Raw genomic sequence first — 55,394 nt, forward strand, 5'->3', positions numbered from 1 at the left:
CCCCGCACCCGCCGCGGACACGACGATCAGCAGCGGTACCAGCGTGAGGAAGCCGAGTGCCGCGAATCCCAGCGAACGCTGCCACAGGTCGAAATCGCTCACCGGCCCCCACCGGTGCCCCGCTCGCAGCCGGCGGACCATGCTGCGTATCCGCCCGTAGAGAGACCGTGGCCCCGCGGGAGGGGACGACATCATCGTGCCCTTGCACGGGAGGCCGAAGGCCCTGGTGCACGGGCGGCGCTCAGGTCGACAAGCACGGCGCGCTCCAGACGGCTGCTGCTATCTCCACGGTAGGACCACCCCGCCACGGGGACCACCACGAGCGCCTGCCCGCCCGGCGAGCCGGACGGGCAGGGCCGTCTCACGACACGCGCGGAGCCCGGCTCCAGAGCGCACCGGCGCCGGCCAGGCGACGCGAGGCGCCGATCACCTGTGGTGCCGCCCGGTCCGCGGCCGCGGCCCTCCGACGCGGCGCTCGTGCCCCCACAGGATTCGAGGTGCCGTCAAGTCCCCTTTCAGGGACGGCGTTTGGAGGACAGGAGCCGAGTCACGCATACGTTCGGAAGTCACGGGCACGCGAACTCCAGCCCCAGACGGCGGTTGGAGCAAAGGCTCCAGACGGTCTTCCAGGCCTCACAGGCGGGATCATGAACGCGACTGACGACGAACAGAACAAGACATCCGGACAGCGCATCGACATCTCCACGGCCATGGGCCGCGCCTCCGCACAGCTCTCGGAGCTGTTGCGCTGCGAACCCGGCTCCGTCTCGGCGGTGAAGGCCACCGACGACGGCTGGTCGGCCGACGTGGAGATCGTCGAGCTGGAGAAGATTCCGGACACGATGAGCGTGATGGCCTCGTACCACGTCGCTCTCGACCCCGAGGGCCGGCTCGTGGCGTACGAGCGCACGCGGCGCTACGCCCGGGGCCAGATCGACCGTCGTTGACGGCGGTGCCGACGCCGGCCTCCAGGAAGCGGAGAGCCGAGCGGGCACGCGTCGACAGACGCAGACCCGAAAGGAGTTCAGCATGACACTCGTGCAACAGAGCAGTGCGACGAGCGGTGGAAGCGGCTCGGGAAATCTCTACGACGTACTGGAACTCATCCTCGACCGAGGGCTCGTGATCGACGCGTTCGTCCGCGTCTCCCTCGTCGGAATCGAGATACTCAAGATCGACGTCCGTGTGGTCGTCGCCAGCGTGGACACCTATCTGCGCTTCGCGGAGGCGTGCAACCGGCTGGATCTGGAGTCCGGCCGCAAGGCGCCGACCCAGCTCACCGACATCGTCGGCGACATGACCGAGAGCGGCGCCAAGGGCAAGTCCAAGGGCGCGCTGACCGGCGCCGTCGAGGCGTTCACCGACTCGCTGCAGAGCAAGCGCGAGGAGTCCGAGGAAGAGCCGCGGAAGCGACCGGCGCGCAAGTCCACGTCCAGCAGGACGTCCGCCTCCCAGCGACGTGAGGAGTAGCAGGTGCCGACCTACGTGTACGCCATCACCGGCGCGGAGCATCCCCTGCGCCTGAACACCCTCCAGGGCGTGGGCGACCCGCCGTCACCCCTGCGGACGGTCACGACCGGCGACGTCGCCGCCGTCGTCAGCGACGCACCGGACGGACTACGGGCCAAGCGTCGTGACGTCCTGGCGCACGAAGGCGTCCTCGAGGCGCTCATGGCGGACGGCGCGACGCTTCCGATGCGCTTCGGTCTGCTGGGGGCCGACGACGACAAGGTGGCCGAGGCGCTGGAGCGCGACGGCGACGCCTATCGCGCCCGTCTGGCCGAGCTCGACGGACACGTCGAGTACAACCTCAAGGCCGCCCGCGACGAGCAGGACCTGCTGCTCGAGATCCTGTCGGGGTCCGAGCAGATCCGGCAGCTCAACGAACGTACGCGGTCGGGAACGGCGGCACACGACGAACGTATCGCCCTCGGGGAGCTGGTCGCCGCGCAGGTGGCCGAACACCACGGCCGGCAGGCGGAGGAGACCATGCAGCGCCTGCTGCCCACGGCCGCCCACGTCGCCCGGGCCGAACCCGGCGCGAGTCACTTCCTCAACGTGTCGTTCCTCGTCCCCGCCCGGTCCACGGAGGCTTTCGTGCGCGCGGTGAAGGACGAGGCGGACCGCCTGGGAAGCGCCTGCACCTTCACCCTGACCGGGCCCCTGCCGCCGTACAGCTTCGTGTGACGGAGGGAAGGGAGGCGGAACCATGGGACTCCTCACAGGGATAGTGACCCTGCCGCTGGCGCCGCTCCACGGCACCGCGTGGGTGATCGACCAGGTGCTGCTCGCCGCGGAACGGGAGTACTACGACCCCGGGCCCGTACGCGCACAGCTGGCCGCGCTCGTGGACGACCTGGCGAACGGCCGGGTGGACGCGGACGAGTTCGACCGGCGCGAGGACGCGCTTCTGGACCGCCTCGACGAGATCGAGGAGTACCGGAGCGGAACGGGGAACGCCTCATGACCCTACTCAGTGACCGATCGAGGCAGAACGAGGTGCACCGGTGATACCGAAGAACGCCACGACGGCCGTCGCGCTGGTCGGGGGCTATGTCCTGGGCAGGACGAGGAAGGCCAAGATGGCCATCGGCGTGGGGATGTTCCTCGCCGGCCGCAGACTGGACCTCGACCCGCGACGGATCGGGAAGCTGCTGGCGGCCTCGCCGTTGACGGGCGCGCTGAGCGACCAGGTGCGCCGAGAGCTGGTGGAGGCCACCAAGTCGGCGGCGACCCGGGCGCTCACGCAGCGCGCGACGGTCCTCGCCGACACATTGCAGCGCCGGACGCAGGCACTCGGCCGAACCGATGACGCCGATGCCGACGCCGATGCCGATGCCGGAGTCGCCGCCGATGACGACAAGGCCGCCGCTTCGGAAGGCGACGGCAAGCCGAAGGCCCGGGCGCGGCCCGCGTCGGCGACGAAGACCGCGAAGAAGACCGCCGCGAAGACCGCCGCCAGGAAGAAGCCGGCCTCCGAAGGAAGCCGCTCCACTGCACGAGGGCGACCGTCGGGCGGGGGCACGGATCGTACGCGCAGGACGTCGACGACCGCGCGCAAGCGCGCGAGCGCCCCCAGGAAGTCGTCGGAGTCCGCCACGCGGAAGGCCAGGAGTGACGACGATGCCTGACTCGAACTCGACGCTCGGCAGGATCAGGAGCGAGGTGGCGGCGAATCCCGCCACCGACCGGCTGAAGGAAGAACTGCGCCTCTATCTGACGGCGCGCGCCGAGGACGCGGTCACCCGGCTCGGAGAGCGCCTCGGCGACAGCGTGGCCCGGCTGGCGGAACCGGGACGGGCGAAGGGCGGCGTCGCGAAGAGCCTCGCCAAGGGAGGCCAGGCGCTCAGCGAGGGCAAGTCGCCCGCACGAGCCGCGCTCACGGCCGGCGCGTCCGCCTTCAAGGAGACCCTGAAGGAGAAGGCCAAGGGCCTCTTCGGCTCGGGCCGCCGGTCCAGTGGCGGCGCGTCGAAGAGTGTCACGATCGTCGAGGACATCGATGTCGGTGTTCCCGTACGGGATGCGTACGACCAGTGGACGCAGTTCCAGGAGTTCAGCACCTTCGCCAAGGGCGTCGTCAGTGTCGAGACCGCGGACGACACGACCACCAACTGGAAGGTGAAGGTCGCCAAGTCCACCCGCAGTTGGCAGGCGAACGTCACCGAGCAGATCCCTGACGAGCGCATCACCTGGACCACGGAGGGCGCCAAGGGCACGGTCAAGGGGGTGGTGACCTTCCACCGCCTCACCGACGACCTCACGCGGGTGCTGCTCGTCCTGGAGTACTTCCCCAAGGGGCTCTTCGAGAAGACGGGCAACATCTGGCGTGCCCAGGGGCGGCGAGCCCGACTGGATCTCAAGCTCTACCGCAAGTTCCTGATGATGCGCGGAGAAGCGACCGACGGCTGGCGCGGCGAGATCAAGGACGGCGAGGTCGTCGTCGGCCACGAGGAGGCCCTCGAACAGGAGGAGAGCCGCGCCGAGGGGCGGACGGACGACGTCGCCGAGCCGGACGCCGACGAGGACCTCGCCGAGCCCCACGAGGAGTACGGCGAGGAGGGCTCCGAAGGCCACGTCGACGACGAGGGCGACGACGAGTTCTACGAGGAGCCCGAGGGCGAACAGGACGACGAGGACGAGTCCGAGGACGAACAGGGCTACGACGACGAGGCCGACGACGACGCCTACGAGGTGGAAGCCGAGCCGGGCGACGACGAGGTCGAGGCGGTGGACGAGGCCGAGCAGGGCGACGACGTCGAGGAGGGCTCGCGCAGGCCCGCACGCCGCTCCCGGCGCCGTAGCGCCACCGTCGGCAGCTGACCGAGAGCCCGAGCACGCACACAGAACAGGGGCGCCCACGTGTCCGATTCCTTTGCAGGCCGACTGCCGGCCTCACCGCACGCCACGCCGCCGATCAGCCGGCAGGGCTCGTCGGCGAACCTCGCGGACATCCTGGAGCGGGTGCTCGACAAGGGCATCGTGATCGCCGGCGACATCCAGATCAATCTCCTCGACATCGAACTGCTGACCATCAAGCTCCGTCTGCTGGTCGCCTCGGTCGACAAGGCGAAGGAGATGGGCATCGACTGGTGGGAGCACGATCCGTCGCTCTCCTCCCGGGCACGCCCGCCCCGGCCGGTAGCCGGCGGCGGCGCCGGTCCCGGCGGCCGGGAGGACGTCCTGGCCGAGGAGAACGAGCGTCTCCGCGCCGAACTCGACCGTCTGCGCTCCGCGGCCGTACCGGTCGGGAAGGGGCAGGAGCCGCACGGCGTCGCCGCCCACGGCGAGCGAGAGGAGGGTGAGCGGTGAGCACGGGAGACCTGACATGCGAGGCGGCGGGCACCGTCGTCACCGGACCGGAGGCCACGCAACGCCCGCCGGGGTCGCCCGCCGGCCCTCCGATGTCGTACGTGTACGGCATCGGCCGGGACGACGGGAGCCTCCACCGGCTCGTCCCCACGATCAGCGGGGTGGACGGTCATGGTGTCCGGCTCGTCGCGGGCGGCGGACTCGTCGCCCTGACGTCGCCCGTACCTGCCGACGTCTTCGGCGAGGCCGCCCTGCGCGCCCAGCTGGAGGATCTCACCCGGCTCGAGGCGATCGCCCGCGCCCACCACGCCGTGGTCGACGCCGCCTTCACCGAGGCCGTCGTCCTGCCCCTCCGACTCGCGACGGTGTACCGGGACGACAGGCGGGTGGCGGGCATGCTGGCCCACCACCGCAGCCGGTTCACCGAGTTGCTGGGTTGGCTCGACGGCCATGTCGAGCTGGGGGTGAAGGTCCACGCGGACCCGGAGGCGACGGCCCCCTCGGGCCCCGCCGTCCCGCCCGCCACCACGGCCCGCGCGTCGAGCCCGGGGCGGGCGTACCTGGAGCAGCGCAGGCAGCGGCGCCGCAGCACCGAGGCTCTCTACCGGGCGGCCGGGGCCGTCGCGGTCGACGTGACGGAAGTGGCGCAGGCCCATGCGCGGGCCACGGTCGTGCACCGGCCCCAGCAGGGCGAGCTGTCCGGGCGCCGCGGGGTGAACCTCACGAACCACGCCTACCTGGTCCCCGCGGGCGACACGGAGCGCTTCCGCGCCGAGGTCGAAGCCGCGACCCGGTCCGTCCCGGGCGTGCGGGTGGAGGTGACCGGTCCGTGGGCGCCCTACTCGTTCGCGGCGCCCGACACGGCCGAGGCGGAGCGTACGAGCGAGGGCACGGGCGGGGACGAGGACGGGGCGGTACGGCGATGAGCACGCCCTTCCCGGACGAGGGTCCGTACGAGCGCGGCGACCGCCTTCCCGGACCGCCGGTCGCCCTCATCGACCTGCTGGACCGCCTTCTGACCGGCGGGGCGGTGCTCACCGGGGACCTGGTCCTGTCCGTCGCCGACGTCGACCTGGTCCACATCAATCTGCGTGCGGTCATCCGGTCGATCACCGGGGACGAACCGGGTCCCTGGGCGACACCGGCGGACCGTGACCCGATCCTGAGGAGCCCCACCCCGTGAAGGACTCGACCACGACCGCCACCACGGCGGGCAGCTCCGTGACCCGGAGGCTGGCCACGGATCCCGACACGGTGGAACGCGACCTGATCAAACTCGTCCTGACCATCGTCGAGTTGCTTCGCCAGCTGATGGAGCGCACGGCAGTCCACCGGGTCGACCAGGGCGACCTGGGCGAGGACGAGGAGGAGCGCATCGGTATGACGCTGATGATCCTGCACGAGCGGATGGAGGAGCTGTGCGAGCGGTACGGCCTGTCGATGGACGATCTGAACCTGGATCTGGGGCCCTTGGGCTCGCTGCTTCCCCGTGACTCCGTCGGTCTGTGACGTCGTCGGTGACGTGTTCCGGCGACGCACCCTGTTTCACTCGCGAAAGAGAGGCAAGGAGAAATCTCATGACTGCAGAAAGCGGAAATACCAGGAACTCCGGTACCACCAACGCACGGAAGTCGACGGCCAAGCGCGCCGCCACCACGGCCAAGCGCGCCGAGGACAAGGCCACGGCGGCGGCCGGCGAGGCGCAGTCCGCGGCACATGACACGGAGAAGGCCGCCTCGCAGAGCGTCCGGTCCGCGGGCGAGGCCACCAAGCGCGCCGGTCGCGTGGCGGCGAACGGCTTGCAGAGCGGACAGCAGGCAGTGACGGCGAACGCCGCGAAGGCGGTGACCGCGGCCACCACCGCCTGGGCGGTCGTCAAGAACCGGAAGGCGATCGCGGCCGGGGCGGCCGCGGGTGTCGCGGGCGTCGCGGGCGTCGCCTTCGCGGTGGGCCGCTCGACGGCGAAGCCGGCCGTCGGCCCGCTGACCCGGCTCGCGGGCGGGCGGATCTGACCGGATCCACGGACCCCACCGCGCTCGGCGAACGCCTCCCGATCCGCCCCGGCCCCCGGGGCGGATCGGCGTCGTTCGGGCGCGGTGCGATCCGACCCGATCCGGCGCCTGGCCGCTCGACCCGGCGCGATCCCACCCGACCCGACCGATCCGGCGTGACTCGCCCCGCCGCCCCTCACCCCAGCGCGGTCCGGCCGCCCCGGCGCGATCCGGCCCCGGAGCCGACCTCCGCGACCGGACCGGGCCCGACCCCCGACCCGACCTAACCGCGTGACCCGGAACCGCCGATCCGGGGTCATACCCGGGACTGTCGGACCACGTCGGCCGACGGTCCTTCCATCACCCGCCCTCCCCCGCCCTGAGACCCGGGCCCTCACGCCGGATCCGGGCGAGGACGATCACGGCGTCGTCGGTGGGCGAGTCGGGCAGCAGCCGTGCCAGGATGCCGTCCGCCGCCTCCTCCAACGTGCCGCTCCCGCCTTCGAGTTGTGACCGGAGCGCGGCCACTCCCTCGCCGATGTCCACGCCGCGCGCCTCGACGAGGCCGTCGGTGTACAGCGCGAGCGTGTCGCCGTCGTGGAGTTCAATCTCCGTGGTCCGGAAAGGCACCTCGCCGACGCCCAGCGGCACCCCGAGGACCTCGTCGATCGACTCGACCGCGCCGTTCGCCCGGCGACAGAGTGGCGGCAGGTGACCCGCGTTCGCGATGCGGGCCAGGCCCGTCGTCGGGTCGTAGCGGATGTAGAGGCAGGTCGCGTACGCGATGCCGGCGTCCTGGGCGCAGGCGTCGAGCTCCTCGAGAAGCCTTTCGGGTTCCAGGTTCTGGCGGGCCAGCGCCTTGGTGGTGATGCGCAGACGCCCCATGGCCGCCGCCGCGGGCACGCCATGCCCCATCACGTCGCCGACCACCAACGCCACCCGGCCGCCCGGCAGGTCGATCACGTCGTACCAGTCGCCGCCGACCTCCGTGGCGTGGCTGCCCGGCAGGTACCGGTGGGCGACGTCCACGGACGGGCTGCTGGCGAGGGCGGTGGGCAGCAGCGCGCGCTGGAGGGTGAGTGCGATGTCCTGGACCCGGCTGTAGAGCCGCGCGTTGTCCAGGCACAGCGCTGCACGCGAGGCGAGCTCGCCCGCCAGGCTGAGATCCTGCTCGGTGAAGTCCGGCCGGGCGCCGGAACGGCCGAACATGGTGATCCCCTGCACCGTGCCCCGCGCGACGAGCGGAGCGATGAGCAGAGAGGTCAGACCGCTGTCGATCAGCAGCTGGGCGCGGGCCTGGTGGATGACGGTCCGGGTCATGAAGTCGGCGTTCACGGGTACGCAGACGGGGCGCCCTGTTCTGAGGGTCTCGTGAATGCTCGAACCGGGCGGGTAGGTGACGCTCTCCAGGCCGCCGACCAGCTCGGGCGCGGGTGGCGGGAGGGAGGTGCCGGCCGCGATCCTGCGGGTGACCAGCACCGAGTCGGGGTCGAACACCTCGCGTTCGTCCTTCCACTCCACGACCTCGACCACGGAGGCGTCGCAGAACTCGGGAACGACCGCCTCGACCAGTTCGCGAGCGGTGACGTCCACGTCCAGGGTGGTGCCGATGCCGGCAGCGGCGCGGTCGAGCAGCGCCAGCCGCCGCCGCCCGGCGGCGGCCTCCACGATGGCCTGCTCACGGTCGGTGACGTCCACGAGGAGTCCGCCCAGTCCCGGGCGGGTGCCGACGGCCTGGCTGAGGGGGAAGAAGCTCACGGAGCGTACCTGGTCGCGGTCGGGACGGCCCGGCGTACGCAGGGCGACCAGCGCGCTCACGACGGTCCGGCCCTCGTCGGCGACAGCCCGCAGCATGCGCTGGTACTCGCCCCCGTCGGTCGTGATCATGAACTCTTCCATGGTCCGCCCGATGTGGTCCGCGATCGGGGTCCCGTCCATGTCGGCCAAGGCCTGGTTGAGATGGACGTAGCGCAGGTTCTCGTCGAGCATCACCAGGCCGATCGGGCAGGTCTCGAACAGCGCGTCGAGAAAGGCCAGGTTGGTCTTGACCCGGTCGAGCCCCTCGCTCTCGCTCGCCAGGCCGACGATGACGGAACGGCCCTCGTCGATGGTCACCGGGAAGACGCGGAAGCCGCAGTCGAAGACCCTGCCGTCCTGATGCAGGGTCGGTACGCGCGCCCGCCAGTAGCCCAGGGTGCGTCCGCGCTCCGCGAGGCGCTCCGCCGCACCCGCCCCGTCGAGGGGAGCGGCGGGGAAGAGCACGGAGGCCGGTTGGGACAGCACGTCGGCGGCCTCGTGGCCGAAGAGCCGCTGTGCCCCGGGACCCCAGAAGCAGATCCGGCCCGCCTCGTCGATACCGAGGACGGCCACGGCCACGTGTTCCAGCAGCGTCCCGGGTTCCGACCAGATGGGCCCGGGAGCCTGCTCGTCCCACGATCGACCCCCCGGCCGAGGCGAGGACACCAGGCCCCCTTTCCGGGTACGGGCGAAGGGCGAGTGCCTTACTCGCCGGCGGAGCTGGACCCTCCGTCCATTCTGCCCGCGCTACGCATTTCGGACATCAGGGGGCCGGGCGGGGCCTCGGGGCCCCCGGCCGGGCACCCCAGGACACGCTGCGGTCGTGGGCCGGCGACGGTCCGGTCGGGGCGGGGTTTCCGGTGCGGCCATCCGGAGCACCCGCCCCATGACGGAACTCGGAAGGGAAGGCGGGCGGCATGCAGCAGACCAAGCAGGACCAGGACGTGGTCGGGGTCATCCTCGACGACCATCGCGCCATCGAGGAGCTCTTCCGGCGGATGCGCAGTGTCGAGGCCGACCGGAGCGCGGCGCTGAAGGAGTTCTCGGGGTTGCTCATCGCCCATGGCGAGGCGGAGGAGGCCGAGGTCTACCCGGCTCTGAAGCGCTTCCGCGACATCGACGACGACGAGGTCGAGCACGGGAGCGAGGAGCACGACGAGGGGAACAAGGCCCTCCTGGCGCTGCTCGAGGTCGAGGACGTCGGCTCGGAGGAGTGGGACGAACGGCTGGAGGACCTTGTCGAGGCGGTGTCCCACCATGTCGACGAGGAGGAGCGGACGATTCTCAACGGCGCGCGGGAGAACGTGCCGGACGAACGCAGGGCCGAGCTGGGTGCCGCCTTCCAGAAGGAACGCGCGAGGCTGCTCGCGACGGACTGCGGCAGTCTCGAGAACGTGCGTCGCATCGTGCACGGCTGACCGGGCACGGGGCCGTGCGTCGGCGGTCGGGCTCCCCCGGGACCGACCGGTGAGGGCGCGCGCAGACGGCGGACGGGGAGGTGCATGGGGCGTCGGCTGTGCCGACGCCCCCCGTCCCGCAGCACCTGGCTCGACACCGCAGCCTGTCCGGTCTGCACAGAAAAGCGCCGCCTTCGATGCGTTTGGGATGCCGTGGACGAGGTGAGGCGCTCTTCTGTACCTCTCGTTCCACAGAGCAGGAAAGGAGCAATCGTGTCCCTCGACGGCAAGAACGTTCTCGTCCTCACGACGAACTACGGCACGGAGCAGGACGAACTGCAGAAGCCGGTGGCGGCGCTGCGGGAGGCCGGCGCCCGAGTGGTCGTCGCCGCGCAGCAGAGCGAGCCCGTGCAGACGCTGGTGTCCGACAAGGACCCCGGCGAGAAGGTCACCCCCGACCAGCTCATCGCCGACTCCGAAGAGGCGGCGTTCGACGCCGTGGTCGTGCCGGGCGGCACGCTGAACGCCGACACCCTGCGTACGGACGACGGTGCCCGGCGGCTCGTGTCCGCGTTCGCCGCGTCCGGGAAGCCGGTGGCCGCGATCTGCCACGGTCCGTGGCTGCTGGTCGACGCCGACCTGGCGCGCGAGCGCGAGCTGACCTCGTATCCGTCCCTGCGGCCGGACCTGGAGAACGCGGGAGGCAGCTGGGTGGACCGGGAGGTCGTGATCGACACGTCGGGCGGCTATCCGTTGATCACCTCCCGGAACCCTCGTGATCTGCCCGCCTTCTCCAAGGCGATCGTCACGGCGCTGAGCAGGGCCTGAGACGTGGACGGCCGGGGTTCCGGCCGTCCCTCGCCTCCTCGGTCACGGCCCGCGCCCGCCCTGGTGCCGGCGCCCGCGAGGATGAGGGCGAGGGTGAGGTGAGGGTGAGCGGAGCACGGCTCACGGATCGGCCCGCCCCACGACACACGTCTTCCGTACCCTGGCGGCATGCGCATGCGCCCCACTCTGAGCTGGCACCCCGAGGAGGACCTGCCCGCGGCCACCACGGAACTGGGACCGGTCGCCGCCGCGCTGGCCGCCGGCGGCGTCCTGGTGCTCAGTGGCGCGGGCATCTCCACGGAGTCGGGCATCCCGGACTACCGGGGTGAGGGCGGCAGCCTCAGCCGGCACACCCCGATGACCTACCAGGCCTTCACCGGCAGCGCGCAGGCGCGACGGCGGTACTGGGCGCGCAGCCACCTCGGCTGGCGCACCTTCCGCCGTGCCGGGCCGAACGCGGGGCACCGGGCGGTGGCGGCGTTCGCGCGGCAGGGGCTGCTCTCGGGCGTGATCACACAGAACGTCGACGGCCTGCACCAGGCCGCCGGCAGCGAGGGCGTCGTGGAGCTGCACGGGAGCCTGGACCGGGTGGTCTGTCTGTCCTGCGGCACGTTCAGTGCGCGGTACGACCTCGCGCGGCGGCTGGAGGAGGCGAACCCCGGCTTCGCGCCCGTGGCGGCCGGTATCAACCCGGACGGCGACGCCGACCTCACCGACCATCAGGTGGGCGACTTCCGCGTGGTGCCGTGCACGGCCTGCGGCGGCGTCCTCAAGCCGGACGTGGTGTTCTTCGGCGAGGCCGTTCCGCCGCAGCGGGTCGAGCACTGCCGCTCGCTCGTCCGGGCGGCCGCTTCGGTCCTCGTCCTCGGCTCCTCGCTGACCGTGATGTCAGGACTCCGGTTCGTCCGCCAGGCCGCCCAGGCCGGCACCCCGGTCCTGATCGTCAACCGGGACCCGACCCGCGGTGACAGGTTGGCCGTCACTCGTGTCGCGCTCCCGCTCGGTGCGGCGCTCACCACGGTCGCCGACCGGCTGTCCGTGCGCGTGGAGGACCCCCCGGTCACGGAACCGACGGAACCAGCCGCCCCGAGCGCCTCACGCGGCACCCGCGGCACGGGGGCTGCGGGAAGCACAGACGTCAGCAGCGCCCGTACGGACCGTCCCGGGACGTGAGGCGGCGTGCGTACGGACCGGGACCCGGTGGCCTCGCGAACTCGGCCGGATCGAAGTCGAAGCGATCGCTCCGGAGGCCCGCGTCTCCGGGGCCTTCCGCCTCGAGCACGGCGCGCCCCGCCCGTGCGACTCAGATGTCGAGTATGCCGGGGAACGCCCCGTGGCCCACGCCTGGCTCGGTGAGGGCCAGCCAGCCGTGGCCGCGCATTTCGGTCTCCGGTCCGACCTCTCCGGGGTCGACCGAGAGGTGGCGACAGGCGGATCGGGCACCCATCGTGCCCGCATGGTCGTACTCGGGGTCGAAGTCCGCGTCCTCGACCGCGGCGGTCTCCCACGGCAGCGGGTCGCCCTCCCATTCGGGGTCGCCCTCCGCCACGTACTGACGGATCACCCGGCCGTCCTGGGCCACGATCCACACGTCGGAGCCGCCGGCGTCGTCCAGGAAGAAGAACTGGGCCTGGCCGCAGTGGAGGCTGAGCCGCTCCACCGTCTCGACCATGCCGTCCCAGGGGTCGCCGACGAGCAGGTCGAACGGGCCGAAGACCAGGCGCCAGCCGTTCAGTTCCGGGGTGACGAAGGTCCGGCCCACGGTGCGGCCGGCGCCGTCCGGCCCGGGTACCCGGATCTCCCTGGTCTCCGACGCCTGGACACCGGCGCTGACCGTGACAGGTTGCCGGTCGTGCAGGCCCAGGGCCTCGAAGACCCCTTCGTAGGTCGCCCCGGGTACGGCCATCCACCAGCCACTGAGGGTCGACTCCGGGAGCCTCGGGGTCTCGTGCGGGATCTTCACCCGTATCAGCCGCTGTATCGCCGCGCGGTCGCGGTCGTCGAGCGCGTCGGCGCCGCCGCCCGCGACCAGCGCCGCCATCGCGCCCCGCCGGATCGTCGGAGCCGCGGACGGGTCGCGGCGCAGGGCGCGCAGTCGGGCCCGGAAGGAGTCGTGCAACAGACGGGCGTAGTCGGATGCCTTGAAGGGGATCGGGCGGCCTCGGGCGAAACAGTCCACCAGGGCCGTCAGTCCGGCCTCCGAGTCCGTCCGCAGCCTGACGAGCCCCGCAAAGCCGCTGCCCGACCTCCCGTAGTCAGGATCGGCGGCCAGGGCCGCGTACTGGTCGGCGGATCGCTCGTCGAACACCCCGAGGAGCCGGTCCGCCTGCCAGTTCGGCAGCTCGTTGCGCCGCCAGGCCGCCAGTACCCCGTCGAGGGCCGGAGGCCCGATGTGCCGCAACGCCCGTATGACCGCCTGGAGATCGACGGTCCGCCGCACGCCGACCACGCTGCGGAGCAGCTCCGGCACCACCATGCCGGCCTGCGCCGACAACTGTTCGACGGCGGCTGCGACGCGCGCTTCGTCGTCGCCGTCCAGGTCCTCGAGAAGCGATTCGATCTTCATGCACGGCACAGTAGTGCCGGCCACTGACAGCGCTCGGCGGGCCGTTTCCCTGAGGAGGCCGGCACGTTGCCCATCTCCACGCGGGCCTGTCGTTCCCGTGCGTACGGGGTGCCTCGCGCACACGTACAACCGTTCGGTCTTCTCAAAGGTCGTGTGGGTGCGGTGTTCCGCCGCACCCACACGCCCTGCCCCGAGGAGGCTCCACCCCATGCCACGCGCCCGCGTCCGCACACCCCGGTTCCGGCTGACCCCCGCCATCTCCGTCGTCCTGGCCGCCACGGCCGCCGGCACGCTCGCCGGTCCGGCCACCGCCGCGATGGCAGCCCCCGCCGCGGCCGCGGTCGGGCAGCAGGGCGCCCGGGGCGAGGTCTTCCCGTTCCCCAACGGCAACGTCGTGAGCGCCGGGCCCCACGGGTTCCTCGCCGTCCGGACGGACGACGTCGTCTGGACGCGGTACGCGGACGGCTCCGGCACCACGTTCCCGAAGAGCGCCGCGGTCACGTATCGAGGCGCCACCGCAGCCGATGTCGTCGTGGCGAGCGAGGGAACCCGCCACACGGTCCACGACATGGCCGAGGGCGGCGACCCGGTCGTCATCGACGTCCCCTACAAGCTGCACGAGGTCAACGGCGCGACGCTCGTGATGGTCGACACCGCCACCAAGGAGCTCCACCTCGTCAGCAGGGCGCCCGGCGGCGAGGTCGTCGACCGCAAGGTGACCGGGCTGCCGGCCGGAGTCCCCTGGAAGTTCTACGGCTCCACTCCCGGCACGGTCGCCATGGAGACGGCGGCGCCGGACTTCGACTTCCGTCTCGCTCTGGTCGACGTGGCGACGGCCGCCACCGTCGAGACGTACGCACTCGGCCGGCACAGCGACTTCGCGCAGGTCACTCCCGACCACGTGCTCTGGGAGCCGGCCTACGGTCAGACCAGGATCGTGGACCGGAAGACCAAGCAGGCCGAGACCCTCCCCTACCGGGCGCAGATCGCCCTGGGCGGGGATTGGCTGGCGTTCTGGCGCGAAGGCACGGTCGTCGTCGACGGGGTCACGTACCCGAACAGGCCGCTCGTCCTCAAGTCGCTGAAGGACGGCCGCGAGGTCCCGCTCCTCGACCTCGCGAGTCACGTGGCCCCGGTCGGGGACGGCACACTCCTCGTGGCCGGCGGCACCTTCGCGCAGGGCCGAGGTGTCTTCCGTGTCTCGCCCGACGCGAGCGGCACCCCGGTGGCCACCATGATCGGGGACGGGCAGAGCCCCCTGGAGATGGTCCTGGAGCGGGTGAACATCCCGAGCGTGTACCGCTTCGACGGCACCGACGAGGACGTGACCTGGGAGACCAGCCAGACGGACAACGGCGTCGCGCTGGACCTGACCCACGTGGCCACCGGGCGCACGGTGTCACTCTGGTCCTACTACGACACCTTCATCGACTGGGACGGCTACCTCGACAAGGCGATCGGTGCCTACAACGGCGCGTACACCTGGAAGATGACCGCCATCCCGGCGTCCGGGGTGGGCCCCGCCGCCGTGAAGACCGGTACGACCACGGTGGACCGTGGCACCGCGCCGCGCGACTTCACCGACAACGCCCACGCGGACGCGCTCGTCCGCGACAGCTCGGGCAACCTCTCCGCGTACGACCTCAGTCAGCTACGCGCCATGGGCAACGACCCCGACTGCAACGAGGAGAACTGCCCGCCGGTCGTCCGCGACCCGAAGCCGGACGTGCTGGGCACCGGCTGGAACACGTACACGCTGATGGCCTCGCCCGGGAACGTGGCGGGTTCGGTCGCGCACGACGTCGTCGGCAGGGACCGCGACGGTGTGCTCTGGCTCCACCAGAGCGACAGGCAGAAGCTCCTGCCCCGCACGAAGATCGGCGGCGGCTGGAACATCTACGACAAGATCACCGGCGGGTCCGATCTCGACGGCGACGGGCGGGGCGACCTCCTCGCCACCGACAGGGCCGGCGTGCTGTGGTTCTACGCCTCCACCGGCAACGCCAAGTCCCCCTTCAAGAGCCGCAAGAGGGTCGGTGGGGGCTGGGGGGTCTACAACCTCCTCACCACCCCCGGCAACATCGCGGGCGCCTCCGGCGGCGACCTCCTCGCCCGCGACGCCTCCGGCACCCTGTGGCTCTACCTGGGCAAGGGCGACGGCACCTTCACCGCCCGCCGCAGGATCGGCGGCGGCTGGCAGAAGTACACACACATCATCCCGGCGGGCAGGAACAGCCGGGGCGTGGCCGACGTCTTCGCCGTCGGCCCCTCCGGCTCCGCGCTCTACTCCGGCCGCGACAGCACGACCCGGCCCTTCGAAGCGGCCGACGCGCTGCCCCTGCGCGGCGACTCCACCCGCTTCAGGACCTTCTTCTGAGCCTGAGGCGGCGGGGCCTGCCCATGTCCGGGCAAACCTCGGGTGGCCGATGACCGGGGCCAGGTCATCGGCCACCGACGGAAAGACGTGGACAGGGGCCGCGTTGCTCTATCAGAAGGGTTGTCACCGGGTGGGGTGTACCCGGGACAACGGCCCGTTTTCCTCCGCAACGGCCCTATCCGGCCAACCTCGCAGCGTTCTCGACCCTCCGGACAACCGAGTGTCCGGTCCGTTCCTCTCACCACGCGGGCAGGCGGCTCCGTGTCGTCGAGCCGTGTCGCCCGCTGTCTGCTTCCTTCTCACACAGCATCCCGGAGGACGAGGGAACGATGACCAGAACGCGTACCACCCGGCTGCGGCGTCCGCTGCTCGCGGGCACCACGGCCATCGCCGTCATGGCCGTGACGGCCGGATTCGTGGCCACCACGTCGGATTCGGCGAAGGCCGCGACGGGGCCCAGCCTGAGCCTCATCGCGGCGAGCACCTCCATCACGCTCACCTCCTGGAAGGAGGAGCCGGGCGTCTATCTGGATCTCGGCACCTACCTCACCGCGGAGGGGACGCCGCTGGAGCTGAAGGTGACCCGGAAGTCCTACAAGGACCCGGTGACCATCGCCCAGACCGTGTACGAGGGCGGCAAGGCCAGGACCAAGGCGCTGCCCGCCGGCACCGTGAAGGACTTCTCCGGGCTGCCGGGCTTCGCGGAGATCACCATCACCGACAAGGCCGGCAAGCAGGTCCTCAGCCGCGCCGAGAGCTTCTGCCCGAACAACGCCAGTGGCCGCGTACGGCCCGACGCGCCCGCCACCTCGAAGTATCCGGAGAGCTGCCCGACCAACCCCTTCACCCTCGGTTCCGTGTGGGGCGTGGAGAAGGGCTGGGCCGCCAACACCTACGCGGGTTCGTACACCGAGCCGGTCAAGCTGGCCGCCGGTACCTACACCGCCAAGGTCTCGGTCGCCAAGAAGTACCGCGACCTGTTCGGCATCGTGAACAAGCCCGCCACGGTGAAGATGACCGTGGAGGAGCGCAGCTACGAGGACGGCCGGGGCGTCGCGGGTCGCACGGCCAAGCCCGGTGAGCACGCCGGGCACGGCGCCTCCCACCAGGCGCCGCCGGCCGCCGGTGCCGCGCACGCCGGTCACGGGCCGGGTCACGCCCCGACGCCCGCCCAGGCCGGTGCGGCGGTGACGAGCGGCGCGGGCCCTTCGTACAACGTGGGTCACGGACCGCTCAAGGCCGCCCCGCCCGCCCTGCCGTGGGCGCTGAAGAAGCAGCAGGCGGCGCGTTCGACGGCGGTCGGTGACACCGGAGGCCAGACCGACGGCTCGCGGAAGGCGCCCGCCCTGGGGCCGCTGTCCAAGCGGCCCACCGGCAAGGCCTCCGTCCCGGACGTCCCCAAGCCCGACCTGCGGTCGCTGCCGGCCTACGGCATCACCATCAGCGACGGCGGGGAGGACATCCCCGGCAAGGACTACCTGGCCTTCAGCGCCAACGTCTGGAACGCCGGCCCGGCACAGCTCGTGGTGGACGGTTTCCGCTCGCCCGGCAAGGCCAAGATGGACGCCTACCAGTACTTCTACGACGCCCAGGGCAAGCAGGTCGGCTACACCCCGACCGGGACCATGGAATGGGACCCGCGTCCGGGCCACGTGCACTGGCACTTCACCGACTTCGCCAGCTACCGGCTGCTGAAGGCGGACCAGAAGGAGACCGTGCGCAGCGGCAAGGAGGCCTTCTGCCTGGCCAACACCGACGCGGTCGACTACACGGTGAAGAACGCCAACTGGCACCCGTACAACACCGATCTGGCCACCGCCTGCGGCCAGGAGAACTCCATCTCCGTCCGCGAGGTGCTGGACGTCGGCTCCGGTGACACCTACACCCAGGACCTGCCGGGCCAGTCCTTCGACATCACCAACCTGCCCAACGGCACGTACTACATCCAGGTGCTGGCCAACCCGGAGAACCGGCTGAAGGAGACCAACACCGCCAACAACAGCGCCCTGCGGAAGGTCGTGCTCGGCGGCAAGCCGGGCAAGCGGACGGTGACGGTGCCGGCGCACGACCTGGTGAACGCGAACTGACGGTACGTCCGTAGCATCGCGCGATCAGCGAGAAGGCCTCCCCGTGACGTTCACGGGGAGGCCTTTCCATCGCCTCCGTGCGCCGGCGTCGCGCGATGTCTCAGGTGACGGGGTGAGCGCCGCTCACAGCATCACCACCGAGCGCAGGACGTCACCTTCGTGCATCCGGGCGAAGGCCTTCTCGACGTCGCCGAGCCCGATGGTCTCCGTCACGAAGGCGCCGAGGTCGATGCGGCCCTGCTGGTGCAGGTCGATCAGCATCGGGAAGTCGCGCGAGGGCAGGCAGTCTCCGTACCAGGACGACTTCAGGGCGCCTCCGCGGCCGAAGACGTCGAGCAGAGGCAGTTCGAGCTTCATGTCCGGGGTGGGTACGCCGACGAGGACGACGGTCCCCGCGAGGTCACGGGCGTAGAAGGCCTGCTTGTACGTCTCGGGGCGTCCGACGGCTTCGACGACGACGTCCGCGCCGAAGCCGCCGGTCAGCTCGCGGATCGATTCGACCGGATCGGACGCGCGGGAGTTGACGGTGTGGGTGGCGCCCATCTTCTTCGCCGTCTCGAGCTTGCGGTCGTCGATGTCGACGGCGATGATCCGGGCCGCGCCTGCCAGCCGCGAGCCGACGATCGCCGCATCCCCGACACCCCCGCAGCCGATGACGGCCACGGTGTCGCCCCGGCCCACGCCGCCGGTGTTCATCGCGGCGCCGATGCCCGCCATGACTCCGCAGCCGAGCAGACCCGCCACCGCCGGCGACACCGCAGGATCGACCTTGGTGCACTGCCCGGCGGCGACCAGGGTCTTCTCCGCGAACGCACCGATTCCGAGTGCGGGCGAGAGTTCCGTGCCATCCGCAAGGGTCATCTTCTGCCGGGCGTTGTGGGTGTCGAAGCAGTACCAGGGGCGCCCCCGCAGGCATGCGCGGCAACGTCCGCACACCGCCCGCCAGTTCAGGACGACGAAGTCGCCCGGCGCGACGTCGGTGACGCCGTCGCCGACCGACTCGACGACACCGGCGGCCTCATGGCCGAGGAGGAACGGGAAGTCGTCGCTGATTCCGCCCTGTTTGTAGTGCAGATCCGTGTGGCAGACCCCGCAGGCCTGCACCTTCACCACTGCCTCACCCGGTCCTGGATCCGGCACCAGCACCGTCTCCACCCGTACCGGCTCGTTCTTGCCGAGGGCCACGACGCCCTGAACCTGCTGTGTCATACGGCGAATTCTCCCCTCTTCCCGTCCGGTCCGTGGAGTGCCGTGCTGCCTCTTTGGCGAGTTTCCTCCGCCCCCATGCGCACGCTCGGTGTAATTCTGGTGCGCTTTCCGCACCAGATATGTACCATGGCGGTGCAGTCAACCTCATCCGACCCGGAAGGCGTGCCACCGTGAACCAGCTTCCCTCCCACCCTGACAGCGAGCGGCTCTCCGTGACCCTGTGCCCGCCCGCGGTGACCGCCGTGGCCGAACTCTCCACCGCCGGCGGGGTCAGCAAGGCCGACGTCATCAATCGCGCCATCCTGCTCCTGGGGTTCGTCGAGAGCGAGCGTGCAAAGGGCCACGAACTGATGATCCGTGACACCGAGGGCGCCCTCGAGCGCATCCACATCCTCTGACGCCCGACCGCCGTGCGACGCGGGGCGCGGGGCGCGGGGCCAGCGTGCGGCGTGCGACGTGGGGCGCTGCGAGCGCCCCGCGATCCACCTTCGTAAAATGCCGCGTGCCACCAGGCGGTTGCCTGGGGACGTCGAGAGGAACACCGTGGCAGAGCCGTTTTCGGTCGCCGTCGTCGTACGCGGCTACGAGACCGATACCCAGGGCCATCTGAACCAGGCCGTCTACCTCCAGTACGCGGAACACGCCCGCTGGTCGCTCCTGCAGAAGAGCGGGATCCGGCAGACGGATCTGCTGGAGAAGGGTGTGGGGCCGGTGGCCCTGGAGGTGACGGTTCGCTACCTGAGGGAGTTGCGTGCCGGCGACGAGGTGGAGGTGACCTGCGACTTCGTCTGGGGTGAGGGCAAGACCTTCCGTATCGAGCAGACGATCCGCAAGGTGGACGGCACTGTGGCCGCCGAGGTGACCGGCGTGGGCGGCCTGCTGGACCTGCATGCGCGCAAGCTGGTGGCCGATCCTCGCGCGTACTTCCGTGAGCTGGCCGCCACCCCTGAGGACTTCGGCCTCTGAACCGGGCGCGGTCCGGCCGCCGGACGTGACCTCACGCCCCTGCCCCGTCACCCGCTCGGGTCAACGGACCATGTCTCCCCTTGGCTGCCGCGCACGGGCCGTGAGCGGCACGTCGGCCGCCGGGCCCCAGTACGGGGAAGCGGAGTGGTGCGGCGCCGGTCAGGGCCGGGGCGGAGCCGGCGCCGCAGGGGTGGCGGGACGGGAGCCCGGATGCGTCCGCGGTGGTCCGAGGACATCATCCGTACATGGCAGGTACTCCCCCATCCCCCGAGACGGCCCGCGCCCCCGGCGCAGGGGCACCCCGCCAGACACTCGCTCTCACGGCGATGCTCTTCGCGGTGTCCATGACGTTCATCGACCAGACCATCGTGTCGATCGCGGCGCCGAGCATCACCGACGAACTCGGTCTCTCCGCCTCAGGCATGCAGTGGGTGGTCAACGCCTATCTGCTCTCCCTCGCCGCGTTCTTCGCGCTCGGCGGACGCCTTTCCGATCTCCTCGGGCACCGCCGGATGATGTTGATCGGCACGCTCGTCTTCGTCATCTCCTCGGTGCTGTGCGGCTGTGTCCCGTCCGGCGGCTTCGCGCAGACCTGGCTCATCGTCTTCCGCGCCACACAGGGTCTGGGCGCCGCGCTGATGTTCCCGGCGGCGCTGGCCATCGTCATCGCCGTCTTCCCCGTCGACCGGCGCGGCCGGGCCCTCGCCCTGTTCTTCGGTCTGTCGGGTGCCCTGACCGCTGTCGGACCTCTGCTGGGCGGCTGGCTGACCCAATGGACCTGGCGGGCGATCTTCTGGGTGAACGTGCCCGTCGCCATCGTCGCGATCGTGCTCACCGTGATGGCCCGGATCCCCGAGAAGCGCCGGGCGGAGCGGCTCGATGTGGTCGGTGCCGTGCTGGTGGCGGCCGGCATGGCCCTGAGCGTGCTGGGTTTCCAGCAGGCCGCGGCCTGGGGCTGGAGCAGCCTGGCGACGTGGGCCTGCATCGTCGGCGGTCTGGCGATCCTGGTGGTCTTCTTCGGCTACGAGCGGCGCACCACCCACCCGCTGATCGATTTCGACGTCTTCCGCGACCGTGCCTTCACCATCGACAGCCTCGTACTGTTCTTCGCCATGCTCGCGTTCGTGCCGGTGTTCTTCTTCGCGTCCGTGTACGCGCAGGTGTCGCTGAGCGCCTCGCCGAACCAGGCCGCGCTGTTCCTCCTGTACTTCTTCATCGGCTTCGGCATCGCGTCGCAGTGGGGCGGCAAGATCCTGGACAAGCGCGGCGCGCGGCCCGCGATGAAGATCGGCTGTGCGCTCGGCGCGGTGGGGTTCTACCTCTGGGCTCAGGAGATGACCGACCTGTCGATCCACGACCAGTGGCCGTACGCCGCCATGGCCGGGGCGGGCATCGGTTTCCTCCTCGCCCCCGCCTCCACCGACGCCGTGAACCGCTCCATCAACGCCTCGTACGGCGAGGTAACCGGGATCACGCAGACCGTCCGCAACTACTCGGCCGCCATCGGCATGGCCGTCTTCGGTACGGTCCTGACGCACGTGACGACGGACCGGGTCACCACGACGCTGGAGCAGCGCGGTCTGCCGTCGGCCGAGGCCGAGTCGGCGGCCCGTCAGGTCGCGGAGGCGGTCTCCGGGCACCCGGACGGGCAGGGCCCGTCCGGTGACGGGCCGGTCGCCCAGGCACTCAGGAGTGCGGGCGACGCGATCCGCCTGGACTTCGCCGAGGCGAACCAGGCGGTCTTCTACGGCATGGCGATCGCACTGGCCGTCGCCTTCGTGTGTTCGCTCGCCCACCCGGGAACCCGGGTCACGGCACGTCAGGACACGGAGTCCTCGGTCGAGGAATCCCCGTCGCGTAGCTGACCGCCGATGTACGGGCGGGGGTGTGCCGTGCCCGAAGGGGCCGGGTCCGCGTCGGCGGCGGGCCCGGCCCCTCGGGGCGATGGGGGGTCAGACGCGGTCGGCGGCGATGAGGACGTACTGGAAGGAGCCGTCCTTGTACGAGTTGATGAACGCTTCCTCGATGCCGGTGACCAGCGACGACGTGGCCCGCAGCTCCCAGTAGGGCAGGGTCTCCGGCGTCAGGTCGATGACGGCCTGCGGGACGAGGCGGTTGTCGGCCATGGCGCGCAGGTATTCGCGGCGCGAGTGGATGTTGCACTCGAAGTGGGCGTTGATCTGGGAGACCCACTTCGAGGGCTGGCCGTACCGCGGGTTCCAGCAGCCGGTGATGGTGACGTAGCGGCCACCGACCTCGAGGATGCGGGAGTGCTCGGCGAACAGGTCGTGCAGGTCGACGTACATGCTCGACTCGTTGTTCCACGAGGCCGCGGCCTGCCCGGTCTCGAAGGGCATGTCGAGCATGTTGCACACGCGGGCACGGACGTGGTCGCCGATGCCGAGCTCGCGGGCACGGTTGTTGGCGAAATCGGCCTGCTTGGCGGAGAGGGTCACGCCTTCGACCTTGCATCCGAACCGCTGGTGGGCCATGACAAGCGAGCCGCCGCGGCCGCAGCCGGCGTCCACGAGGGTGTCGTCGCCCTGGATGGCGCCGAGGTGGTCCAGAAGGATGTCCGTCTGTGCCGACTCCAGGCGGTGGAGTTCGGCGATCAGCTTCTTCTCGTACGCGCTGTCGGCGGGGTCGCCGAGGGCGGCGTGGTCGATGTCGCCGATGCCGTAGTGGTGGTGGTAGAGCCCGTCGACGTCGCCGAGGCGGAGGTTCACGGGCCGGGCCTCGTGGTCCCAGTATCGGGCGATGTCGCCCTGATAGGGAGAAGCCGGGCCGGGGACGAACGGAGAGGCGGTGGTGGTGGAAGCGGAGGTGGTGAGTTCGGTGGTCATGGATGGTTCCTTCGTATTTACCAGAAATCGGGCAGGCTGTAGCGGTAGGTGTTGGTCTGGTGCCAGTAGTGGTTGCCGTCGACCCACACGGCCACGCCGCGCAGGAAGCGCAGGACGTTCGGGGCGGGGCAGGCGGCGGCCAGAGAGGCCGCTTCCGCTTCGAAGGCGTGCATGAGGTCGTTGTGGACCTCGACGGCCTTGAGATAGGCGTCGCGTTCGGAGCGGTTCTCGCGTTCGGCGATCACCACGGGCAGGTTCAGGTGCCGGCCGGGGCTGGCGAGCTCCTTGGTGTAGGAGTAGAGGTCGTTGACGATCGTGGTCGCGTTTCCGGCGAGCGCGATGACCCGCTGCATGGCGGGCTGGGCGTGCAGGTCCGCGGGGAGTTCGTAGCCGCCGACGGTGTCGGTGATGGTGGGGCAGGGACGGAAGTTGTTGAACTGGCGCATCGCCAGGTACTCCCACACCTCGGGGATGTGATCGGTCTCGGCCCAGGCGGCCTCCGCGAGATACCCCATGTGGAGCCGGGCCATGTCGTGCCGGAACCGGTCCGCCTGGGAGGCCGTGGCCTGCTGGAGGAAGTACTCCATGGCGGAGCGGTAGGCGCGCCGGGGCGCGTCCGCGTGGAGCGACTCGGCCCAGGCTCCTTCGTACTCCTTCGTGGTGTGCACCGGGTCGAGAGCGGTGTGCGCGAGCAGCAGCCTGCCGCCCAGGCCGATGGGCGAGCCGCCGTGGTCCTCGCAGTAGCAGTCGTCGACGGCGTTCTCCGCGACCATCAGCCGCGTGGCGAGCATCAGATGGTCGACGGTGGGCGCGTCCGGGTGGCAGGCGACCATGTAGCGGCCGACGGAGAAGCCGTCGAACTGGTCCTCCCACTCCTCCGGGACCGCCTGGACCTCGTCCACCGCCCACGACTTGATCCTGCGGCTGACTTCCTCGACCCGTACGGGGTCGGGCTCGGCCACCGGGTGGTAGTAGAGGCCGGGGATGGGGGTGCCCTCGGCCGGGGCGCCGGGCTTCGGCAGGGACGGCGCCTCGTCGCGCAGGGTGAGGTGCAGGCCTGCTGTGCCCAGGCCACTGGGGCCACTGAGGACCCGTTGGAGGTCGGGGAGCGCTTCGGCCACCGCGGCGGCGCTCGGGGCGTCGACGGGAGGGGCCTCGGCGGCGATTCGGGGCGCTGTTTCCACGGCGACTTCGAGGGCGGGCCGCTGGGTGGCCTCAGCGTCTGCCGCTGGTGCGGGGGGCGACAGGGTGAGCGGGGCGGGCGGGCCCGGGAGGGCGGGCAGGGCGCCGGGGGTGGTCGGCGTGTCCGCCGCCGTGGGCGGGGTGTCGGCGGAAGGTGCGGAAGCGAGGGCGGAGGCCAGGAGGTGGGCCCCGAAGTGCGCCGCGGCGGTCGGCAGGCTCGACTGCAGAGGGGAAAGCCCGGGATCGGGCATCCGTAGCTCCTTGGTGAGGTGGGTGGGCTGTCCCTGGTTCCGGGCGCGCCCCCGGCTCGGGGGGTGGGTCCGGGCCGTCGTGGCCGCGGGAGGGTCGTCCAGGGGTGTCTTGTGGCTCAGGCGCAGGGCTCAGGCACAGAGCTCGGGCGCAGGGCTCGGGCCCGGACCTCAAGCTCGGGCTCGTGCCCGGATCGGTCGGCGAGCGGTGCCTGCGCCGACGTGTCGTACGGCGCCGAAGCGCTTCGACCGCCGCGCTGTTCGGGCGCCATGGCGACGCGGCGAGGTGCCGGCGCCAGGGGGCGTCGACCTGGCGCCGGCGCAAGGCCTGGCCCTGGCCCCGTCCTTGACCCCGGCCTTGACCCGCCGTACATGCCCTAGTCGCGCCTGCGGGCGATCTGTACGTTCTCCAGGACGCCGAGCGCGTTGGGCACCAGGATGGCCGCGGAGTAGTACGTGGTGACCAGGTACGAGGTGATCGCCTGCTCGCTGATGCCCATGAAACGGACCGAGAGCCCGGGCTCGTACTCCTCGGGCAGGCCGGTCTGGTGGAGGCCGATGACACCCTGGTTGTCCTCGCCGATTCGCATGGCGAGGATCGAGCTGGTGTTGTCCTTGTCGATGGGGATCTTGTTGCAGGGCAGGATCGGGACTCCGCGCCAGGCGAGGACTCGCTCCCCGTGGAGTTCGACGGTGTCCGGATACAGCCCGCAGGCGTTGAGCTCACGCCCGATCGCCGCGATCGTCCTGGGGTGGGCGAGGAAGAGCTTGGTGCCGCGGCGGCGGCAGAGCAGCTCGTCGAGGTCGTCCGGGGTGGGCGGCCCGGAGTGCGTCTGGATGCGCTGCTTGAAGTCCGCGTTGGGGAGCAGGCCGAACTCCCGGTTGTTGATCAGCTCGTGCTCCTGGCGCTCGCGCAGCGCCTCGATGGTGAGCCTGAGCTGTTCCCGCGCCTGGTTCATCGGCCCGTTGAAGAGGTCGGAGACCCTGGTGTGGACCCGTAGAACGGTCTGGGCGACGGACAGTTCGTACTCACGGGGCTTGAGCTCGTAGTCGACGAAGGCGCCGGGGATCCGGGCTTCGCCGACGTGGCCGGCCGACATCGCGATCTCGGCCTCGCCGTGCTTGTTCTGCCGCTGGTGGGGCAGCGAACTGAACCGCTGGATGTGGGCCTGGAGGTGCGGCGCCGCTGACACGACTGCGTCGAAGTCGCGCCGGGACAGGCTGAGCAGCGTGCCCGCGGTGGCGGCGACGGCGGTGCTGTCCCAGGTGCCGCCGCCGTCGAGGAGAGCGTGGTCCCCGAACCGGTCGCCGTCGGCGAGGACGGCCACGGCGACCTCGTCGCCGTACTTGCCGACGGCGCTCTGGGTGACGCGGCCGCGGGCGATCAGGTGGATGTGTTCGGCGGGGGTTCCGCGCTCGACGAGCACCTCACCGGCCCGGAAGTCGCGCTGCACGCACCGGCCGGCGAGCGCGGTCAGCACGTCCACGTCGTCGAAGCCACGCAGCAGGGCCAGTTCACCGAGTTCGCGGGGGATCACCTGGACGTCGGTGCCGTCCTGGACGAACTCGATGCGTCCGTCGCCGACGGTGTAGCTGAGCCGGCGGTTGACCCGGTAGGCGCCGCCCTTGGTCTCCACCCAGGGGAGCATCCGCAGCAGCCAGCGGGAGGTGATCTCCTGCATCTGCGGGGCGGACTTGGTCGTGGTGGCGAGGTTACGGGCAGCCGCGGTGCTCAGACTGGAGGGCCGGGGCGGCTCCACTTGCGCGTCCGGGCTGGTCTCGACGGTCATCGGGAGAGCGCTCCTTCGCGAGGCGATGATCGGCGTGCGCACGCGCCAACCGGTGTGAGGAAGGAAGACGGAGAGAAATGGGGAGGACCATGATGAAGAGGATCAAACGGGGAATCCGTCCAGATCACGGGGAACACTAACGTCCGGTAAGCCCGACTCGCCCTGACAGACGGTGCGGTTCCCCAGATGCAGTGATCTTGTTCGGCACGGTGTTTATCCCGGGGACCGACGACATCCGGACACGAGCGCGGCGAGGCCGTGACACGCGCGGCCGCGGGTGATCCGCTCGAGCCCAACTCGGCGCCGGGCGGGCGGGATGCGTGACGTCGCAGGGTCGTGCGCGCCGCTCGCGCGTCGGGGGCTCCCAGCGGTGCCGGCCGCCGACTGCGCCGACCGGCCCTCCCGGGGCCGTCTCGCCCGCAACAGGCCCCAGCCGTCGGCCTGCTCGTCGCTCAGGCGAGTACGGACGGCCACGAGATCCGGCCATGCCGGAGGGCTCGCCTCGCGGACTTCGGAGCCACTCGGCCGTGGGTTCGTTCGATTGGCGACGGGGCGCCTCGAATGCCTACGGCGGAATGCGACAGGTCGGCGTGGGAGGAAAAAGGTCAGCGGTCTCCCAGGGGAGACCGCTGACCTTCAGGTCGTTGAGGGGCGTGCCTCAGCGACATGTCTACGCCCGAGGCGCAAGATCCACTTTCGACATACACGGCCTGACGCGGTGCAGGAAGGCTATTTGAGGCCGGCGCCCTGCCGTCAGTCCAGGCAGAATTCGTTCCCTTCCGGGTCGGCCATCACGATGAGGCCCTCGTCCATGTCATTCGGCTCGAGCCGCTGAAGGCGCTTCGCCCCCAGCGCCTCCAGTCTGGTGGCCTCCACCTCCAGCGCGGCCATTCGGTCCTGCCCGGTCAGGCCCGGTGCTGCGCGTACGTCCAGGTGCAGGCGGTTCTTCACCGTCTTGCCCTCCGGGACCTTCTGGAAGAACACGCGTGGGCCCTTGCCGTCCGGATCCGTGATGGCCGAGCGGTCGTTGCGGTGCTCGGGCGGCACACCCCACGCCGTCAGCGCAGCCGTCCAGTCGGGGAAGCCCTCCGGCGGCGGCGCGAGGCGATAGCCCAGCGCCTCGGCCCAGAACGCCGCCTGCGCGCCCGGATCGGCGCAGTCGTACGTCACTTGGAATTCCTTGGCCATGCCGCCTCCGACCGCTCGAAACCTGTCCAAGTCCTTGCCCCGTCATCCTCGCATCGGCCACTGACAGCCGCTCGCCGCCTTCGCGATCCCTGGAGTGCCGAGACGCGCACGCCTGAGTCCCGATCGCGGTGGAGCTCGGACGACCCGGCCCCGACGCGTCTTTGCCCGGCTCAACCGGTGCCAGACGGCGGACACTTCGCCCGCCCGACGGGGTCAGCCTCGGCGGGCGCCGAACACCTGGGTCCAGTACGGGCCGCCTTCGGAGTGGACGCCGATGCCGATCTCCTTGAAGTCGCAGTTGAGGATGTTCGCGCGGTGGCCCGGGCTGTTCATCCACCCCTCCATGACCTGCTCCGGGGTGCTCTGGCCCATGGCGATGTTCTCGCCGTACGTCGACCAGGGGTACCCGGCGGCCGTGACACGCTCGCCGGGCCCGGCGCCGTCGGGGTTGGTGTGGTCGAAGAAGTCGCGCGCGGCCATGTCGTCGGAGTGGCCCTGCGCCGCCCTGGTCAGGGTCGCGTTCGCCGAGAGCGGCCCGCATCCGGCCTTGGCGCGCTCGGCGTTGACGAGGCTGATCACCTGGTCGGCGACCGACCCCGAGCCGGAGTCTCCCTGCCTGCCCGCTCCGGTCCCGGTGCCCGAGTCGTTACCGGTCCCGTTGCCGGGGCGCGTGGTCTTGGGCTTGGGCGCCGAGGCGCGGGGGTCGGCCGTCCTCGTGGGTTCGGACGAGGCGGTACGGGACGGACGGGGCGAGGTGGTGGTGGCCTTGGCGCTGGGCGACGCAGACGTCGAGGCGGAAGCGGAGGCCGACGCCGAGGCCGACGCCGTCGAGGGGGTCGGCGTGAGGCCGTTCGGCTCTTGTGCGTACGGCAGGTCCGGGGCCGGGGCCGCCGCGCGGTTCGCTTCGAGGAGCTCCCCGTCTCCCCCGCGCCCGCCGCTCAGGTAGAAGGACCCGCCGGTGAGCGCCACGACCGCCATCCCCGCGGTGACGGCGACCTTGCGCCGGCTGCGTTCGCGCTCCTGCCGACGGCGGCGGCGCGCGTTCCGGGCGGTGCGCGGGCCAGGCCCTGCCCACGCCGCCGACGGCGTTTCCCGCGGCTCGCCCGGTGCGTACGGTCGCGTCAGGTCGACCTGACCGATGAGTTCGGTCTGATCGGTCAGGTCGTGGCTGTCTCCTCCGTCCGCCCCCGAGTGCCGTTCCGGAGATGCGTACGCCGCTGCCGCATAAGCCGCCGTCGCCGGTGCCGCGGCCGCCGCAAGCCCCCACCCCATGTGCTCGCGGACGTCCGCGAGAAGCTGGTTCGGCGGCGGCAGCAGCGGCAGTCCGGCCAGCAGCGCCTCCGTCGGCACGAGGCCGCGCCAGCGGTCGGCGCAGTGCACGCAACCGGCGGCGTGCCGGGCCAGGTACTCACGCCACGCGGCGGAGGGGCGGCCGTCCCAGGTTCCTGCCTCGTATCCCAGGGCCGGGCAGAGCGGGTTCGTCGCGAGCGCGCCCACGACGACCCGGGCGGCATCCAACCGCGCCCGTATCCCCTCCACGCGTACGGCGGTGTTCTCGACGGACCACTGCAGGGCCGCCGCGACCTCGTACCGGCTCAGCTCTCCCACGCACTCCAGCCACCACAGCGCCAGCAGGTCGGCGTCCTCGGGCTCGATCCAGCGGGCCGCCTCCGCGGCCTCACGCTGCTGTCCGGTCAGGTGCAGCCCTCCCACGGTCACGTCCGCGAAGTCCGGGCCGAGGGTGGGGAGTCCGGCGGTGTCGCCGATGAGCTGGGCCTGCTGCATGTGCCTGCGGATGCCGTCCACGGCGATGGCCACGAGCCAGGGGCGGAAGGCGTCCAGGTCCCGGAGGCCGCCCAGACCGTCGAGGGCCCTGAGCATCGTCTCCCGTGCGAGGGCGTCGACGTCGTGGTGTCCGTTCAGCGCACGCCCGACGATGTTGTAGACCAGGGGCAGATGGGTGGCGACCATGCGGTCCCGTGCCCAGGGGTCGCCGTACTGCGCCGCCCTGACCAGCTCCGTATCGTGGCCCTGCTCCGTACCTATGCCCTGATTCACGCTGTCCGTCCTGCCTGTTGAAGATGTCGGCACATGGGAGATGCCGGTACGGGCACCGGATAACGGGAAACGCGACCGGCTCGGCGTGACGTAGGTCACCTGACCTGATGCCGTGGTGCGGACGCATGGCAGGAAGTCGGCCACGGGTGACCGGGAAGTACTGGAGATCGGCGGCCGGACGGTACGAGAATGGCCGCGGGCGCGACACGTCGACGTGCGCGCGCCGCCTCGAAGCGGAGGGTTCGGTTCGCCGTCCTTGTCCGTCTGCTCCTCCTGACAGCGCCGGTCCGGGACCCGAGAGAGATTCACGTGCACCTTCGAGAAATCTGGCGATTCCCCGTCAAGTCCATGCGCGGGGAGCAGCTGAAGAGCGTCGAGCTCACCGACAACGGCCTGACCGGCGACCGGCACGTCCATGTGCGGGACTCCCGCGGCCTGCTGACCGCCCGGGTGCGCTCCCGGCTGCTCGGTCTGTCGGCGACGACGGCGCAGGACGGCAGCGTGCTCGTCGACGGGCTCCCGTGGGACAGCCCGGAGGCGGCGGCCCTGATCCGGGACGCGGCCGGCCCTGACGCGGAGGCGGTGCACTACACCGGCCGGGAGAGGTTCGACGTCCTCAACCTGACCGTCATCACCGACGGAGCCGCCGAGGCCCTCGGTCACGACCCGCGCCGGCTGCGGTCCAACCTGGTGATCGGCGGCGTTCCCGGCCTCGCCGAACGCGACTGGCCCGGCCGTACGCTGCGCATCGGCGACGCCGTCATCGGTGTCCTCAAGCTGCGGTCCCGCTGCGTCATGACGACGGTCGACCCCGACACCGGCGAGCGGAACCACGACGTCCTGCGCGACATCCACCGGCTGTACGACGGAACGTTCGCGCTGGACTGCTGGGTGGCCTCCCCCGGCACCGTCGCCGAGGGCGACGAGGTCCGGCTGACCGACGAGGAGTGGCCGCAGCCGGTCCGCGGCGGTTGGATCGTCGGGGCGCCGTACGTGGTGTCCTGAGACGTCGATGGGCGGGACCTCCCCCGGGAGACCGGGGCCCCGGCCCTCGTGTCGTGGGCTCCGGGCCCACCGGCAGCGGAAACCCGATGCTCCGCACCGCTCGTGGAGCAGCGTGGCATCGGCGCCCCTCCGTCGGCCTGCCCGCATTCCCACCCGGCTGGCAGACACGCGATCTGGGCCGAAACCCGACCCGGAAAGTATGATCAAGCGATGTCTGACATGACCGAGACCACGCCCGGCTGGCTGACGACGGACGAGCTTGACGTCGCCAGGGCCCGGATGCCCATCCTGTATGTCGAGGCCGTACCCGTGCGCGTGGACGACAGCGGGGAAGTCACCAGCATCGGAGTGCTTCTGCGGATGGGTGCGGAGGGGATGATCAGCCGCACGCTGGTTTCCGGCCGTGTCATGCACCACGAGCGGGTCCGTGACGCGCTGCTCCGCCATCTGGAGAAGGACCTCGGGCCCGTGGCCCTGCCCCGGGTCCCCGCTTCCCTGCAGCCCTTCACGGTCGCCGAGTACTTTCCCACCGCGGGCATCACCCCGTACCACGACCCTCGTCAGCACGCGGTGTCCCTCGCGTACATCGTTCCGGTGGCGGGGGACTGCCGCCCGCGCCAGGACGCGCTGGATCTGGTGTGGTTCAGCCCGCAGGAAGCGGCCTCCCCCGCCGTGCAGGGCGAGATGCCGGGTGGACATGGAGTGCTGCTGAAGCAGGCCCTCGCGCACGTGGGACACGCGTACTGACGTCTCCACGCCCGGGCTCTCACCACGACGGCGGGGCCGCCTCCGGCCGGAGGCGGCCCCGCCGCGGGTCGGTGACCCTGCCTGTCAGCCGATCTGGGCGCCGAAGGTCGAGAGCGCCTCGGTCACGGGCTGGAAGAACGTCTCCCCGCCCGAGGAGCAGTTGCCGCTGCCACCCGACGTGAGTCCGATCGCCGTGTCGCCGGCGAAGAGCGAACCGCCGCTGTCACCGGGCTCGGCGCAGACCGACGTCTGGATGAGGCCTTCGACGACGTCGCCGTTGCCGTAGTTCACCGTCGCGTCGAGACCAGTGACCTCGCCGTCGTGGACCTGGGTGGTCGAGCCGCTGCGCTGGACCTGCATGCCGACCGTGGCGTCGCCCGCCTTGGTGATGGGCTGGGCGCTCCCGTTGTAGAGGTTGACCTCGCTCGGGTGCGGGGTGTCGCCGCTGTACTTCACCAGCGCGAAGTCGTTGCCCGGGAACTGGGAGTCGACCATCGAGCCGATCGCCGCGCCGCCGGCCGAGTCCGACCACTCGCTGCCGGTCTCGCCGCAGTGCCCGGCGGTGATGAAGTGCGGCTCGCCGTCCTTCACCACGTTGAAGCCGAGCGAGCAGCGCCCGCCACCGGAGTGGATGGCGTCGCCGCCCGAGACGAAGGGCTTGAACTCGCCTGCGGTGCGCTTGAGTTCGGCCTTGCCGCCGAGGCCCTTCACGACCTGCTGCAGCTTGGTGAGCTCGGCGCCCGAGACGGTACGGTCGGCCGTGACGACGACCTTGTTGCTGACCGGGTCCGTGGCCCAGGACGTGCCCGGGATGGTGGCCTTCTCGGTCAGGGTCTCCCGCGCGCCGGTCAGTTCGGCCAGGGTGTTCTCGACGACGCGGGGCTTGGCGCCCGCCTCGCGTACGGTCTGCGCGGCGTCCTCGGACACGACGTTCACGACGAGCGCCTTGGTGCCGGCGTCGTAGTAGGTGCCCGCCTCGGCCGACCCGAGGTCCACCTTGAGGGAGAGGGCGAGCGTCCCGGCGGCCGGCGCGGTCAGCGCCTTGACCGAGAACTGCTCGGTGCTGTCGCTGGCGTTCGCACTCTGGAACGTGATGCCCGCGACCACCAGCGCGGCGACCGCACCACCCGCGACGACGGACTTGCGCCTGGTTATGCGACGGTGCTTCAAATTGACCTCCTGTGGGGGCCCGTGCCCGGACGATGAGGGGGGTCCGGGTACGGAGGATGACCCGCCGCACTATTCCGACGCGTCGCAGTCGCACACAAGACCGCCTTGCAGACGCACACGCGACAACTCGCGTGCGTTCACAAGTCCTTCACGAACGGGAGGGGTTCGGCACGTGGAGGTCGGCCACCCGAGGAGGTGCTCACCGGCGGGGTTCGGCCGGCCCCGTCACTGGGCCCCTCCCTCCGGACGGCCCGTCCGTGGGAGCGTCCGGGCGCACCGCCCGGACGCTTCGCCGCGCACGGCAGCTGACGGTTCAGCAGCCGCCGCAGTTGTAGAAGGTCACGTCCCAGTGGTTGCCCTCGTCGGCGTAGACGTTGCCGGCGCCGGACCTCCACTGCGGAGCACCGTCACCTCGCACTCCGATGTAGGTGAACGTGTTCTTGACGTAGTTCGTGACGCAGGTGGCCTTGCCGAAGTCGAGCTTGTAGCCGTTCCAGTGCGAGTACGTGCCGGAGGCGTGGCCGGTCTCGGTGCCGCCGGTGATGTTCAGGGCGCAGCCGCTCGCGCTCTTGAGGGTCTGGGCGCCTTGGGCGGTGGCGAGGTTGAGCTGCTCGAAGGAGGTGCAGGTGGGGTTGTTGCGGTTGGAGCAGCCGCCGGACGAGGACCAGGTGATCCCGGAGCTGCGGAACATCGAGGTGGCCGTGGCGTGGCTGATCTTGGTGACCGCGTGCGCTTCGGTCGCACCGCCCAGTACGCCCACGCCGGGGGCGAGAAAGGCCCCGAGCACGACGGCGAGGACGGTGAGGATCGCACGGAGTGCGGTTCCTGGTGTGCGGCGTGCGGTCGTGTCGGCGGCCTGAGTGCTGTGCGGGGCCTGCGGATACCTCATGTGCTTTCCTCCTGGTGCGGACTGCGGCGGATGGAAGCGGAAGTGTGCGGCGGTGCCGGATGGGGCCAAGTGCGGTCTACCCGCGTCGACTTCTGGGCGCGGACGGCCCCGGGGATGCGATCCGGGAAGACCTCGGGAGGTCAGGCGACGGAGCGGAAGGCCGGCAGGTAGCCACCGGAGTGACCTGCGGCCGTGGGGTGGTAGCTGTTGGAGACGGGCACCGTGAGGCTGTGCAGCCAGGCGTTGCCCGAGCAGATCTCGTGGCCGGTGAACTCGTCCACGACGCTGGAGTACGAGAATCCGGCGTTGGCGGCCTGCTTCGCGAGCATGCCGTTGAGGGCGTCGCTGCCCCGGTTGATCGCCGCGCGCTCGTTCTCGCTCAGGCCGGCGATGCAGCTGCCGTTCAGCTGGTAGAAGCGGGGGTAGCCGAGCACGACGACGTGAGCCTGCGGGGCCCTGCTCCGGATGGCGCCGTAGAGGGACGAAAGGCTGCCGGGCAGGGTGTTGTTGACCTGCGAGATCGCGCTGTTCACCGCGTTGACGCAGGTCGCCTCGCTCTGCAGGACGCAGGTCTGCATGACGTTCGCGAACCCGACGTCGTTGCCTCCGGCGGTGACGCTGACGAGCGTGGTGGAGCTGTCGAGCGGGGTCAGCTGGCTGTTCTTGACCGTACTGGTCGTCGCCCCCGAACAGGCGGTGAAGGAGAACGAGGCCGGGGCGTTGGCCGCCGCCCACAGGGACGGATAGGCCTTGCTGCTGCGCTGGCAGCTGCCGCTGTCGGACAGATAGCTGCCGGCGCCGACGCCCGAGGAGTAGGAGTCACCGACGGCGACGTAGCGCTCCCCCGCCGCCGTGGCGGCGGATGCGGGCTGGGCGAGGCCCAGGGTGGCGGCGGCCATGGCCAGGAACGCGGGAAGAACCCATCTTAATCTCGACGCATGCATGACAAGACGCTCCATGTGAGGTCGTGGGGGCAGGAGTTGTTGAAGCGTCACCCTTGTAGCAGTGATCGACGCCCCCGCGATAGACGCGCGAGTAGGTTTGTTTCCGCGCGCTCCGGAAGGGCGCGTCAGGCGTCAGGCAGGCGTGCCCTGAGGGGCGGTCGCCCAGCGCCGCACCACCTGCAGGCACACGGTCGCCGCCACCACGAGCCGCCGCTGCTCGTATCCGGCTCCTCGGTACAGTTCGACCCGGTACTGCTGAAGGCCGTCCAGCGAGCGCCACGTCGAGACCGTCACCCGGCCCACCGCGCGGTCGAGATCGTCCTGTACGAACCAGGTCCTGCCCATCACCGCGTTACGGGTGAGCTGCAGGGCGCCGCTCTCGGTACGTACGTCGAGCAGTCGTGTGCGATTGACCCGGCCTGGCGCGTGGGCCTCGCCGATGGGGCGGCCCACGCCGTCGGTCAGCCGGAAGCGCGGTCGGGCGAGGGCCCCTTGGGAGACGAGGCCGACTCCCAGAACGGGCCGGCCCCCGAGGTCCTGGAGCACGTACGAGAGCGTTCCGCGCTCATGAAGGTGCGCCAGGACCGAACCGTCCTCGACGGCCACCTGCATCTTCGGGCCGCGATAGCGGCGCAGGACGGACCGCTTCGGCTCGGAGAGGATCAGCGTGCCGAGGGTGAACAGCTCATGCACCGGGCTCGCTTCGTCGCCGCCCATGCCATGGCCCCTCCGTCGCTGCTGCCCTCGCCCCGAGTATGGCCGGACATGCCCGTGCCGAACAGCGCCGTGCCTGCCTCGGACCGGACGTCCGAGCGTCGGGGCGATCGATCGCGTCGGCCTGCGTTCAGCGGATGGGTCGTGGGCTGCTCGGCACGCGCCGGTCGGCGGCGGTCCGCCATGCGTGCGTCACGGACTGCCGGGCGACCTGGGTCGCGGAGGCCGTGTCCGCGGGCAGACGCGGCGGGGCACCGATGTGGACGTGCAGGCGGGGTCGGCGCAGCGGCGCGGTCAGCAGTCCGGCGAGCTGCTTGGTGGCGCCGCCCGAGGTGATGCGGCGGGCGCCGGCCTGGCCGAGTGGGACGAGGGGTACCCCGGCGGCGGCTGCCAGCCGGGCGGGCCCGCTGCGGAAGGCCTGCGGCGGTGCGTCCGCCGAGTCCGGGCGATCGGGGATGCAGCCCTCGCCGTAGACCAGGACGTGGCGTCCGGCCCGCAGGGCGGCCTCCGCTCCGGTCAGGGCCTCGGCGGCCCGGGCGGTCCCTCGGCGCACGGGAACGTACCCCTCGCGGGTCAGGGCGCGGCCGAGCAGTGGAATGCGCCAGAGGCCCGCTGCGCAGAGCACGACGGGCTCAATGCCCATACGGCGCAAGGCCGCGAGGACCACGAGAGGGTCGGCGAGGCTGGTGTGGTTGGCGACGATCACGGCGCCGCCCTCGGGAACCCGTGGGATGTCGGCCGTGACGGCCAGCCGCCCCAGGGCGGGGACGACTGCGGCGGCGAGGCGACTGAGCATGCGGGGCCCTTCCTTACGGTCGCGGGGAGCTCCCCCATCGTCGGACCGCGACCACGCCACAGGCCTGAGCGCCCGTACTCAACCGCGTACACGCCGCGGGCCCCACGGCTGAGTACGACTGTCACGCCGGGGCCCCGCCTCGTCACCGGGATCTGGCTCCGCCGCCCCTCTCAGGCGGGGTCACCCGCCGCTTCGGGCGACGCGGGCCGTGCCCCGGGCGGGGGCGGCCGCCAGGGGCCTGGTCGGCTGCGGTGCCGGCGGGATTCGAACCCGCGGACGGGGAGCGGCATGCCCGCCAGGTCCCCCTCAGTCGGCGTGAGCGGAGCATCGCCCCCGCCGATCGCAATGGGCCGCTCTGCCACAGCCCCGCAGCCTGCGGGATCGCGCGGTCCCGCTGCGCTCAGGGTAGGCACCGGCCACCGGGCAGGGCGAGCGCTTTGTCCGCGGGCGATGCGTCGCGCGAACGTCCGGGGGACCCGCACCGTCGTGAAGTCCGGTGCGGGGTAAGGCGGATGACAGTCGCGTTGAACATGCGCGGCTCCCCGCACGTACAGACAGGCGGGTCCCGGTCGGCGGGACCGTACTGGTGGAAACGGCGCGGCGGCACGACAAGGGGGCGCGGGATGAAGCACGCGCGACGGGGCGTGAGGCGCTTTGTGCGGCTCGCCGCCGCAGGCGGGCTGGTGTGCGGTTCGTTGATGGTCACGCATGCGATGGCCGGCGAACCGTCAGGGTCCGGCACGGGCACGGTCGGCACGCTCAGGGCGGGCGGCGACGAGACGCGGGCGGCGGCGGACGTCGTCACGCGGCTCGGCGACAACCGGACTGCCGGCAGTTGGACGGGCGCGGACGGCCGAGCGGTCGTCGGGGTGACCGACCCCGCAGCGGCGGCGGAGGCGCGGCGGGTGGGCGTCGTACCCAAGATGGTGCGGTACAGCATGGACCGCCTCCGCGCCGCGACCGAGACCCTCGCGGCCCAGCCCCGGGTCCCCGGCACCGCGTGGGTGACGGACTATTCCGCCAACCGGATCGTCGTCCGTGCCGACAGCACCGTCTCCGCCGGCGACTGGTCGCGGCTGTCCGAGGTGGCCGGGGGCATCGGAGACGTCGTCCGGATGGAACGTACGGAGGGCAGGTTCACCACCCGGGTGAGCGGGGCGGCCCCCATCTTCACGGACGGCGGCCGGTGCTCGGCGGGCTTCAACGTCACCGACGGCCGCGACGTCTACATCCTGACCGCCGGACACTGCGGTCCCGCCGGCACCACCTGGTTCCGGAATCCGGACGACTCCAGCCCTCTCGGCACCACCGTCACGGCCGACTTCCCGGGCGGTGACTTCGCCCTCGTACGGTACGCGGACGGCGCGTCGCTCGACGACACCGACGTGGTGACGCTCGACGGGAGGCGTGGGGTACGGATCATCGGTGCGGCCGAGCCGGTCGTCGGCCAGCAGGTGTTCCGCAGCGGCAGCACCACCGGCTTGCGGACCGGCCGGATCACCGCCCTCGACGCCACCGTCAACTACCCAGAAGGGACCGTCACCGGGCTGATCGAGACCACGGTCTGCGCGGAGCGCGGCGACAGCGGCGGTCCCCTGTTCACCCGGGGACTCGCCCTGGGTGTGACCTCCGGCGGCAACGGCAACTGCACTCGGGGCGGCATCACCTACTTCCAGCCGGCGGTGACGGCGATGCAGACACTCGGGGTGAGGCTGGTCGGCCGGACGGACCCGGGACAGGTGCAGAGTCCGGGCCTTCCCTCCTCGCCCGTGCCCAGCACCCCCGCGGAGGACTCCACCACGGGCTCCCCCTCCCCCGGGCCCGGCTCATCGGCCGACGCCCAGGCGGGTCCGCCCGGCGCGGGGCCCGGAGCGGGCGGCACCGGGGCCGGATCGGGTCCGGGCATCGTCTCCGGCATCGCGGACGGCTTCGGGCCTCTCGGGGGTGTGGCGCCCGGCCTCGCCGTCGTCGCGGCAAGCCTCGTCCTGCTGCTGATCAGCCGCTGGATCGAGGCCAGGCAGGGCCGGCGCAACTACCAGGAGTACTACTCCCAGACGTGGGCCTGACGGCGCCGTCCCGGGGCCGTACGGAAGCCGTCCTCGCGGGCCGGGGGCGGCTCGACGGGACGCGGGTCACCACCAGTAGGCGGGGTACCTCGGTGATGTGCGGCGGATGCGGGAGCCGGCGTACCCCGTCAGCACGAGGAGGACCGTGGAGCCGAAGAGGAGGGGGACGAATCGGGCGGGCGCGGGTGTCTGGAGCACGATGACGACGGCGGTCGCGCACGCGGCGGCGTGCGGCGTGCGGGCGAACGTGGTGAGCGCCAGGGTGAGACCGGCGGCGACGGCCGCGGTCCACGCGTTGCTGCCCGCGGCGGCGAGGGCTGCGTAGCCCATGGCGGCGCCGAGAAGGTGGCCGACGACGACACTGCGGGGTTGGGCGAGGGGCAGTGTGGGCGCGGCGTGGACCAGAGCGGCACTGGCGGCCAGCGGGGGTATGAGGACCGGTTCGTGGATGACCGCGCCGATCGCGACGAGTGCCAGCAGAACGGCTGTCGCGGCACTCACGCTGTGGAACGCGGCCACGGGCGTGGGCCTGGCCGGCGCGCGGCCGCCGAACCGCCGGGAACGGAGACGGGTACGGAGGCTCGGGCGGGGTCCGGGGGCTTCGGGGGTCGTGCGGGTGGGCTCGGGACGCAGGGGGGCGTCGGTACTCATGTGCGCTGTTTCTCTGGCAGGCGGCCGAGGGGCCGGGTGGGGCAGGAGCGGTGGAGGATGTCGGCGGGGGCACTGTGATCGACAGCCGGCCCGGTCCCGCGCATCACCCTGGTGCGGCGGCGCGACCACTCACGACTCTAACCTGCGGGTTTACGGCGGTATGACGCGGGGTCCGCACCTGCCGTGATGACGATGGGCCACCCCCGCCAAGGCGGGTGGCCCATCGTCGTGGTTGAGGGCGGCTGTGGGGCGCCGCCCTCTCCTGGCCGGGTCAGACCAGGACGTTGAGCGCCCCCGGCTGCACGCGCACGGTCACCGGAAGCGTGGCGTCGACCTCGCCGTCGGCGCCGTACGGGAGCGGGCGGTCCGCCTCGATGCGGATCTCCTTGCCGCGCAGGATCTCCACCTGGGGGCGGTTCACGTGAGCACCCGTCTTCAGCTCGTTCATGGTCGCGAAGAAGTGACGCTTGGGCGCGTCCCCGATCACCACCACGTCCAGCAGCCCGTCGTCGAGGCTGGCGCCGGGTGCGACGTTTCTGCCGAAGCCGTAATAGCCGGAGTTCGCCGCGACCACGGTGTAGCCGTCGCGCTCGTGCGGCACGCCGTCGATCGTGATCCGGTACGTGGCCGTCCGCCACGCGAGGACGGCCCGCAGGCCGCCCGCGTAGTACGACGCGGCACCGCGCAGCAGACGCGAGGCGTTGGCGTGGCGGTTGGCGACCGCGTCGACGCCCGCGTACACGCTGCCGAGGACGGAGATCCGCGCGTGCGCCGCGGACTCCACCTCGATCGTGTCGACCGCGCGCGGTACGCCGTCGAGCAGCACCCGCGCGAGCCCCGGGGCATCGGTGGGCAGCTCCAGTGCGCGGGCGAAGTCGTTGCCGCGGCCCGCGGGGACCAGGCCGAACACGATGTCCGTACCGCTGAGCGCGCCACCGACGCAGCCGGCCATCCCGTCCCCGCCCACGGCGAGCACGACGTGCCCTTGTGCTCCCGCCTTGCGGGCGAGGTCCTGCGCGTGTTCGAGGTTGCGGCTGTACACGGTGTCGAGCCGCGCGCCCGCTTCCCGCAGCAGGCGGGCGAGCGGGAGCAGGGCCGCCGTCCCGCTGGATCCCCCGGCGGTGGGGTTGACGACGGCGGTGAACTGTCGCATGGATCAGGCCTCCGGGCGGGAGAAGGGTCAGCGGACGGGAGGGGGCAGCCTGCGGTCGACGGCCGGGACGGGCCGGCGGTCGGTCAGCGGCGGGACGGGCCGACGGACGGTCAGCGGACGGGGATGAGCACCCCGGGGCTGAGCACGCCCGACGGGTCGACCTCGGCCTTGACCGCCTGGAGCATGCGCACTCCCAGCGGGCCGATCTCGCGGGCGTACCAGTCGCGGTGGTCGGTGCCCACGCCGTGGTGGTGGCTGATGGTGCCGCCCGCCGCCAGGATCGCGTCGTTGGCGGCCTGCTTCACGGGGGCCCAGTGGGCGACCGCGTCCTCGCCCTGCGCCGAGACGACGGTGAAGTACAGCGAGGCGCCGTTCTCGTACGTGTGCGAGATGTGGCACATGACCAGCGGCGGGGTGCCGGCCTCGGTGAGGGTGCTCGTCAGCGCGTCGCGCACCCCCGCGTACAGCTCGGGCAGCGTGGACCAGAAGCCGGCGGTCTCCAGCGTCTCGGCGAAGGCGCCGGCGTCGAGCAGAGCGTCGCGCAGGTACGGCGCGTTGTAGCGGCCGTGCTCCCACCGGTCGCCCGGTTCCTCGCCGACGTACTCCCCGCCGCAGGCGAGCAGGATCTCGCGGGCAGCGGCGCGCCGGACGGACGTCTCCTCCTCGGTGCCCTCGTAGCCGGCGATCGCCATGCAGCCGGAGCTGGGCGGGGTGTCGGTGGCGCCGATCGCGTCGGGCTGCGCGAGTCCGACGAACGTCTCGGTCTCGTCCGACAGCCGCAGCACGGTGGGGCGCGGGCCCTCCTGTGCGAGTCGGCGCAGGGCGGCGGTCCCGGCCTCGAAGGAGGCGAAGCGCCAGCCCTCGTAGACGCGCTTTCGCGGCAGGGGACGGATCCGCACGGTCACCGCCGTGATGACTCCGAGGGCGCCTTCGGAGCCGAGGATCATCTGACGCAGGTCGGGGCCGGCGGCCGAGCGCGGGGCGCGCCCGGTCTCCAGCGTGCCCTCGGGGGTCGCGACGGTGAGGGCGAGGACCATCTCGTCGAAGCGGCCGTACCCGGCGGAGGCCTGGCCGCTGGAGCGGGCCGCGGCGAAGCCGCCGACGGACGCCCACTCGAACGACTGGGGGAAGTGGCCGAGGGTCCAGCCCTTCTCGTTCAGCAGCGCCTCGACCTGGGGCCCGCGCAGGCCGGGCTGGAGTGTGGCGGTACGGGACACGTCGTCGACGGCCAGCAGCTGGTCCAGACGGCGCAGGTCGAGGGCGACGAACGGCCGCTTCGTCTCGGGCGTGAGGCCTCCGACGACGGAGGTGCCGCCGCCGAACGGGACGACGGACAGGCCGTGGACGGCGCAGGCGCGCAGCACGGCGAGCACCTCGTGGTGGTCGGCCGGGAGGACGACGGCGGCGGGGATGTCGTCGACCTCGCCGGCCCGGATACGGAGCAGGTCGGGGGTGGACTTGCCGCGGGTGTGCCGGATACGGCTCTCGGCGTCCTCACGCAGGGCGTCCGGGGCGGCGAGCGCGGCTCGCAGCGCGTCGCGCGCCTGGTCGGGAAGTGCCGGGGCGGGGGGCTCGATGTCGTCGAGGGTCGACGGGCCGCTGGGGCGAGGGGTGACGCCGAGCAGGTCACGCAGCAGGCCGGTCACCGCGTCGGGCAGGGGGGCCGCCTTGGCCGGGTCGCCCCAGCCGCTCCACAACATGTCCATTTCGAGACGTTCCTCTCGGTCTGATTCACGGACGGTGCTGCCGCTCGGCCCGTACTGGCATTACACTGTGACAGATGACGCCCATTCGTCACAACCACTCGGACGCAGATCCCGTGCTGGACGCCGCACGCGACTGCGTGCTCGCCGTCGGCGTACGGCGCACGACCCTGACCGACGTCGCCCGGCGCGCGGGCGTGTCCCGGATGACGCTGTACCGACGATGGCCCGATGTCCGCAGCCTCGTCGGCGACCTGATGACCCGAGAGTGGATCGCCGTCGCCGCCGGGGCCATGCCGGTCGACGGCGACGGCCGGCCCGTGCGGTCGCGGATCGTGGACGGGCTCGTCGCGGGTGCCGCCGCGTTCCGCGCCCACCCGCTCTTCCACAAGATCCTCGACGTGGACCCCGAGCTGCTGCTGCCCTACATCCTCGACCGCCGGGGCGCGAGCCAGGAGGCCTTCCTCCGCCTCCTCGTCACGGCGCTCGGCGAGGGCCACGCGGACGGGTCCGTACGCCGCGCGCCCGCGGACCTGCAGGCGAGGTCCCTGCTGCTCGTCGTGCAGTCCTTCACGCTCTCGCTGCGCACCATGACCGACGAGACCGATCCCGACCTGAGCGAAGCCGCCTTCCTGGACGAGCTGCGCACCCTGCTGGAGAGGACCCTCACCCCATGAGCCCCAAGAGCCATGCGCACCCCTCGTCGCTCGACGCAGAACGCCGGAGCCGCGAGCTCGCCGAACTCGCCGACGGCGCCCAGGTCGACGTCCTGGTCGTCGGACTCGGCGCCACCGGAGCGGGGGCCGCGCTCGACGCGGCGACGCGCGGCCTCTCCGTCGCCGCGATCGACGCCCACGACCTCGCCTTCGGCACGTCCCGCTGGAGCTCCAAGCTGATCCACGGCGGACTGCGCTACCTCGCCAGCGGACAGCTCGACGTCGCCCACGAGAGCGCCGTCGAGCGCGGCGTCCTGATGGAACGGACCGCTCCCCACCTGGTCCGCGCCCAGCCCTTCGTCCTGCCTCTCACCCCGCTCGTCAGCCGCGGCCAGGCCGCCCTCGCGCGCGCCGGGTTCATCGCCGGCGATCTGCTGCGCGCCTCCGCCCGTACGGCACGCGCCACGCTGCCCGCGCCGCGTACCCTCTCCGCCGTCGAGACGCGCCACCTCGCCCCCGCCCTGCGCCCCACGGGGCTGCGCGGCGGGCTGCTCTCCTGGGACGGCCAACTCACCGACGACGCCCGGCTGGTCACCGCCATCGCCCGTACGGCGGCCGCGCACGGGGCCCGGGTCCTCACCCGTACCCGCGCCCTCGAACTCACCGGCGACGGTGCACGGGTACGGGACGAGACGACCGGTCAGGAGCTGCGCATCCGCGCGCGCGTCGTCGTCAACGCGACCGGGGTGTGGGCGGGCGGTCTCGTGGAGGACGTGCGGCTGCGTCCCTCGCGTGGCACCCACCTCGTCCTGCGCGACGTCGACCTCGGAGGCCGGCTCTCCGCCGGTCTGCACATCCCGATCCCGGGCGAGACCAACCGCTTCGTCCTCGTCCTCCCCCAGCAGGACGGCCGGGTGTACGTCGGGCTCACCGACGAGCCTGTCGACGGCGACGTGCCCGACGTGCCGGAGGTTCCCGAGACCGACATCGGCTTCCTCCTCGACGTCCTCGGCTCCGCCCTCGACGTCACCGTCCGACGCGCGGACGTGGTCGGGGCCTTCGCCGGTCTGCGCCCACTCCTCGACACCCGCGGGGAGGGGGGCCGCACCGCCGACATCTCCCGTAGGCACGCCGTTCTCACCTCGCCCGACGGCGTCGTCACGGTGGTCGGCGGCAAACTCACCACGTACCGGCGCATGGCGCAGGACGCCGTCGACGCCGCCGTGGCCGCGCGCGGCCTCACCGCCGGCCCGTGCCGCACCGCCTCCACTCCGCTCGTCGGCGCCGCCCGGCCGCGGACCCTGGCCCACCTCGACGTGCCCGCTCGCCTCGTACGCCGCTACGGCACCGAGGCACCGGCCGTGCACGCCCTCGGCGTCACGAACCCGGACCTCGCCCGGCCCGTCGTCCCCGGCCACCCCGTCACCTGCGCAGAACTGGTCTGGGCGGTCCGCCACGAAGGCGCCCTGGACGCCTCCGACCTGCTCGACCGCCGCACCCGCATCGGACTGGTCGCCGAGGACCGCGAGACGGCCGAGCAGGCGGCGCTCGGCGCGTTGGCACAGATGGCCTGACCTCGGGGCCGTCCCTTCCGGGCCGGCGCCGCACTCTGCCCGGCGGGAATGCCCCGCTCCCGCTGAGCGGGGCGTAGGCCGGCAGGTGGGCCCGGTGCGGGACGGCTCGATCGCGGCGAACGCCCGCGGGAACTGTTCGCCCGGTCGCGGAGTTGTGACGATCATGACGACACAGCCCGCGGTCCTGCGCTACACCGCCTTCTCCACCGACCCCGAAGGCGGCAACCCCGCCGGCGTCGTCCTGGACGCCGCCGGACTCGACGAGAGCGCCATGCTCGCCGTCGCCGCCGACCTCGGCTACAGCGAGTCGGCGTTCCTGACCGCCCCGCCCGCGGACCTCGGCGGCGCGAGTGGGCGGGCCTTCACGATCCGGTACTTCAGCCCCAAGGCGGAGGTCCCGTTCTGTGGTCACGCCACCGTGGCGACAGCGGTCGCCCTCGGCGAGCGGATCGGCTCCGGCGACCTCGTGTTCGCGACGCGGGCGGGGACCGTGCCGGTGAGCGTGACCGAGGACGCCGGCGCCATGCGGGCCACGCTCACCACGGTCGAACCGTACGTCGAGGGGATCGGCGACGCGGACCTCGCCGAGGCGCTCGCCGCGCTCGACTGGCCCGCCGCCGACCTCGACACCGCCCTGCCCCCGCGGATCGCATTCGCGGGCGCCCGCCATCTCGTCCTCGGTGCGGCGACCCGGGAGCGCCTCGCCGACCTCGCGTACGACTTCTCCCGCCTCGAAGCGCTCATGCACCGGCTCGACCTGACCACCGTGCAGCTGGTGTGGCGCGAGTCCGGGACCGTCTTCCACGTGCGCGACCCCTTCCCCGTCGGCGGTGTCGTGGAGGACCCCGCGACGGGCGCGGCAGCCGGTGCCTTCGGGGCGTACGCCCGCGAACTCGGCCTGGTGCCGGACGCGTCGGTCCTCACCCTCCACCAGGGCGCCGACATGGGACGCCCGAGCCTGATCACGGTGGAACTGCGCGCAGGCGACACCCGGGTACGGGTGAGCGGAGCGGGAACCCGCATCGTCTGAGTCCAAGGGCCCGGGCGGACGTCCCGTTTCACGACGACGGGTAGGTGGACACGACCTTTCCGTTGCTGTCGACGGCGAGGTAGCCGACCGCGCTGTACTCGTTGATGAGGTAGAAGCGCAGGGTCGGGCGGTCGTCGTTGAAGGTCCAGCGGTCGACGATGACGTAGCGCATGCTGGGGCGCTCGACCTTCAGCTCCTTCTCTCCGCGCTTCATGAGCGCGGGAAGGTCGTCCCAGGGCATGGCGGCGGCATCGAACGGCTGCTCGTCGGCCGCGTCGGCATCGATGGTTCCGCCCGGGCCGGTCCTGCGGGCGACCCCGTCGCGGTACTCGTACGCGTCATAGGTCTTCGCACCGGGCCGGGTCGGGATGGAGGCGCGGGCATAGCCCTCGTAGATCGTCAGTTCCTTCATCGTCGTCGAACCGCTGGCTTCGCGGAACGCCTTGATGACGGTACGGACGTTCGCCGTCGTGAGCAGGGTGCCGCTGGGCGTGGGCGCGGTGCCGGGCTCCGTCTCGACGCCCTTCCCCGTACCGCCGGCGGATGTCTCGCGCCCCGGGGTACGGTCCGCGTTCGTCGGGGTCGTCGCGCCGCCCTTGGCCCCGGAATCCGCGCCGCCGTCGGGGAGCAGTTTCACGACGCCCACGACGACCACGACGGCCGCCAGGGCGAGCGAGGCGGCGAGCACCGCGGTCAGGCGGCGCGGGCGGGGAGGCCCGGAGGGCGCTACGGGCAGCGTGGGAGGACCGAACCCTCCGCCGACCGCCGGAGACGCGTGCGCCGGGGCGTGCGAGGGGACGGTGGGGCTGTGCCACGGCTGCGCGGCCGGCTGCTGCGGCGCGTACGCGGGGTGGGAGTACGGCGGGCCGAACGGAGCTGGGGTCGCTTCCGCCGGGGACCTCGTGCCGGACGGTGCGGACGCGGCATCGGCCAGCAGCTGTTCCAGCTGCGCCCCGTCGGGACGCAACGCCGGGTCACGTACGAGAAGTCGAGCCAGTACGGGAGCCAGCGCGCCGGACCTCACCGGTGCCGGGATCGGGTCGTCGAGCACGGCGACGACGGTCGCGAGACTCGTGGACCGGCGCAGCGGGTGGTGGCCCTCGACGGCGACGTACAGGAGCATCCCGAGCGACCACAGGTCGGAGGCCGGGTTGCCCTCCTCGCCACGCACCCGCTCGGGGGCGATGAACTCGGGCGAGCCGATCAGGTCGCCCGTGGCGGTGAGCCGTGACGTCGCCTCGCTGATGACGGCGATGCCGAAGTCGGTGAGGACGGCGCTGCCGTCGGGGCGGAGCAGCACGTTGGCGGGTTTCACGTCGCGGTGGTGGATGCCGGCGGAGTGGGCGGCGCGCAGGGCGGACAGGACCTGCCGCCCGAGGGCGAGGGCCTCCTCGACGGACATGGGGCCCTCGGCGAGACGGTCGTACACCGAGCATCCCTCGACGAGCTCCATGACGATCCACGGGTGCGAGCCGTCCTGGGGTTCGACGATGTGGTGGATCGTCACGACGTGCGGATTCGAGAGGCGCGCCAGGGCCCGTGCCTCGCGGACGGCCCGTTCGCGCATCTGGGCGGCGAGTCCGGGGTTGGCCTCCTCGAGGGCGGGGTCGGGCGGCCGCACCTCCTTGAGGGCGACATCGCGCTCCAGGGCGATGTCGCGTGCTCGCCAGACAGTGCCCATGCCGCCGCTGCCCAGCCGGGAGATCAGGTGGAAACGCCCGTCGACCAGGGGTCTTCGGTCCTCGCTCGCGCTCATGAGCGGTCATGGTATGCGGTGCCGGTGACAAGCCTGCCCGGGGGCTGCGCGCACGGGTCAGCCGACGCCCCGGGGCCGGAACTGGACGCTGATACGGGGCCCGACGGCGCGGCTCGTCTTGGGGATGGCGTGTTCCCAGGTGCGTTGGCACGAGCCGCCCATGACCACGAGGTCGCCGTGGCCCAGGGGGAGCCTGAGCGCGACGGGGCCGCCGCCGCGCGGGCGGAGGGCGAGGTCGCGGGGGTCTCCGAGGGAGAGGATCGCGACCATGGTGTCGTGCGTGGCGGAGCGCCCCGTGCGGTCGCCGTGCCAGGCGACGCTGTCGCGGCCGTCGCGGTACAGGCAGAGACCGGCGCTGACGAAGGGCTCACCGAGTTCGGAGGCGTAGTGGGCGCTCAATGCCTCGCGGGCGTCGAGGAGTGCGGGGTGCGGGAGGGGAGCGCCCTCGCGGTAGTACGCGAGGAGGCGGGGTACGGCGACCACGTTGTCGTACATCTTGCGCTCCTCGGCCTGCCACGGGACGCCCGCGGCCAACTCCTCGAAGAGCGCGTCGGCCCCGTGGAACCACCCGGGCAGGTGGTCGACCCAGGCACCGCGGCCGAGCGGGATCCGCCGGACCCCGTCCAGGGGCCCGGGCCGGATGTCGGCGCCCTGGTCGAAGAGCGAGCCCTGGAGGCCGGGCATCTGCGGTCGTCGTGCGGTCATGGTTCCAGCGTAAACGAATATTCGCACGTATGAGCGAATCAAGCGGACGCGGAACGGTTCAGATCACGGCGTGGTCATGAGCATCCGAGAGGGGCCCGAGGTGCGGGTCGCCGAAGGTGGCGCGCAGTTCGTTGAAGGCCTGGACCTTGTGCTCGCCGTAACGGGAGATGTGGGCGGTGTACGTGTGGGGGCGTACGAAGGTCGGCGGGGTCGTCTTGCTGTGGAACTTGTCCGCGTACATCACGAGTCGTTCCTCGGGCGTCGCCGCCGTGTAGTCCCCCGGCGGCAGCGGCAGCCCCTGCTCGCGAATGTCGTGGCGGGTCAGTCCGACTCCGGTGTGGCAGGAACAGAATCGGCACAGGGCCTCCGGAAGCCCCTCCCCGGCCAGGATCTCGTGTCCGAGCAGCCCGTGGCGTACGTAGTTCCGCTTGTCCAGCCGACCCTCGGCGTCGTAGAGGCGATAGACGCCGATGTCGTGGAGCAGGCTGCCCGCACGGACCAGTTCCCTGTCGAGGGCGAGGCCGGGAACGGGGAGCAGTTGCTGCGCGATCTTCCACACGATCTCGCAGTGCGTGAAGACGAGCTCGAAGGCTTCTGCGCTGGGCGCGTGCTTCATGTGCAGCGCTCGGATCTCGTCCACCGACAGGGAGTTCATTCCCGCAGGATAGGAGCCCTGGCCGGGTGGCGCCCGGCGTGAATGTGTTGGCGACGTGGGGAGTTGATCACTACGTTGTGACGTCCGACCGGTTCGGCATCACGGTGTCCGAGCGCGCCAAGGAGTTGTTGCCATGCCTTCGCCGATGAAGCTGTCGGCCATCACGCTCGACTGTGCCGATCCCCAGGCCCTGGCCGCCTTCTATCAGCAGGCCACCGGTCTCGAACTGCACCCGAAGTCCGACGACGACTTCGCCGGCGTCACGGGGGCGGACGGGCTGCTGATCGGCTTCCAGCGGGTGGACGGATACCGGGCACCCGTCTGGCCCGGCCAGGACGTGCCCCAGCAGTTCCATCTGGACTTCACCGTCGATGATCTCGACGAAGCGGAGCGTCTCCTGTTGAACCTTGGCGCGACGAAACCGGAGTTCCAGCCGAACGAACGATGGCGCGTCCTCATCGACCCGGCCGGGCATCCTTTCTGCCTGACCACGACAGGCTGAGCACGCGGATGGTGATCGAGGGATACGAACACGGCCCGTTGGACGCCGGGGAGCCGCTGCTTGCTCGCCCGGGTTTCTGGTCGAACTACCTGTCGGAGATCTGCGCCGGCGGAGCCGGCACCGAGCGTCCCGTTCCGGAGTGGTTCGGTGAGGACGGCGCCGATGTCGACGCCTTGGCCGAGGTCCTCTTCGATCCTGAAAGCCGGCCTGTCTTCCGGGTACTCGGCGCGGACGGCTCCGGAGTTGTCGTGGTCTTCCGCAACCTGCTCGGCGACCACGGCATCGACTTCGTGCTCACCCGACCCGTGGGGGACGGTCTCCGGCAGGCCGCCTGTGGGACAGGGGAGCTTACGGGAGCCGAGCTGACCTGGCCCGAACTGATCCGGATCGCCGACAGTCCGGCACCGGACGCCGAGGGTGTCGACGAGCCGGCCGCCCGACTCCTGCTGCTGCTTCCTCTCCTGAACGGCCTGGACGTGCCGGAGGGGGCGTCGGCGCGGCTCAGTGCCGCGCTGACCGAGGTAGGGGTGGCGCAGGACCTCGCCCTGAGCACGGCTGAGCACCTTCTCACCGGCCTGACCGGGAAGGCGTGGCACGATCCCGCATGGGGCTCGCCTCTGAGCGGCGACTGAAGGCCGCCGCGGCCATGACCTATCGGCGCTGTCGGCCGGTGGGCCGGTGGGCCGGTGGGCCGGTGGGCCGGTGGGCCGGTGGGCCGGTGGGCCGGTGGGCCGGTGGGCCGGTGGGCCGGTGGGCCGGTGATCGTACGCCGATGGCGTGGGCCGCGGGTGCGCTTCGGTGTGGTGACCGTCGTGCCTGGCCGCCTGGCGTACTAGCCTCCCCCGCATGCGTCCGGCCCGCCTCCGCACCGCCCTGGTCACGGCCACAGTCGTGGCCCTGCTCAGCCTGACCGGTGCCACCGCCACCGGTACGCGCCCCTCGCCGAGGTTGCTCACCTTCGGGCAGCAGCTGACCGACCACCGCGTCGAGGCCACCTCTCCGTTCCTCCGTGCGGCGGGGGCGCCGATGACGGTCGTCGCCCATCGCGGGGCTTCATCGCTCGCGCCGGAGAACACGATGGTCGCCCAGGAGGTCGGACGGCGCTCCGGGGCCGACTTCATCGAGAACGACGTCCGGTTGAGCCAGGACGGCGTGCCCTACCTGATGCACGACACGACCGTGGACCGTACGACGAACGGCAGCGGGGACATCACCACCCTGACGTCCGCCCGACTCGACAGGCTCGATGCCGGGTCCTGGTTCGCCCCCGTCTTCACCGGTGCCCGCGTCCCCACCCTCGCCACGCAGCTGGCCGACCTGCGCACCCGTGGCGGGAACCTGCTCCTCGAGATCAAACGGGCCGACACCCGCCGGCAGGTCACGGCCGTCATCGACGTCGTCAGGGCACAGCAGATGACCGGCCGGGTCCTCGTCCAGAGCTTCGACCCCCAGCATCTGCGCTGGGTCCACGAGGTGGCACCCGAACTCCCCCTGGCCCTCCTCCGCAGCACCCTGGACGCCGACCCCGTGGCCGTCTCCGAGGAACTCCACCTCGCCTCGTACAACCCCAGTGGCTCCGCGCTCGAGACCCGGCCCGGCGTCGTCGCCGACCTGCACCGGGCGGGCATCGCGACATGGGTATGGACGGTGGACACGGCCGAGAAGTGGAGCACGTACGAGCAGTACGGCGTCGACGGCATCATCACCAACCGCCCCGCCGAACTCACCGGCTGGAACCACGCCCGACCCGCTGCGCGGTCCGGGCCGAACCCCTGAGCGGTTACCGCGCGAACCGCACCCGGACCGTCAGGCCGCCGCCCTCCGTGTTGGCGGAGGCCTCCGCCGTGGCGCCGTGGGCGCGGGCGATGGAGTCGACGATCGAGAGGCCGAGGCCCGCGCCCTCGCCCGGGGCGTGGGTGCGTTCGGTCAGGCGGCGGAAGGGTTCGAAGAGCAACGGGACCACGTCGGGAGGTACCGCCGGGCCGGTGTTCCCGACCTCGATGCCGTCCGGTCCCGTACGGACCCTGACGCGGCCGCCCGGCACGTTGTGGCGTACGGCGTTCGCGACCAGGTTGTGGAGCAGCCGGTCCAGGAGCACGGTGTCTCCCGGAACCGTCAGGGGCCGGAGGTCGGCCGAGACGCTCACGGCGCGCTCCTCCGCCTCGGCCGCCAGCGATTCCATCGCCTTCCTCGCGACCTCGTCAACCGCCACCGGCCGCCGCTCCCGGAGCCCCTGGTCGCAGGCGGCGAGAAGCAGCAGCCCGTCGATGGTCCGTTCGCTGTCGTCGGCGACCTCGATGAGTTTGGCCCGGATCCGCGCGACCCGCTGCGGCTCCGGTTCGCCCGCGAGTCCGATCTCGGCCGCGGCCCGCTGCACGGCCAGTGCGGTCCGCAGCTCGTGGGCCGCGTTCGCGGCGAACCGCTGCTGCGCCGCCACCAGCCGTTCCATGCGGCCGAGCATGTCGTCGAAGGTGTCGGCGAGGTGCTTCAGCTCTCCCGGCGGTCCTTCCAGCGCGATCCTCTCGTGCAGGTTCTCCCCCGACAGACGGCGGGCCGTGTCGGTGATCACCGCGACCGGCCGCAGGACGCGGCCCGCCATCCACCAGGCGAGGACGACGGACACGATGGCGTACACGGCGAGGACGATCAGTGAGACCGTCAGCAGCCGCTCCAGGGCCGCGCTCTCGGCGGCGTCGCTCAGGGTCCGGGTGATCGCCATCCCGCGGCTGACACCGGGTGGCAACGGGCCCGGGCTCGCGGGAACGGCTTCCTGCCACAGCGGTGACGCGGTGGGGTTCGGGGTGGTCGGAAGGGCTTCGAGACGCTGCGCGGGTACGGCGGTCGTCATCGCCACGCTGATCGACGCGTAGAGGCCCTCCTTGACCAGGAAGTACACCACCCCCGTGAGCAGTGCGCCGGCCAGCAGCAGCAGCCCGCCGTACAGCGCCGTCAGCCGCGACCGTTCGCCGCCTGCGGCGCGCCGCGCCGCCGCGGCGATCCGCCGGGTGCCGGCGCCGCCCACGGACTCCCGATTCCGGTGCGTCTCCCGATTCCGGCCAGTCTCCCGATTCCGCCGCGTCCCCAGGTTCCGGCGTCCCGCGCTCACGACGCGATCCGGTAGCCCGCGCCCGGTACCGTCTCCACCACCGGAGGCTCGCCCAGCTTCGCGCGGAGTTTGCTGAGGGTCACGCGTACCGCGTTCGTGCGGTAGCTGGTGTGTTCCTCCCAGACCTGCTCGATGAGGTCCTCGCCGCTGACGACGGCCCCCTCCGCGCGCAGCAGGGCCTCCAGGACCGCGAACTCCTTCCGGGACAGCTGCAGATGGCGGCCGTCGCGGCTCGCCTGGCGGCGGGCGGTGTCCAGGACGATCCCCGCGCGTTCGAGGACGGGCGGCAGCGCGGGCCGGGCACGCCGGCCGAGGGCGAGGACGCGGGCGAGCAGCTCGTCGTACGCGAAGGGCTTGGCCAGGTAGTCGTCGGCGCCGAGCCCGAGGCCGTCGACCCGGTCCCGTACGGTTCCCGCGGCCGTCAGCATCAGGACCCGGGTCATCAGGCGCTGCTCCACGACCCGGCGGCACACGTCGTCCCCGTGCATCCCCGGCAGGTCACGGTCGAGGATGACGACGTCGTACTCGCCGAACTGCATCTTCCGCAGGGCCTCCAGGCCGTCGCCGGCCACGTCGACCGCGAGCGCGTCGCGGCGCAGCCCCTCGGCGATCATCTCGGCGAGGAAGGCCTCGTCCTCCACCACTAGTACACGCATGCACCCTGTGTATCGGAAGAGACCTTTCGTCTCTGTTAACCGATCCGCTGAGAGAAACGAAACACCTCCTGCCTGCACGATCCGGCCCATGACGACTCGACGTACCCGAGAGACCCTCCAGCTGACTGCCGCGGCCTCCCTCGCCGCCCTCTGCCTCCTCGCCACCGCCTGCACCGCCGACGGCGGCGAGAAGTCCGGCAGCGAGACGGTGAGCGAAGAGGGCAAGAAGGCCGACCAGGCCCTGGAGCACCGGAAGTGTCTGCGTGAACAGGGCCTCGACGTTCCCGAGCCCAAGCCGGGCGAGGAGGGCGTCGGGCTGACCATCGGCGGCGACGGCATGTCCAAGGAGAAGATGGAGAAGGCGTTCAAGGCCTGCCGGGACAAGGGCGGGGCCGGCATGGGCAAGGAGCTGACCCAGGCCGACAAGGACAAGATGATCAAGTACGCCCAGTGCATGCGGAAGAACGGCTTCGACATGCCCGACCCGACCTTCGGCGAAGGCGGCATGTCGGCGGCGCGGCCCATACCGCAGGGCGCGGAGATGAAGAAGTTCGAGAAGGCCAACAAGGCGTGCGAGAGCGTGTCGCGATGAGCGGGCGGCGCAGGCTGGTGGCCGCACTGGCCACGATCGCGGCGGTCGCGGGTGGTGGCGTGGCCGTCACCACCCTGGACGCCGGGGACGAGCCGCAGGCCGTCGCCGACCCGGGGCTGCCGCCCTCGACGGTCCCGCTGACCCGCGGCGACCTCAGCGACAGCTCCCAGCAGGACGGCACGCTCGGCCACCTCGGCGAACGGAAGATCAACGCGGGCCCGGCCGGCACGCTCACCTGGCTCGCGCCGAGCGGTGCGACCGTGGAGAGGGACGAGCGACTGTACGAGGTCGACGGCAGGCCCGTCCGTCTGATGTACGGGGCCGAGCCCATGTACCGCACTCTGAAGACCGGCGACAAGGGCAAGGACGTCCGGCAGCTGGAGGAGAACCTCGCCGCCCTGGGGTACGTCGGCTTCACGGTCGACGAGGAGTTCTCGGCGAAGACCGCCGACGCGGTGAAGCGCTGGCAGAAGTCCCACGAGCTGAAGCGGACCGGCACGATCGGCCCCGACACGATCGCCTTCGCCGGCAGCGCGGTACGCGTCAAGGAGGCGGGCAGCGCTCCGGGCGACCAGGTCGCTCCCGGTCGGCCGGTGCTCACGGTGACGGGTTCCGAGCGGGTCGTACGGTTCAAGATCCCGGTGGCGGACGCCGGCCCTGCGAAGGCAGGCACGCGGGTCGTCGTACAGCTGCCGGACGGGACGCGGGCCCGGGGGAAGGTGTCGTCGGTCGGCAGGACCGCTTCCGCGGGTGACGATCCCCAGGACCGGACCCCGAAGATCGACGTCACGGTCTCCTTCGACGCGCCGGAGAAGGTCACCGGCGTCGACCAGTCTCCCGTCACCGTCGAACTCACCGGTGAGACGCGCAAGGACGTCCTCACGGTCCCCGTCAACGCGCTGCTCGCCCTGCCCGGCGGCGGCTTCGGCATCCAGGTCGTCGAGAACGGCAAGGCGCGGGACGTCGAGGTGGAGCTCGGCATGTTCGGCCAGGGCCGTGTGGAGATCAGCGGCAGCAGTCTGCGGGAGGGCATGAAGGTCGGGGTGCCGTCCGCATGACCGATGTCAGGACCGTGAGCACCGTCGTACGTCTCGCCGGGGTCACCAAGGAGTACGCGGGCGGGGTCCGCGCACTCGACGGGGTCGATCTGACCGTCGGCGAGGGGGAACTCCTCGGCATCGTCGGCCCGTCCGGCTCGGGCAAGTCCACCCTGCTGCACATCGTCGGCACCCTGGACCGGCCCAGCGCCGGAACAGTCGAGATCGCGGGACACGACGTGGCCTCGCTGACCGACCGGCGGCTCTCCGCGCTGCGCTCCCGCCACATCGGGTTCGTGTTCCAGGCGTTCCACCTGGTGCCCGGGGTGGGCGCGCTGGAGAACGTCGCCGAGGGGCTGCTCTACTCCGGGCTCCCCCGGGCCCGGCGGCGGGCGATGGCCGCGGACGCTCTGGCCCGCGTGGGGCTGGCCGACCGGATGAAGCACCGGCCGCACGAACTGTCCGGCGGGCAGAAGCAACGCGTCGCCATCGCCCGCGCGGTCGTCGGCGAGCCGGATCTGCTGCTCGCCGACGAACCGACCGGCGCGCTGGACACGGCGTCCGGCGAGGCGGTGATGGACCTGTTGCACGAGCTCAACGCGGACGGCGCCACGATCGCGGTGATCACCCATGACACGGAGATCGCGGGACGGCTGCCTCGCCAGGTCCGCATCCGCGACGGGCGGGTCACGGCGGACACGGGGGGCGGCAGCGCGCTGCGGACGGGGACGGCCTCCGGAGCCGCGCTGGGCGAGGGGCCGGGCGCGGGCTCGGGCGACCTGCCCGGCACGGGGCCGGGCGATCGGACCGGTTCAGGGCCTGGCGTCGCCCGGACCGGAACCGGTACCGCGTTCGGAAAGGCCGGCGTCTGATGTCCCGTTCACGCAGGCCGCTCAAGGCGGCCCGGCTCACCCCGCGCGATGTCCTCCACGTGGGGTCGGCGGGATTGCGCAGCCGTCCCGTACGGGTGGTGCTGTCGGCGCTCGGGATCGCCATCGGGATCGCCACGATGATCGCGGTCGTCGGCATCTCGGCGTCGAGCCAGGCCCAGTTGCTCCGGCAGCTCGACGCTCTCGGCACGAACATGCTGGTGGCGAAGCCCGGGGAGGGCATGTTCAGCGGGGAGGAGGTCAAGCTGCCCAAGGACGCGGTCGGCATGGTGGGGAGGATCGCGGGCGTCGAGGACGTCGGCGCCACCGGCGAACTCAACTACTCCGTACGGCGCTCCGAGAAGATCCCCGAGGGCGAGACGGGCGGCATCGCGGTGAAGGCCACCACGGAGGGGCTGCTCGATGTGCTGCGCGGCGGCATGGGTACCGGTACCTGGCTGAACGCCGCCAACGGCCGCTATCCGTCCGTCGTCCTCGGCCATGTGGCCGCGGAGCGGCTCGGCATCACCGAGCCGGGGCGGCAGGTCTGGATCGACGACCGGTACTTCACGGTCGTCGGCATCCTCGACCCGTTGCCCCTCGCGCCGGAGATCGAGCGCTCGGCGCTGGTGGGCTGGGAGGGCGCACAGAAGCTGCTGGGCTTCGACGGGCATCCGACGGCGGTGTACGAGCGGTCCACGGACGCGTCCGTACCGTCCGTCCAGAAGCTGCTGGCCCCGACGATCGACCCGCGGAACCCGCAGAACGTCCAGGTCGGCGATCCCTCCTCGGCGCTTCAGGCCAAGGCGGCCACCGAGGGGGCGTTCTCCTCGCTGCTCCTCGGCCTGGGCGGGATCGCCCTGCTGGTGGGCGGGGTCGGCGTCGCGAACACCATGATCATCTCGGTGCTCGAACGCCGCCACGAGATCGGTCTGCGGCGCTCGCTGGGGGCCACCCGGGGACAGATCAGGATCCAGTTCGTCACGGAGTCCCTGATGCTGTCCGGCCTCGGCGGCCTCGCGGGCGTGGCTCTGGGCGGCGCGGCGACGGGCGTGTACGCGTACACGGGCGGCCTGCCGTGG

General features: G+C 71.8%; 54 protein-coding genes (2 of these 54 only partly in view). 32 read left to right on the plus strand and 22 right to left on the minus strand.

The window, feature by feature from the left end:
* On the minus strand, positions 1-192 hold the 5' end (the start) of the coding sequence (locus ACZ3OF_RS24580; RefSeq protein WP_467306785.1) for a ribonuclease BN. Its footprint begins 633 nt before the window's first position; 192 of the gene's 825 nt are visible here — the first part of the coding sequence; its start codon is at positions 190-192; its stop codon lies beyond the left edge, outside the window.
* Positions 193-647: 455 nt separating this feature from the next.
* On the opposite strand from ACZ3OF_RS24580, the gene ACZ3OF_RS24585 reads away from it, so the two are divergent.
* The 11 genes from ACZ3OF_RS24585 (at position 648) to ACZ3OF_RS24635 (ending at position 6,821) form a co-directional block, all read left to right on the plus strand.
* Positions 648-947 carry a gas vesicle protein GvpO gene (locus ACZ3OF_RS24585; RefSeq protein WP_361674243.1) on the plus strand — a complete coding sequence of 100 codons (300 nt, stop codon included), beginning with the start codon at positions 648-650 and terminating at the stop codon, positions 945-947.
* An 82-nt stretch (positions 948-1,029) separates the two neighbouring features.
* Positions 1,030-1,470 (plus strand): gas vesicle structural protein GvpA, encoded by a 441-nt coding sequence (locus tag ACZ3OF_RS24590; protein ID WP_361434317.1) that lies wholly within the window; start codon positions 1,030-1,032, stop codon positions 1,468-1,470.
* Between the two features lie 3 nt (positions 1,471-1,473).
* On the plus strand, positions 1,474-2,187 hold the full coding sequence (locus tag ACZ3OF_RS24595; RefSeq protein ID WP_467306788.1) for a GvpL/GvpF family gas vesicle protein: 714 nt from the start codon (positions 1,474-1,476) through the stop codon (positions 2,185-2,187).
* A 22-nt stretch (positions 2,188-2,209) separates the two neighbouring features.
* Positions 2,210-2,467, plus strand: coding sequence for a gas vesicle protein GvpG (locus ACZ3OF_RS24600; protein ID WP_361674239.1), 258 nt, complete (start codon positions 2,210-2,212; stop codon positions 2,465-2,467).
* A gap of 40 nt (positions 2,468-2,507) precedes the next feature.
* The gene (locus ACZ3OF_RS24605; protein ID WP_467306791.1) at positions 2,508-3,131 is read left to right on the plus strand and encodes a hypothetical protein; all 624 of its coding nucleotides are present in this window, start codon (positions 2,508-2,510) and stop codon (positions 3,129-3,131) included.
* Positions 3,124-4,320 (plus strand): SRPBCC family protein, encoded by a 1,197-nt coding sequence (locus ACZ3OF_RS24610; protein WP_467306793.1) that lies wholly within the window; start codon positions 3,124-3,126, stop codon positions 4,318-4,320. Before ACZ3OF_RS24605 ends, ACZ3OF_RS24610 begins: the two co-directional genes overlap by 8 nt.
* Positions 4,321-4,359: 39 nt before the next feature.
* Entirely contained in the window at positions 4,360-4,809 is a 450-nt protein-coding gene (locus ACZ3OF_RS24615; RefSeq protein WP_467306795.1) for a gas vesicle protein, read from the plus strand.
* Entirely contained in the window at positions 4,806-5,735 is a 930-nt protein-coding gene (locus ACZ3OF_RS24620; protein ID WP_467306797.1) for a GvpL/GvpF family gas vesicle protein, read from the plus strand. Before ACZ3OF_RS24615 ends, ACZ3OF_RS24620 begins: the two co-directional genes overlap by 4 nt.
* The gene (locus tag ACZ3OF_RS24625; protein ID WP_361674231.1) at positions 5,732-5,992 is read left to right on the plus strand and encodes a gas vesicle protein; all 261 of its coding nucleotides are present in this window, start codon (positions 5,732-5,734) and stop codon (positions 5,990-5,992) included. Before ACZ3OF_RS24620 ends, ACZ3OF_RS24625 begins: the two co-directional genes overlap by 4 nt.
* Positions 5,989-6,318 carry a gas vesicle protein K gene (locus ACZ3OF_RS24630; RefSeq protein ID WP_361674229.1) on the plus strand — a complete coding sequence of 110 codons (330 nt, stop codon included), beginning with the start codon at positions 5,989-5,991 and terminating at the stop codon, positions 6,316-6,318. Before ACZ3OF_RS24625 ends, ACZ3OF_RS24630 begins: the two co-directional genes overlap by 4 nt.
* Positions 6,319-6,386: 68 nt before the next feature.
* Complete coding sequence (locus ACZ3OF_RS24635; RefSeq protein WP_361674227.1) at positions 6,387-6,821, plus strand: hypothetical protein; 435 nt, start codon at positions 6,387-6,389, stop codon at positions 6,819-6,821.
* Positions 6,822-7,160: 339 nt separating this feature from the next.
* Here the strand turns inward: ACZ3OF_RS24635 and ACZ3OF_RS24640 are convergent, their stop codons facing one another.
* Positions 7,161-9,263: a SpoIIE family protein phosphatase gene (locus tag ACZ3OF_RS24640; RefSeq protein ID WP_361674225.1), complete on the minus strand. Its 2,103-nt coding sequence runs from the start codon at positions 9,261-9,263 to the stop codon at positions 7,161-7,163.
* A gap of 251 nt (positions 9,264-9,514) precedes the next feature.
* Here ACZ3OF_RS24640 and ACZ3OF_RS24645 point away from each other — a divergent pair, with 251 nt between their 5' ends.
* The 3 genes from ACZ3OF_RS24645 (at position 9,515) to ACZ3OF_RS24655 (ending at position 11,995) form a co-directional block, all read left to right on the plus strand.
* Positions 9,515-10,015: a hemerythrin domain-containing protein gene (locus ACZ3OF_RS24645; protein ID WP_361674223.1), complete on the plus strand. Its 501-nt coding sequence runs from the start codon at positions 9,515-9,517 to the stop codon at positions 10,013-10,015.
* Positions 10,016-10,267: 252 nt separating this feature from the next.
* On the plus strand, positions 10,268-10,822 hold the full coding sequence (locus ACZ3OF_RS24650) for a type 1 glutamine amidotransferase domain-containing protein (RefSeq protein WP_361674221.1): 555 nt from the start codon (positions 10,268-10,270) through the stop codon (positions 10,820-10,822).
* 168 nt (positions 10,823-10,990) lie between these two features.
* Complete coding sequence (locus tag ACZ3OF_RS24655) at positions 10,991-11,995, plus strand: NAD-dependent protein deacetylase (protein WP_361674219.1); 1,005 nt, start codon at positions 10,991-10,993, stop codon at positions 11,993-11,995.
* A gap of 130 nt (positions 11,996-12,125) precedes the next feature.
* On the opposite strand, the gene ACZ3OF_RS24660 is transcribed toward ACZ3OF_RS24655, so the two are convergent.
* Positions 12,126-13,388, minus strand: a complete 1,263-nt coding sequence (locus tag ACZ3OF_RS24660; protein ID WP_467306803.1) for a hypothetical protein — start codon at positions 13,386-13,388, stop codon at positions 12,126-12,128.
* A 208-nt stretch (positions 13,389-13,596) separates the two neighbouring features.
* On the opposite strand from ACZ3OF_RS24660, the gene ACZ3OF_RS24665 reads away from it, so the two are divergent.
* Entirely contained in the window at positions 13,597-15,765 is a 2,169-nt protein-coding gene (locus ACZ3OF_RS24665) for a PLL family lectin (protein WP_467306805.1), read from the plus strand.
* Between the two features lie 329 nt (positions 15,766-16,094).
* Positions 16,095-17,852, plus strand: a complete 1,758-nt coding sequence (locus ACZ3OF_RS24670; RefSeq protein ID WP_467306807.1) for a lysyl oxidase family protein — start codon at positions 16,095-16,097, stop codon at positions 17,850-17,852.
* A gap of 123 nt (positions 17,853-17,975) precedes the next feature.
* Here the strand turns inward: ACZ3OF_RS24670 and ACZ3OF_RS24675 are convergent, their stop codons facing one another.
* Positions 17,976-19,061 carry an S-(hydroxymethyl)mycothiol dehydrogenase gene (locus tag ACZ3OF_RS24675; protein WP_361674211.1) on the minus strand — a complete coding sequence of 362 codons (1,086 nt, stop codon included), beginning with the start codon at positions 19,059-19,061 and terminating at the stop codon, positions 17,976-17,978.
* A gap of 170 nt (positions 19,062-19,231) precedes the next feature.
* Here ACZ3OF_RS24675 and ACZ3OF_RS24680 point away from each other — a divergent pair, with 170 nt between their 5' ends.
* The 3 genes from ACZ3OF_RS24680 to ACZ3OF_RS24690 all read left to right on the plus strand — a co-directional run bounded on the left by ACZ3OF_RS24680 (position 19,232) and on the right by ACZ3OF_RS24690 (position 21,892).
* Entirely contained in the window at positions 19,232-19,459 is a 228-nt protein-coding gene (locus ACZ3OF_RS24680) for a hypothetical protein (protein ID WP_361674209.1), read from the plus strand.
* A gap of 145 nt (positions 19,460-19,604) precedes the next feature.
* Positions 19,605-20,027, plus strand: coding sequence for an acyl-CoA thioesterase (locus ACZ3OF_RS24685; protein ID WP_361434299.1), 423 nt, complete (start codon positions 19,605-19,607; stop codon positions 20,025-20,027).
* Positions 20,028-20,272: 245 nt separating this feature from the next.
* Positions 20,273-21,892: an MFS transporter gene (locus ACZ3OF_RS24690; protein WP_361674207.1), complete on the plus strand. Its 1,620-nt coding sequence runs from the start codon at positions 20,273-20,275 to the stop codon at positions 21,890-21,892.
* Positions 21,893-21,979: 87 nt separating this feature from the next.
* Here the strand turns inward: ACZ3OF_RS24690 and ACZ3OF_RS24695 are convergent, their stop codons facing one another.
* The 5 genes from ACZ3OF_RS24695 to ACZ3OF_RS24715 all read right to left on the minus strand — a co-directional run bounded on the left by ACZ3OF_RS24695 (position 21,980) and on the right by ACZ3OF_RS24715 (position 29,336).
* Positions 21,980-22,870: a geranyl diphosphate 2-C-methyltransferase gene (locus tag ACZ3OF_RS24695; protein ID WP_361674205.1), complete on the minus strand. Its 891-nt coding sequence runs from the start codon at positions 22,868-22,870 to the stop codon at positions 21,980-21,982.
* Positions 22,871-22,887: 17 nt separating this feature from the next.
* Positions 22,888-24,303, minus strand: a complete 1,416-nt coding sequence (locus ACZ3OF_RS24700; RefSeq protein ID WP_361674203.1) for a family 2 encapsulin nanocompartment cargo protein terpene cyclase — start codon at positions 24,301-24,303, stop codon at positions 22,888-22,890.
* A gap of 374 nt (positions 24,304-24,677) precedes the next feature.
* Complete coding sequence (locus ACZ3OF_RS24705) at positions 24,678-26,090, minus strand: family 2B encapsulin nanocompartment shell protein (protein ID WP_361674201.1); 1,413 nt, start codon at positions 26,088-26,090, stop codon at positions 24,678-24,680.
* Positions 26,091-26,843: 753 nt separating this feature from the next.
* Complete coding sequence (locus tag ACZ3OF_RS24710; protein ID WP_361674199.1) at positions 26,844-27,278, minus strand: VOC family protein; 435 nt, start codon at positions 27,276-27,278, stop codon at positions 26,844-26,846.
* 213 nt (positions 27,279-27,491) lie between these two features.
* The gene (locus ACZ3OF_RS24715; RefSeq protein ID WP_467306813.1) at positions 27,492-29,336 is read right to left on the minus strand and encodes a CAP domain-containing protein; all 1,845 of its coding nucleotides are present in this window, start codon (positions 29,334-29,336) and stop codon (positions 27,492-27,494) included.
* 309 nt (positions 29,337-29,645) lie between these two features.
* Here ACZ3OF_RS24715 and ACZ3OF_RS24720 point away from each other — a divergent pair, with 309 nt between their 5' ends.
* Positions 29,646-30,341, plus strand: a complete 696-nt coding sequence (locus ACZ3OF_RS24720; RefSeq protein ID WP_361674195.1) for an MOSC domain-containing protein — start codon at positions 29,646-29,648, stop codon at positions 30,339-30,341.
* A gap of 210 nt (positions 30,342-30,551) precedes the next feature.
* Positions 30,552-31,088 (plus strand): NUDIX hydrolase family protein, encoded by a 537-nt coding sequence (locus ACZ3OF_RS24725; RefSeq protein ID WP_361674193.1) that lies wholly within the window; start codon positions 30,552-30,554, stop codon positions 31,086-31,088.
* Positions 31,089-31,172: 84 nt separating this feature from the next.
* Here ACZ3OF_RS24725 and ACZ3OF_RS24730 read toward each other — a convergent pair whose 3' ends face one another.
* From ACZ3OF_RS24730 to ACZ3OF_RS24750, 5 genes are all read right to left on the minus strand, one after another.
* The gene (locus ACZ3OF_RS24730; protein ID WP_361674191.1) at positions 31,173-32,258 is read right to left on the minus strand and encodes a S1 family peptidase; all 1,086 of its coding nucleotides are present in this window, start codon (positions 32,256-32,258) and stop codon (positions 31,173-31,175) included.
* A 313-nt stretch (positions 32,259-32,571) separates the two neighbouring features.
* Positions 32,572-33,147, minus strand: a complete 576-nt coding sequence (locus ACZ3OF_RS24735) for a hypothetical protein (RefSeq protein ID WP_361674189.1) — start codon at positions 33,145-33,147, stop codon at positions 32,572-32,574.
* A 140-nt stretch (positions 33,148-33,287) separates the two neighbouring features.
* Positions 33,288-34,091 (minus strand): SGNH/GDSL hydrolase family protein, encoded by an 804-nt coding sequence (locus ACZ3OF_RS24740; protein WP_361674187.1) that lies wholly within the window; start codon positions 34,089-34,091, stop codon positions 33,288-33,290.
* Positions 34,092-34,223: 132 nt separating this feature from the next.
* On the minus strand, positions 34,224-34,808 hold the full coding sequence (locus ACZ3OF_RS24745) for a hypothetical protein (protein ID WP_361674185.1): 585 nt from the start codon (positions 34,806-34,808) through the stop codon (positions 34,224-34,226).
* A gap of 127 nt (positions 34,809-34,935) precedes the next feature.
* Complete coding sequence (locus tag ACZ3OF_RS24750) at positions 34,936-35,601, minus strand: lysophospholipid acyltransferase family protein (RefSeq protein ID WP_361674183.1); 666 nt, start codon at positions 35,599-35,601, stop codon at positions 34,936-34,938.
* A gap of 623 nt (positions 35,602-36,224) precedes the next feature.
* Here ACZ3OF_RS24750 and ACZ3OF_RS24755 point away from each other — a divergent pair.
* A complete protein-coding gene (locus ACZ3OF_RS24755) occupies positions 36,225-37,667 on the plus strand; it encodes a S1 family peptidase (protein ID WP_361674181.1) in 1,443 nt (480 codons plus the stop codon).
* A gap of 66 nt (positions 37,668-37,733) precedes the next feature.
* Here ACZ3OF_RS24755 and ACZ3OF_RS24760 read toward each other — a convergent pair whose 3' ends face one another.
* The 3 genes from ACZ3OF_RS24760 to ACZ3OF_RS24770 form a co-directional block, all read right to left on the minus strand.
* On the minus strand, positions 37,734-38,318 hold the full coding sequence (locus ACZ3OF_RS24760; RefSeq protein WP_361674179.1) for an HPP family protein: 585 nt from the start codon (positions 38,316-38,318) through the stop codon (positions 37,734-37,736).
* Positions 38,319-38,589: 271 nt separating this feature from the next.
* On the minus strand, positions 38,590-39,471 hold the full coding sequence (locus ACZ3OF_RS24765; RefSeq protein WP_361674177.1) for a diacylglycerol/lipid kinase family protein: 882 nt from the start codon (positions 39,469-39,471) through the stop codon (positions 38,590-38,592).
* 110 nt (positions 39,472-39,581) lie between these two features.
* Positions 39,582-41,177 (minus strand): FAD-binding oxidoreductase, encoded by a 1,596-nt coding sequence (locus ACZ3OF_RS24770; protein ID WP_361674175.1) that lies wholly within the window; start codon positions 41,175-41,177, stop codon positions 39,582-39,584.
* 74 nt (positions 41,178-41,251) lie between these two features.
* On the opposite strand from ACZ3OF_RS24770, the gene ACZ3OF_RS24775 reads away from it, so the two are divergent.
* From ACZ3OF_RS24775 to ACZ3OF_RS24785, 3 genes are all read left to right on the plus strand, one after another.
* Positions 41,252-41,851: a TetR/AcrR family transcriptional regulator gene (locus tag ACZ3OF_RS24775; protein WP_467306820.1), complete on the plus strand. Its 600-nt coding sequence runs from the start codon at positions 41,252-41,254 to the stop codon at positions 41,849-41,851.
* Positions 41,848-43,404, plus strand: a complete 1,557-nt coding sequence (locus tag ACZ3OF_RS24780) for a glycerol-3-phosphate dehydrogenase/oxidase (RefSeq protein ID WP_467306822.1) — start codon at positions 41,848-41,850, stop codon at positions 43,402-43,404. Before ACZ3OF_RS24775 ends, ACZ3OF_RS24780 begins: the two co-directional genes overlap by 4 nt.
* A gap of 163 nt (positions 43,405-43,567) precedes the next feature.
* A complete protein-coding gene (locus ACZ3OF_RS24785; protein ID WP_361674169.1) occupies positions 43,568-44,434 on the plus strand; it encodes a PhzF family phenazine biosynthesis protein in 867 nt (288 codons plus the stop codon).
* Positions 44,435-44,462: 28 nt separating this feature from the next.
* Here ACZ3OF_RS24785 and ACZ3OF_RS24790 read toward each other — a convergent pair whose 3' ends face one another.
* The 3 genes from ACZ3OF_RS24790 to ACZ3OF_RS24800 are packed head-to-tail and all read right to left on the minus strand — an operon-like array spanning position 44,463 to position 47,550.
* On the minus strand, positions 44,463-46,190 hold the full coding sequence (locus tag ACZ3OF_RS24790; protein WP_467306824.1) for a serine/threonine-protein kinase: 1,728 nt from the start codon (positions 46,188-46,190) through the stop codon (positions 44,463-44,465).
* Positions 46,191-46,247: 57 nt separating this feature from the next.
* The gene (locus tag ACZ3OF_RS24795) at positions 46,248-46,895 is read right to left on the minus strand and encodes an alpha-ketoglutarate-dependent dioxygenase AlkB (RefSeq protein WP_361674165.1); all 648 of its coding nucleotides are present in this window, start codon (positions 46,893-46,895) and stop codon (positions 46,248-46,250) included.
* A gap of 58 nt (positions 46,896-46,953) precedes the next feature.
* Entirely contained in the window at positions 46,954-47,550 is a 597-nt protein-coding gene (locus ACZ3OF_RS24800) for an HD domain-containing protein (protein ID WP_467306827.1), read from the minus strand.
* A 133-nt stretch (positions 47,551-47,683) separates the two neighbouring features.
* Here ACZ3OF_RS24800 and ACZ3OF_RS24805 point away from each other — a divergent pair, with 133 nt between their 5' ends.
* From ACZ3OF_RS24805 to ACZ3OF_RS24815, 3 genes are all read left to right on the plus strand, one after another.
* Positions 47,684-48,052, plus strand: coding sequence for a VOC family protein (locus tag ACZ3OF_RS24805; RefSeq protein ID WP_361674161.1), 369 nt, complete (start codon positions 47,684-47,686; stop codon positions 48,050-48,052).
* An 8-nt stretch (positions 48,053-48,060) separates the two neighbouring features.
* Complete coding sequence (locus ACZ3OF_RS24810; protein WP_467306830.1) at positions 48,061-48,684, plus strand: hypothetical protein; 624 nt, start codon at positions 48,061-48,063, stop codon at positions 48,682-48,684.
* 214 nt (positions 48,685-48,898) lie between these two features.
* Positions 48,899-49,828, plus strand: coding sequence for a glycerophosphodiester phosphodiesterase (locus ACZ3OF_RS24815; protein WP_361674157.1), 930 nt, complete (start codon positions 48,899-48,901; stop codon positions 49,826-49,828).
* A gap of 4 nt (positions 49,829-49,832) precedes the next feature.
* On the opposite strand, the gene ACZ3OF_RS24820 is transcribed toward ACZ3OF_RS24815, so the two are convergent.
* Together ACZ3OF_RS24820 and ACZ3OF_RS24825 are read right to left on the minus strand one after the other, a co-directional pair.
* Entirely contained in the window at positions 49,833-51,074 is a 1,242-nt protein-coding gene (locus ACZ3OF_RS24820; RefSeq protein ID WP_361674155.1) for a sensor histidine kinase, read from the minus strand.
* Between the two features lie 80 nt (positions 51,075-51,154).
* The gene (locus tag ACZ3OF_RS24825; RefSeq protein WP_467306833.1) at positions 51,155-51,814 is read right to left on the minus strand and encodes a response regulator transcription factor; all 660 of its coding nucleotides are present in this window, start codon (positions 51,812-51,814) and stop codon (positions 51,155-51,157) included.
* Between the two features lie 88 nt (positions 51,815-51,902).
* Between ACZ3OF_RS24825 and ACZ3OF_RS24830 the strand changes: the two genes are divergently transcribed.
* The 4 genes in view from ACZ3OF_RS24830 to ACZ3OF_RS24845 are tightly spaced (each overlapping or abutting the next) and all read left to right on the plus strand, a layout consistent with a single transcriptional unit that may run on beyond the window.
* Complete coding sequence (locus ACZ3OF_RS24830) at positions 51,903-52,406, plus strand: hypothetical protein (RefSeq protein WP_361674151.1); 504 nt, start codon at positions 51,903-51,905, stop codon at positions 52,404-52,406.
* Positions 52,403-53,464 carry a peptidoglycan-binding protein gene (locus tag ACZ3OF_RS24835; protein WP_467307018.1) on the plus strand — a complete coding sequence of 354 codons (1,062 nt, stop codon included), beginning with the start codon at positions 52,403-52,405 and terminating at the stop codon, positions 53,462-53,464. Before ACZ3OF_RS24830 ends, ACZ3OF_RS24835 begins: the two co-directional genes overlap by 4 nt.
* Entirely contained in the window at positions 53,461-54,315 is an 855-nt protein-coding gene (locus ACZ3OF_RS24840; protein WP_361674147.1) for an ABC transporter ATP-binding protein, read from the plus strand. The genes ACZ3OF_RS24835 and ACZ3OF_RS24840 overlap by 4 nt, the downstream gene beginning before the upstream one ends.
* A protein-coding gene (locus ACZ3OF_RS24845) for an ABC transporter permease (protein ID WP_361674145.1) crosses the window boundary here: on the plus strand, positions 54,315-55,394 show its 5' portion. The gene runs 126 nt beyond the window's last position; only the first 1,080 of its 1,206 coding nucleotides appear in the window; it begins with the start codon at positions 54,315-54,317; its stop codon lies off the right edge, out of view. Before ACZ3OF_RS24840 ends, ACZ3OF_RS24845 begins: the two co-directional genes overlap by 1 nt.

The sequence above is a fragment of the Streptomyces sp. NPDC022552 genome (genome assembly GCF_055561875.1).

Bases quoted from the DNA above. Each gene is read 5' to 3' on its own strand.
- ACZ3OF_RS24735 (WP_361674189.1), bottom strand. From the start codon at position 33,147: ATGAGGTATCCGCAGGCCCCGCACAGCACTCAGGCCGCCGACACGACC.
- ACZ3OF_RS24700 (WP_361674203.1), bottom strand. From the start codon at position 24,303: ATGCCCGATCCCGGGCTTTCCCCTCTGCAGTCGAGCCTGCCGACCGCC.
- ACZ3OF_RS24740 (WP_361674187.1), bottom strand. From the start codon at position 34,091: ATGCATGCGTCGAGATTAAGATGGGTTCTTCCCGCGTTCCTGGCCATG.
- ACZ3OF_RS24815 (WP_361674157.1), top strand. From the start codon at position 48,899: ATGCGTCCGGCCCGCCTCCGCACCGCCCTGGTCACGGCCACAGTCGTG.
- ACZ3OF_RS24655 (WP_361674219.1), top strand. From the start codon at position 10,991: ATGCGCATGCGCCCCACTCTGAGCTGGCACCCCGAGGAGGACCTGCCC.
- ACZ3OF_RS24590 (WP_361434317.1), top strand. From the start codon at position 1,030: ATGACACTCGTGCAACAGAGCAGTGCGACGAGCGGTGGAAGCGGCTCG.
- ACZ3OF_RS24705 (WP_361674201.1), bottom strand. From the start codon at position 26,090: ATGACCGTCGAGACCAGCCCGGACGCGCAAGTGGAGCCGCCCCGGCCC.
- ACZ3OF_RS24695 (WP_361674205.1), bottom strand. From the start codon at position 22,870: ATGACCACCGAACTCACCACCTCCGCTTCCACCACCACCGCCTCTCCG.
- ACZ3OF_RS24660 (WP_467306803.1), bottom strand. From the start codon at position 13,388: ATGAAGATCGAATCGCTTCTCGAGGACCTGGACGGCGACGACGAAGCG.
- ACZ3OF_RS24600 (WP_361674239.1), top strand. From the start codon at position 2,210: ATGGGACTCCTCACAGGGATAGTGACCCTGCCGCTGGCGCCGCTCCAC.
- ACZ3OF_RS24750 (WP_361674183.1), bottom strand. From the start codon at position 35,601: ATGCTCAGTCGCCTCGCCGCCGCAGTCGTCCCCGCCCTGGGGCGGCTG.
- ACZ3OF_RS24790 (WP_467306824.1), bottom strand. From the start codon at position 46,190: ATGAGCGCGAGCGAGGACCGAAGACCCCTGGTCGACGGGCGTTTCCAC.
- ACZ3OF_RS24755 (WP_361674181.1), top strand. From the start codon at position 36,225: ATGAAGCACGCGCGACGGGGCGTGAGGCGCTTTGTGCGGCTCGCCGCC.
- ACZ3OF_RS24670 (WP_467306807.1), top strand. From the start codon at position 16,095: ATGACCAGAACGCGTACCACCCGGCTGCGGCGTCCGCTGCTCGCGGGC.
- ACZ3OF_RS24635 (WP_361674227.1), top strand. From the start codon at position 6,387: ATGACTGCAGAAAGCGGAAATACCAGGAACTCCGGTACCACCAACGCA.
- ACZ3OF_RS24830 (WP_361674151.1), top strand. From the start codon at position 51,903: ATGACGACTCGACGTACCCGAGAGACCCTCCAGCTGACTGCCGCGGCC.
- ACZ3OF_RS24810 (WP_467306830.1), top strand. From the start codon at position 48,061: ATGGTGATCGAGGGATACGAACACGGCCCGTTGGACGCCGGGGAGCCG.
- ACZ3OF_RS24625 (WP_361674231.1), top strand. From the start codon at position 5,732: ATGAGCACGCCCTTCCCGGACGAGGGTCCGTACGAGCGCGGCGACCGC.
- ACZ3OF_RS24675 (WP_361674211.1), bottom strand. From the start codon at position 19,061: ATGACACAGCAGGTTCAGGGCGTCGTGGCCCTCGGCAAGAACGAGCCG.
- ACZ3OF_RS24710 (WP_361674199.1), bottom strand. From the start codon at position 27,278: ATGGCCAAGGAATTCCAAGTGACGTACGACTGCGCCGATCCGGGCGCG.
- ACZ3OF_RS24760 (WP_361674179.1), bottom strand. From the start codon at position 38,318: ATGAGTACCGACGCCCCCCTGCGTCCCGAGCCCACCCGCACGACCCCC.
- ACZ3OF_RS24775 (WP_467306820.1), top strand. From the start codon at position 41,252: ATGACGCCCATTCGTCACAACCACTCGGACGCAGATCCCGTGCTGGAC.
- ACZ3OF_RS24840 (WP_361674147.1), top strand. From the start codon at position 53,461: ATGACCGATGTCAGGACCGTGAGCACCGTCGTACGTCTCGCCGGGGTC.
- ACZ3OF_RS24665 (WP_467306805.1), top strand. From the start codon at position 13,597: ATGCCACGCGCCCGCGTCCGCACACCCCGGTTCCGGCTGACCCCCGCC.
- ACZ3OF_RS24805 (WP_361674161.1), top strand. From the start codon at position 47,684: ATGCCTTCGCCGATGAAGCTGTCGGCCATCACGCTCGACTGTGCCGAT.
- ACZ3OF_RS24835 (WP_467307018.1), top strand. From the start codon at position 52,403: ATGAGCGGGCGGCGCAGGCTGGTGGCCGCACTGGCCACGATCGCGGCG.
- ACZ3OF_RS24645 (WP_361674223.1), top strand. From the start codon at position 9,515: ATGCAGCAGACCAAGCAGGACCAGGACGTGGTCGGGGTCATCCTCGAC.
- ACZ3OF_RS24795 (WP_361674165.1), bottom strand. From the start codon at position 46,895: ATGACCGCACGACGACCGCAGATGCCCGGCCTCCAGGGCTCGCTCTTC.
- ACZ3OF_RS24745 (WP_361674185.1), bottom strand. From the start codon at position 34,808: ATGGGCGGCGACGAAGCGAGCCCGGTGCATGAGCTGTTCACCCTCGGC.
- ACZ3OF_RS24770 (WP_361674175.1), bottom strand. From the start codon at position 41,177: ATGGACATGTTGTGGAGCGGCTGGGGCGACCCGGCCAAGGCGGCCCCC.
- ACZ3OF_RS24800 (WP_467306827.1), bottom strand. From the start codon at position 47,550: ATGAACTCCCTGTCGGTGGACGAGATCCGAGCGCTGCACATGAAGCAC.
- ACZ3OF_RS24585 (WP_361674243.1), top strand. From the start codon at position 648: ATGAACGCGACTGACGACGAACAGAACAAGACATCCGGACAGCGCATC.
- ACZ3OF_RS24825 (WP_467306833.1), bottom strand. From the start codon at position 51,814: ATGCGTGTACTAGTGGTGGAGGACGAGGCCTTCCTCGCCGAGATGATC.
- ACZ3OF_RS24725 (WP_361674193.1), top strand. From the start codon at position 30,552: ATGTCTGACATGACCGAGACCACGCCCGGCTGGCTGACGACGGACGAG.
- ACZ3OF_RS24610 (WP_467306793.1), top strand. From the start codon at position 3,124: ATGCCTGACTCGAACTCGACGCTCGGCAGGATCAGGAGCGAGGTGGCG.
- ACZ3OF_RS24765 (WP_361674177.1), bottom strand. From the start codon at position 39,471: ATGCGACAGTTCACCGCCGTCGTCAACCCCACCGCCGGGGGATCCAGC.
- ACZ3OF_RS24785 (WP_361674169.1), top strand. From the start codon at position 43,568: ATGACGACACAGCCCGCGGTCCTGCGCTACACCGCCTTCTCCACCGAC.
- ACZ3OF_RS24690 (WP_361674207.1), top strand. From the start codon at position 20,273: ATGGCAGGTACTCCCCCATCCCCCGAGACGGCCCGCGCCCCCGGCGCA.
- ACZ3OF_RS24780 (WP_467306822.1), top strand. From the start codon at position 41,848: ATGAGCCCCAAGAGCCATGCGCACCCCTCGTCGCTCGACGCAGAACGC.